Consider the following 47401-nt stretch of genomic DNA (forward strand, 5'->3'; position numbering starts at 1 on the left):
GGGAGGTGATTGAAGGAGTGAAATTCAAGGATGGGATCCGAGTAGACCCAAAAACCGACATCAGCAAGAACGCCGCTTAATCTTTCTTCGTACACCAGATTTGACGATAACTCCTGCGGTGAACCACGAGCACTTGACAAATTTAAAACCTCAAACCATCATTCTTTCAACACTTTGCGTGAGAGAAATGACAGCTTTGATCAGAGAATTGAGCGATCGCCTCATTCTGATCATCCACACAAGAATTCTTGCGTTTCTTTGAAGCCCACAAACTTATACCAAACCAATCTATAGCAATGTGCAAGTGCGTTAAGTACAGCAACGGTGGTGTGGGGCACGACGTGCCCCACACCACCGTACTTAATCAACGTGCACAGCGCTATAAAGCCGCACAGGATAAGACGTGTAACGCATGCGTGTCATACCTCTCATCCTGTACAGCTTTAGCTAAAAACGGTATTAGAACAGTGAGAAATTGGTTGAAAAAATCAGACCAAAAAGAGAACTATCAAAGTTAAGACTAGATTCTGTTGAGTCACCAAAGCTCAAACCTGCAAAGAGGCTAACACGACTGTTTTCTGTAAGAGCATAAGATAACTGAGCAGTCACTTCGTGATAACTATCGTGGCGCTCTTGTTGTGTAAAGTCTGACAGTACTAATTGATAGCCAAGGCTTGCCTCCAGTCCGGGTTGCAAGTCATACCCAAGACTAAGACCGAAGGTATTAAAGATGCGGTCGCGATCGCTTGGGTCAGTAAAGCTAAATCGCAATTGATAAAATCCATCTAAATACAACCGTGCAGCTAATTGCTCACGATGGGAAAGAGACAAGCGCAGAGAGTTGTCAGTGAGGAATCGGCCACCATTATCCAGGCCAAAAAACTGTTGATTTGACCAACTGGCATCAAGATAGGTATTGGAAAAAATAACCTGTCGGATACCAGCTTGCAATTCAAGGTCTGAATAGTTCAGACCAGATAGGTTGTTGTAAACCGATAGACTCCCTCCCACGGAGCCGAAAAAGTAGGTTCGGGGGCCAAGGCTTGGGGATGCAAACAGGGAAAGCCCCCCCTGAAACACCTGATCATCGATTGGATCAAAATCGTCCAGCAGAATATTGTTACTGCTAAAAAAGCTGAGCCGCCCCAGCAGGAAAACCGTGTCATTTTCCGTTTCGTCAACAGTTTCATCCAGTAGGGGTTGCTCTTGTAAGCGCAGACGCCCCAATTCTGGGTCTCCAGAGGGTTGCTCCCATAAGCGCAGACGCCCCAATTCCGGGTCATCTGAGGGCTGTTCCCATAAGCGAAGTTGGCCCAGTTCAGGATCGATCGTGGGGTCTGAAGGGGATAAAAATTGCTCGGATGATTCGGGAGGTAGGGTTTCGTCAGTTGCCTGCCCGACTACAGAATTATCGGTTGAGTTCTGGGAAGTAACCGCTGAGGATGGGCGCCGACCGTAGCGTGATCTGCTCCGCTCAACGATTGTTTCAGGGGAAGAGAGCCCGACCCAATCTGCTTTTGCTTGCGATCGAATAGCGGTTGACTCGGGTGTCCTCAGTGAGATTGCTCGTAGATCTTTTTCTGAAGGAGTGATTAAAGCATCAATATGAGGGAACAGATTGGCAACAGGTTGAGCCGTTGTAGACGTGGGTTCAACCGGAGCAAAATTCTCAATGAAACAGCATGTAGGACGGGTTAAAGATTCTGCTGTCGTTAAGGGCTCGTTAACCTCTGCATTGGCGGCTTCTGCATGGCTGGCGATCATCCCGAGACAAATCAGCGATTGACCTAAGAGACAGGTTTTAAGCTTCACGGAAGATCACCTCAGACAGCATTCATGACCAGCTAGACGAACAAATGGCATGCTTGACAAGCCGGATTCGCTATGAAATTGTTTCGCGCGCCATTATACGCCTAAAACATTCAGGGTCCGACTATTAATTATTATTTCTGGGTCTACCATTACCATTGCCGTTACCCTGACCTCCGTTGCCATTGCCATTACCGTTGCCAGGGCCCCCATTACCGTTACCCTGACCTCCGTTGCCATTACCGTTGCCAGGGCCCCCATTACCGTTACCCTGACCTCCGTTGCCATTACCGTTGCCAGGGCGTCCATTACCGTTGCCCTGACCTCCATTGCCATTACCGTTACCTGGTCTACCACCATCATTACCAGGTCTGCCATTGCCGTTACCATTGCCATTGCCGTTGCCATTGCCGTTGCCGTTACCAGGCCCGTCATTCCCATTGTCATCATCATTGCCACGACCGGGATTGTCATTACCATTGCCAGGCCTATCATCATCGTCTGAGTTGCCATTCCCACCATTCTCACCATTTCCGCCACGGCCAGGCTGATTACCGCCGCCACGACCATCATTACCCCGGTCAGGTTGATTGTTGTTATCGCGGCCTCGATTTACCCGCCCTGATCGCCCAGGGGAATCGTCTGTATCGCCACGTCGTGGATCACTCGTTGTGCGGTCAATACGGTTTTGCATCGGCTGTCTGCCAGGCCGATCTGCTGGGTGACCTTGGTTCCCTCTCCCTCGACCATTGGGTTGGCCCTGGTTCCCTCTCCCTTGACCATTGGGTTGGCCCTGGTTCCCTCTCCCTTGACCATTCAGCTGCGAAGGATTGTTGCTGAAGCGACCGTCGCCTCGGGAGGGATTATTGCCAGCTTGACCATTAGCACCCGAAGGATTACTACCCGGCACCGCCGGATTGGGGGAACCCGTAACATTGGGAGAACCCGTAGAATTTTCAGGTGGCACGTTCTGGGCAGAGGTTGAGGGGAGCCGAATGAAGTCGGGGGTTTCGATAGCTCCTTCAGTGGGGAGGGCAGGTTGTTGGGCGATCGCCGTATCCATTTCCTCCTGAACCTCGGCAATCCCCTCATCTACAACAGAGGATGCCGGTCCTCCTGCCGCCTCTGGAGCCAACCCTCTCACCAAATCACTGGTTTCATAGAAGGTGCGCAGGTCGAAGTCATAGATTTCGGTGATGCGATCGCCTACAGCCACCGCCATTTGCCCACCCCGCAACGGTTGCCGTTGGGTGCCATCTTCATTCAGTAGTTCAATACCGCTATCCGTGAGAGCACCCACCACAGTTGTATCGGTTTCAGCGATGTAACGAATGAATAAGGCCGACCCTTGGATACCCGCCGTTGCATTGGGAGTACGGACATTCGTACGCCCCTGCCCAGGAGGAATGAGCAGCAAAACCGTACCGTTGGAAAGGCGAAGATCTCGAGTTCCAGCATTGAACCAGAACACAACTCGTTCACCTAATCGCCCCAGAGACCCATCATTGAAGCGGAGTTCAGCAAAAGAACTTTGGGCCGTTGAGACGCCGTTACCTGGCACAATAATATCGGAAACCCGAGCTGAGCGAGGCGATTGATTTTGCTGTAGAACTTGAACCTGGTTTCGCAGGGATTCAACAACAGCGCGGTTGAGAGCCGTTTGGGCTCCGGCCTCCATGGCGAGTAAGAGGGTCGTTGTTAGTGCAGCAAGGGCGGCAGTGATGGTGCGAGAGCGGGAGATCATCTGTGATTTCTAACCTTGGGCAGTGACGATAGTTTGAGAAGTGGATTTCTGGAATCTAATGGCAGCACCCGCAGAACTCAACAGTAACCGATGAACATATTGTAAGAGCGTATAAAAATAGGCTTGTAAAACTTAAGACCTAAATTTCTCAAAAATCTGGCTGTATCCTCTCTTTGCAGAAACTTATTCTTTAACTTCAAATGCTTTCCCTCCTTTCCCTACAACACTTTAAGGGATTTTTCCACATCAGTTAATCTTATTCGGACGCCTTTCAGACACCATAAGTTCCTTACATCCATATCAGTGGATCCTCTGAAGCCAGGGAATATCTCAGGTTCTCATCATGTGCGTGTGTCGGCTTGCATCGGCACCAGACTTCAGACCTCGGATTTTGCCATCCCATTTTGAAAACCCAAAAGGCTCTATCGCCTTACGCAATAAGGTTAGAACAGGTTATTTCTAGAAAGCCCTACGGTGTGGGATTTTCCAAAAATAACCTTCCTGGCTCTGAGCGCATAGCGCTATAAGTACTCAACGGCTTAAGTTCGCCCCTGTTGAAGATAGGTTAATTTCCGCATATGTTTTTAACAAACCGCTAGAGGCTGTTTTCAAGGTCATTTTTTCGGGTGCGTCACGCATAAAAAAATGACCTTTATAGCAATGTGCAAGTGCGTTAAGTACAGCAACGGTGATGTGGGGCACGAAGTGCCCCACATCACCGTACTTAACCAACGTGCACAGCGCTATAAAGCACGTCGAGTAGTGAGCGGCAAGAATCAACCCATATTTGAATATAGGCAAACTTAAGCCGACGTGTAATGAGGTCTGCTTTAAGGTTCTTCTTTGTCTGCGTTGCAGACAAAGAAGAACCTTAAAGCAGACCTCGGATTAGTTAAAGGAACTAACGGTGAGCCCAGTCATCAGGCGAGATGACAGTGGTATCCTCAAACCCCTCCTCTGATTCGTCTGGAATAAGGGTATCGCTGGAGATGAAAAACAGGTTGTCGTCCTCCTCCTCCGATGGAGGAAGGTCAAGAACGTCAGGCTGATAAAAGGGTAGCAAGGCCGCTTGCACAATTTGGGTTGACTGGTAGCGCACAGCAGCATCCGGATGAACCATCAGGTCAACAATGACGGCAAGCTCAGGCGACATATTGGAGACGTGATGCTGCCAGCTCACCGTTCCCGATTTGAGACTGTGATTCAGGGTATGGGGAGCCTGCCCCGTCAGCGCTTCAATGCCAATCATGCCCAGAGCATAAATATCACTGTTAAAGTGAGGCCGTCCTGCTGACTGCTCGGCGGGCATGTATCCCGGCGTACCAACCGAAACTGTAAACCGCGATGCTTCATCGCTCTCGGCTAGTTGGGTCGTAATTTTCTTAGCAACCCCAAAGTCAATCAGAACCAATTTTCCATCCTTATGCCGCCGCATAATATTAGACGGTTTCAAATCTCGATGGATAACTCCCTGGCTATGAACAAATGATAATATCTCCAGCAACTCCATCATGAGCCTGACCACTTGAGGCTGGGACAGTTGGCGCCGGGGTAACAACTCTTGGGATAGGGGGTGGCCCTGAATAAACTCCTGTACCAGATAAAACTCCTCATTCTCCTCAAAGGAAGCCAGGAGTTGTGGAATCTGGTCATGGAGCCCCAGCCGCTCCAGGGTTTCGGCTTCTGTGGCAAAAAGCCGTCGCGCCAACCGTAGAGTGTTTTCATGGGCTCCCAGCATCCGCAATTGCTTCACCACACAGAGTGGGTTACCCGGTCGCTGACGATCTTCAGCGACGTAGGTCTCGCTGAAGCCGCCCGACCCCAGCACCCGCACAATGCGGTAACGCCCCGCCAGAACAGTACCGGATAGAGCTAATTCCCGCTCGCGCAGCAGATCTTGCAAATCGTCCTGTTGGCTAATGATCTCTTGCACGATGGGGGAGGTAACGTACTGTCGCAGGGTATCCCGCAGTTGCCGTTTACGTTTTTGTTCTTTAACAGAACCGACGATTAACTGCGACAGGCCACCCAGGACGATCGCTCCCGCAGGCATTGCCGTCGGCACAATCAAGCGTCCTCCCAGAAACAGGCTGTAGCTGATCCCCGTCCAGGCAACCGCCAGAGCAGCAGCCCAGGCTAACCGCCGTAGGGGTTGAGGATGCCGGCTCAACCACCAAGCGGCTCCGCCCGCCCCGACCAGTACAAACAGCCCGCGCCAACCTGACTCTCCAAACAGGTCTGTGAGAGCTTTGCCCTCCATCAGGGTGGCGATCGCATTGGCATGGATCTCGACCCCTGGCATGGCCTGGGGATAGAGCCAGCTTTTGGCAAAGGGAACAGGATGAAAATCCTGATGCACTGCCGCCGTGGAGCCAATTAGCACGATCTTGTCTTTGAAATACGCGCCAGATTGTAAATAGCCATTCCAGGTAGCCGGATCGAGGACATACCAGAAGGGGATGTGCTCAAAGGTCTGGCTTGGCCCATGGAAAAAAATGAAGTTGCCCGATTGCGGTAGAGTGCGGCGGTGGGCGGCCTGAAGCACAGAAGTGGCGAGCGTCGGTAGCTGTGGCAAAACCCCGGTTTGGAGTTCGGGAGAATCAATGTTGAGTTGCTGCCAATAGCGTTCTCCCAGTTGATGAATACGCCCGTCAGCATCCAGCAGAAAGTTAATGGATCCGATGCAGTTGGGCCGATCACAAAACCGGGGCAGCGGGGTTGTCAGCTCTGTCGTGTATCCCTGGAGCACGTCCGCCTGGGAATATTGGGCAGCTAATATAATTTGCCCCTGGTGGCGCTTAAGGGCATTCTCAAATGTCTGGTCGTCGATCTCACCGTAGCTGCTGGGAGTCGAAAAGATAATATCCAGGGCAATCGCATCGGCTCCTGCGGCCATGAGCTTGTCGATGACAGTAGCATAGGCGGCTCGTTGCCAGGGCCAGGCTTCAATCGGGGCAAGGCTACTATAACGCTGCGGGTCAGCCCGAAAAAATTCTCCCTGACCCAGAGATTCCTCATCAATGGCCAGGATCACCACATCTTTAGAAGGGGCTACTGGCCCCCGCACTTCAAAGAATAACGTTTGTACTTGCCGTTCCACAGATCGAGCAAGGCCCAGATCCAACCCCGTCAGAGCAGCGGCAGTAATGGCCCAAAACGCAGCCAAGGTTCGACCCGAATCACGAAACGGCCGCAACCAACGGGGCCCTAGAGCTGTATCGTTAGGTTGACGGCTATTCGGCCTGGAATTGGAGGAGGGAACAGGGCTGGACAAGGGGCCTCGGTTCATAAGCTTTATCCGTGACCAACGGCGTGGGCAATTTATGTATGCGAGTCAACGGATCACCCATCGGGATTGTAAAAATAGCCATTTACAATCCACTTGGCTCACGTCATCCGTCTGGTTTCTGCGCCCCGTTTTTCGCACCCTATTTAGCAACCAACCATCATAGCGCTTATTTCTCGGTTCATGCGTTTTCTTCTTAAAGAAGATATTTTGCATGGTTTTATCCCGATAGAGCAATGTGCAGTTCGTTGATTAGGTACGGTGGTGTGGGACCCACACCACCGTACCTAATCAACGAACTCAGCGCCATAAAAGGGGAAATCAGGTTGCGGACAATAACCGTGCTGGGGCATGTTTCAAACCTGGGCTGAACCGGGCTTGTGTCTCATTTCAAGGAAATGTCTTCGGTTCGATTCAAGAGTTGGGCGATCGCCGGAATTGCCCTCCAGATACTCAGTTCTCAAGCCAACACCGAAAGCCCTCATTTTTTCACCATAAGATGGTGAAAAAATGAGGGCTTTCGGTGTTGGCGTAACAACATACAGATGTGAGCGTATCTATATTCACACAGCAATTCTCATTTTGGAATCCAACCCGAAAATAGCCCGCCTTCGGCGGGCTATTTTCGGGCTTCAAAGCTGGGAGTTCCTGCCCTTCGGGCAGGAACTCCCAGCTTTGAAGCTCATACTGAGAATTGCTGACATTCACACCTTCCAATTAAAAGCTTTTGAAAAGTGTGATATTTCGTATACCTTAATAGGGCTGCCCACACCGAGCTTGGAGGTCTGCTTCACGTAGGCCGAAGTTTTGTTGGCGACACAGTAATACCTGAGCCGTGCGTTGTTGGGCATAAATACGATGAGCAAACCACCCCAGGGGTGCCCCCAACAGTATGGTGCCCAATCCAACTCCGATTAAGAGACTATTAAACAAATCTCGTCGATGAATTCGATCTCGCTCAGCATGCCGCTCAGCTGAGGCTGTTCGTGTGTCGTGCATTGTGACCATCCGGAAAGACTACTCTTAGCTAACAATGCTGGAAAAAAAATTACATCCTTCCTCGTACCGATGCTGCCTTCTCGCGTAGGGTGGAGATTGAGCTGTACCAAGTATTAGAGATAGAAAGTTAGTCCTTTGTGCAGCTTCATATTGATTAAGGAAGTAAGCGGGCATCATTCAACAGAAAACCCCAAATACTGTGCTACCTGCTTCATAGGCAACACAGTATTTTGGGCTTTCTGTTGAATGGAGTGGAGCTAATCTTGGGCTCTATAAATCCTTCCAGTCGGAATAGGTGGCAAGGCTATTAGACTGTAGACTTTGCAAATCTAATAAGAACAGAATAGATGTATCCGTGTCTGTCTCAGACTCCTGCACGACTGCATGGCTGGCCAGATTTGCAATTTTATGGCGATAAAACTCTGGTAGACGACGGCATTGGGTGAGGGATAAGGGCTGAATTTTGGGTAACCGATCAACCGCTAAACCGCAGCATTGATAAGACGGCAATCGGACAATAAGCAAAAATAAAGCATCCATAGTTTGAGCCATCGTATCCGCTGTGCTGGAGAGCGGAAGAGTACTAGAAGCCTCAACCAGAGCCATGCGTAAATCAAGAATGGGTAATGGCTCCCCTTCAAATAACTGCATGGGTGAACCAGCATGAAACTGGATCAAGTCCCGTTGAGACGACTGAGCCGAACGCCCTTGAACAATGCGAACAATCGCGCCCAATGGCAAAGCAAACCGATAATTCTGTACCTGAAAGGTTAAAGCCTGACAGATTACAGACGGGGAGGAAGCGATCGCAGGCTCCCTGGATAAGGGCGAGGAGGATTTCATCATGCTGGGTAAAAGCTGAATAACGAAGAGAAACGAGCATGAACTGCGGGGCAGAGGGTAATCAATACACCATGGATGGCTCCAGGGTCTGCTCCAGCACCTTCTCCAGGGTGGATAGCAGGCGATCGTCTGTGTAGGGCTTGGTGACATAGCCATTGGCTCCCAACCCAAGGGCCAATTGGCGGTGTTTCTCTGTGGTACGAGAGGTGAGCATGACCACTGGGATCTTAGACAGATCTGGGTGTTGGCGGGAGTAGGCCAAAAACTCAAAGCCATTTAACCGAGGCATTTCAATATCGCACAGCACCAGATCGACGGGATAATGGGTATTCAATTTCTCAATGGCATCCTGACCATCCTGAGCCTGAACAACCCGATACCCTCGCTGTTCCAGGGTCGCTGTTAGCATCTTACGCAGGGTGATAGAGTCATCCACGACCAGCAGGATATAGCGTTTGGGGGATTGGCCTGAGGGTTGTGGCTCGATATGGGTCGGGGCAGCCGTAAGAAGCTTATGGTTAACCTGTGCTGGCAATGGAGTGACAGGGATGAAACGTTGGGAGCCGTTTCTGGGTACTGGACTGACGGTTATGGGTTGGGCTGTTGTGTCTTCGGACTGCAAGAGCACATCTGGGTCAATCGCCAGGGCCATATCGTTATCCCCGAAAATCGTCCCACCGTAAATGTAGTCTGGCGGGTTCATACCCTTGAGGGGCCGGACTACGAGTTCCTGTTCCCCTAAGATACGTTCGACTTGTAGCGCCCATTTTTTTTCTTTACTGTGAAGCAGCAGAATGTAAGGATACTCGGAGTGACCTTGCGGTTTTGAGAAAGCACTCTGCTGATAACGGCGGGAACGGACAACGCGCTCACCCCCCGCCGCGTAAGTTAGCAACTCATCTAGCGATCGCAGGGGAATGAGCGGCTCATAACCGGGTTCAAACACTTGCAGGGCACGACGTTGAGCATGAATTTTATAGGCGTGGGGTTTGGGCAACAAAATACGCTCAATCTGTTGCACAGGCAACGCATACGCGACACTTCCAACCTGACAGACCAACATTTTGGTAATTGAGAATGAAAGCGGAAGCTGAAGGATGAAGGTTGTGCCCTGCTGGGGTCGGGAATAAAGCTGTACTGAGCCACCCATAGCGGTCAGTTGCGATCGCACAATATCCAGCCCCATACCCCGCCCGGATAAGTCGCTGACCTGTTCCCGTGTTGAAAAACCGGGTTTAAACAGGAAGTCAAGGAGCTGGTCATCAGAATAGCGAGCCGCGTTCTCAGAGTTAGCTAAGCCTAGCTTTACAACTCGTTGACGAATGCGATCAATATCAATCCCAACTCCATCATCAGACACTTCGATAATGGTATGACGGCCTTGATTGTACGCTTCAATACGAATCTGTCCTGATTGTTTTTTACCACTCATCTGGCGAGTTTCAGGGGACTCTATTCCATGGTCAAAAGCATTACGGATTAGGTGCAATAGAGGATCATAAAGTTTGTCGGCGATCGCTTTATCAACCTGAACATTACCACCGACCCAGTGAATCTCCGTGGGTTTCTGATGGGTTTTAGTCAACCGTTCTAACATCGATGGAAAACGGTTGAAAATAGTCTCCAGAGGAGCCATCCGCATATTCGTTAAATCATCGCGAATATGGGTTAGAAAGCGCTGCTGTCCCTGAATAGTTCGTTGATTTTGTTTGACTAACTGGCGTACAGTTTCTGCGGTACTTTCCAGAGTTGAGAAGTCAGTTAATGCACCTTGCACCAGGCTATGTAAGCCCGTGTAGTGATCGATTTCCAGGGCATCAAAGGCCGACATTGAAGAGGAGAGGCCCTGAGAGGTTAGGGAGACGGTAGACGATAGCTCTCCCTGCCAGGAGGCAAATCCTGGCGTGGCTTGTGCCGATGCCCGGATAAGCCACTGGTCAGCCCAGGCTTGAATGTTATAAAGCAGCTGTTGATGCCGTTGTAACCCCTGCACCAAACTTTGCACCTGACCACGCAAGCTTTCATTCTGCGTCGTCTGCCGATTCTGGTTGATCAGAAGCTCGCCGGTGAAGTGATTTAAGTTTTCCAGGTGCTTCAGATCGACCCGAATAGGGGTGCTAGTTTTAGGCGTGGTTTCCGTTAGGGCAGCCGAGCCAGACACTTCTATCCCCGGTAATTCGGAGGGATCAGTCGAAGCGCCTGAATAGTTAACAGATTGCTCTGTTATGGAAGACGGAAACGTACCACCTCTTGACGTACCATTAGAAGCAGCTTGTGCATAAGAACCATTCTGTAATACTTTTTCCTGAACAGCGGAGACTAGGTCGGCTAGATCGGATGCCTCGTCGAGTACTTCAACAGCTTGAGAGGACACAGGAGTAACCTCTATCGGCGTGCTCATAGGAGGTGCTGGAATAGAGGTATTCCCCTGAAAAATCTCGTCTTCCAGAGCCGCAATCAAGTCACTCAAATCTGAGTCCGTATCGTCTTCTACCTTAGAGGCGTTCAGATTGGTGGCTAAGGGTGCGGAACAGGCTTCATCCATAATGAGTTCCCCCTCTGTGATACTCAAATAAGTAGGGTCTGTGTCCTCCCAGTCAAAGAGGTCATCAGATTGGGTTTCCATTAATGGTTCTTCCGGTAATGGTTCTTCCAGTAATGGTTCTCCCGATAAGAGTTCTTCCGATAAGAGTTCTTCCAGCAGCTGCCCAGTAGCCCACTGTTGCAGGGCAGCGGATGGGGTACCGCCTTCTGTACGATCGCCCCCCAAAACCAGCTCCCGTCCCCGCGAAAAGTCCTCCAGAGCAATTTGGGCGATCGCCACCGCCTGATCCGGATGAGCGTTGAGGGCCTGTAAGGTAGTCTGGGCGATCGCCCCAAAACCTGGCAGGTTCAAAGATTCGGCAAAACCGAGGAACATTTCTGCCTGACTTTGAAGGGTTTTAGCCAGGGCGATCGCATCCTGGTGATGAATCGCCTGCTTCAGTTTTTCGAGATACTGGGTGACGCCCACTTCAAACATGGATTGCACCATGTCGAACCCTAGTTCCGCGGAGGTCGGGATAGCGGCATTGGGGTCGAAGGCATCACCAAACTTTTCCTGCAATCGGGCGATAATTCCGGCGGCCCGGTTCATAACCTCTGACTCGTCCTCAGTTTCCCCGTGAAGGGCCGCGGCGATGGGGCGGCGCAGACACTCGTAGCCTTCAAACAGAAGGGATTCAACCTCAGCGTCAATTTCCAGGTCAGGGTTGTAGAGCGCCTTAAAGATATCTTCCAGGACATGGGACACCTCCTGGATGGCCCGTTGTCCCACACTGGCGGATGCGCCTTTCAAGGTGTGGGCCACACGCATCAGGTCGTGGATGCAGGCAGTTGTCCGTTCCTGGTGCAAGCTGACTAACTTTTGCTCCAGAGTTTGTAGCAGATCCTGAGCTTCGGTTAGGAAGTAAGCCAGGTTTTCTGCCTGGTACGGATCGGGAGATGACATGGTGAGTGGTGAGTGAGTGGGTAGGGGGGCAGGGAAGTCGGTAGGGGGATGGGGGCAGCGCGCACAGCTTTTGGAAAAACCGGTTTGGTTTCCGCCGTTTAACGACGAAAACCAAACCGTCTAAGCCGCTACTAATTCACCTTGAACTGGTCGACGCTCTTTTGCAGAAGTTCGGCTGTTTGGACGAGGTTCTGGAAGGAGGTGGCGATTTCGGTGGAATCTGTACAGGTTTTGCGGGCGATCGCCGCCACTTCTTCCATCGTCTGTGTGACAGCGTTAGACTGTTGCCCCTGAGCTTGAGCTGAGGCAGTAATGCCCTGGATCAGGTCACGAATTTGGGCGGTAGCGGTGACAATTTCGTTCAGGCTTTGTCGGGTTTGGTTCACCAGATTGGTGCCTTCGACAACCTGTTGAATGCCCAAATCCATCGCCGCTGATACCCCGTTGGTTTCAGCCTGAATTTCCTGCACCAGAGCTTCGATTTCACCCGTTGCTTCGGAGGATTGTTGCGCCAGAGAGCGCACCTCGTCGGCCACCACAGCAAAGCCTCGGCCATACTCTCCAGCGCGGGTAGCCTCGATGGCGGCGTTCAGTGCGAGGAGTTGCGTCTGGGTCGTAAAGTTGCTGATCAGATTCACGACTTTGGAAATCTTTTGAGAAGACTCGCTCAGTCGTTTAATCTTTTTGGTGGTCTCTGAAACTGTTTCCCGAATTGCCAGAATACCGCCCACCGTTAGGTTCATGGCGTTATCTCCGGTCTGCACCGTTTCGTTGGCCCGTTGTACAGCCGCTTCCATACGTTGAGCATTTTGCGTAACGGATTCGGTGGCCTGAGCCATTTCCTCCAGTTTTTGCAGGGCGCGGGTGACCTGGGACAGTTCTTGCTGGGTTTGCTGGCTGAGGTGGGCGATCGCCGTTCCGTTCAATTCTGAGGTTTCCCGCACTCGATCCGTCGCGCCTTTCACCTGGGTTACCAGTTTACGCAGAGCCTGGATCGTGTTGTTGTAGGCATCGGCCACGGTGCCTACGGCATCCTCCGTAACCGGGGCACGTACTGTCAAATCACCCTGTAGAGCAGGACGTACTGCCGTAAGCATTTGCACAATCTGCAGTTGCAGTTGGGTTTTGTCCGCCTTCTCGCGCTCCGCCGCCTCTTGCAATTGCTTGGCTTGCTCTTCTACCTGACGGATGTACTCCGTCTGCTCAAGAGCCACCCCAAGCTGGGGAGCGATTTTTAACATGGCATTGACTTCCGTTTCTGTCCAGGTGCGGGGGCGATCGCACTGGTACACAAATAACAACCCCCAAAGCTCACCCCGCAGGAAAATCGGCACACCAATATACGCCTTTGCCTGAAACTTCTCCAGGCTTTCGAGATAGCAGGACTCAAAGCCCGCTTTATACACATCATCAACCTTACGATACAGCTCACCCCGGCCATAGGCACCGCCCTGAGTTTCCTTAAGATAGGTATCCGTGTCGGGGCGGGCAGGAGAACCATAGGCTTTGACAATGCATCGCTCAGAGCTCATCAGTGAAGTTTTCAGTGTTGGATCTACCGCTTGCTCCTGCATTAGAGCAACCCAGCCAGAACCGACAGATTCGGCAACCACCTCGCCGCTCCAATCCGGGTAGAAGCGGTAGACTAGGACGCGGTTCACCTTCAGCAAACGTCGCACTTCCGTCACCGTCGTCTGGAACGATTGCTGCATGTCAAGAGATTGCCGCAGCTTATAAATAATGCGGCTAATTTCTCGTTCTTGCTCTGTTGCTTCGGCAATCTGGCGATTGCGTTCTTGCAACTCCTTCACCACATCGGCTTGCAGGAGAACGTTGCCAAGCTGCACACCCACCTGGCTCAGAAGATTGATGTCGGCGTCCTCCCAGTGTCGGAAGCCACTGTTCTGATAGGCACCTAACAGCCCCCAGAGAGTATCGCCGTTGAAGATAGGCGCAATCATGTAAGCCTTGGCTTCCCATGTACTCAATAGCTCAACGTGGCAAGGTGCATGCCCCACCGTGTAGATGTTATCGACTCGCAGAGATTGGTTTTGGCGATAGCGTCCGCCCTGGTTTTCTTGAAGGAAAGTATCTTGTACTCGGGCTAAGTCAGTCCCCACCAGCTTCACCCAACCCGGTGCCCGATCTTCTGCAATAAACTCTCCGCTCCAGTCGGGACTGAACTGGTAGACGGCCACACGATCGGCCTTCAGAGCATGGCGTAGATCCTGAGTTGTGGATGCGAGTAAGAGGTTGAGATCAAGATCCTGCCGTTTGAGTCGCTCCACCAGGCGTTGCCCAATCTGCCCGATCACCTGGGTATAGCGAATCGCTTTATCGGCCTGATCTGTCAGCATTTGTTGGAGCAGGGTTTGCTGAAGGGCCAAACTCACAAGCTGACCCAGTTGCACCATGAAATTAATGTCGGTCGCTTCACGCCAGGTCCGGGGTTGCTGGCATTGCTGCGCCACCAGTAAGCCCCAAATTTTGTCTTTGACAAACAGCGGTACTGCCAGGCTTGATTGCAGTTGAAATCGTTCCATTAACTGCTTCTGATAGGGAGACACATCGGTGTGAGTGCCCTGCAAGGTAACCACCTGTTGCCGTTGATAATCCCGTGCTTGTTTCGCCCCAAAATAGAAGACAGGAAGGGACTCCGATTGCATGGGGGTCCAGCCCACCTCCAGGGATTCCATCGCAACGACCCCCTGATCGCCTTCAAAGCGATAAATCAGCGATCGCTCCACATCCAAAAACTGCCGTACGGCTCGTACAGCAATGCTCATGAGCGTATCCATATCGTCCGTCTGGCGAATCTGGTCAGCGATGCGCTGCACATACTGACGGATTTCTTCAAAATGCTCCTGCAAGGAGTCTGATAGATATCCTCCCAAACCCTGATGAATCCCTTGCATCAGATTGGATAAACAATCAACCTCTTGCTTCACATCCGGACGTTGCAGTAATCCTACTTTTTCTAACTCTGTTTTCACCTGAGCCAGGGCTGTTGTCGCGGCTTCAGTATCGTGTTGAAGCTCCATTTCAACGGCATTAAGTGCGGCCCGTAGCCGTCTACGCTCTTGCACCCAGGCCATGTCTTCATCAGGTTCGTTATTCCCCTGGATCAGCGACACCAGGTCACGTTGGGGTAAGCCCAACAGGGCATCATAGGAATTTTCGGAAGCGGTGTTTGTGGAGGAGTGCGAATTATTTTTGGTGTACATACGGATTACGGTGATGGGACTTCAGCAGAAAACGGGAACTGCATATCGCAGAACCACAAAGTAAATGAGAAACAGAACGAAATTGAGTAGGAGATCCTCAACCGTCAGCGCTGGTTCAGCAAGGCGGAGACATTCAGAACAGGCGTGCCGGATTCTTGTAAATAGCCGGATAAATAAGGGGTCAGACGGCTAGGAAACAGGGCTCCATCGAGGCCATGAATTTGGTCGGAGGACTGGGTTTCAATCTCAACCTGGGCATGGGTTACAAATCCAATTGCAGATGCCTGATGCTGAATCACAATGGCTGTTAGTTCCTGTTCTTGGCCCTCAGAGGCACCCAACCCCAACTGGGCATCCAGATCAACCATCCAAAGCATCTCGCCCCGATAATGGTGTACTCCTAACACCGTATCTGGCATATGGGGAACAGGCACAATATTGGCCAGGCGCGTTGTAAAAATAGACTGGATCTCCACAAGGGGAATGAGGACGCTTTCCTCTGTGCTCAAACAACAACGCAGAAAACGCCGTTCCTCAGCAGCTTGATGAATAACAGGAGCCAGAATTTGGGATGATACCCCTGCCCCCTGGGCCAGCCAGTCTGCTACAGAACGGGTTGTCGGGGCGACAGATTGTGTGGGTACCTGCAGTTCTCCTAAAGGATTCAGGGTAATTCTTCGCCCCCATAACGGGTTCGCCTCACCCGTAATCCGCGCATATACATGAACAATTTCAACAGCCTTCAGCTTGAGCACTTCAAGGGCCTGTTGAACCTGAGGCAACAGGATGTCAACCTCGGGCAATGCCAGAGATTCGATCAGCAGCACCAGATAGTTTTCCTTCCAGCGGGCTTGCACTGTGATTCCCTGAGAGCCAAAGTGTTGGTTGAGATGCTGGGCGATGGTTTCCAGATCGACCCATTGTGCTCTCGCCAGGGAGGTTGCGGATGATTCGGGGGCACCCGCAGCGGGTTCGTGCGAGAGAGGGTGATTGGGTAGGGCGATCGCAGAATCCACCATCTCTACCTCCCAATCAATTGCTGAACAGTATTCACAAACTCCTGCTGATTCACTGGCTTGGGTAAATAGGCATCAGCCCCCAACATATTGCCCCACAGCTTGTCTGCATCTGTATCCTTCGTGGAACACATGATGACCGGGATCCCATCCGTCTCTGTGCTAGCTTTTAATTCACGGCAGAGTTCAAAGCCACTTTGTCCTGGCAGAATCACGTCTAACACAATCAGATCTGGCCGTTGCTGATTCAGGTGGTATTGGGCTTCCATACCGTCCCGCGCTAAAACAACATTTAGCCCCACCTGCTGGAGATAGCGGGTAAGAATTTCCGATTCAGTCAGGCTATCTTCTACCAATAAAACGGTCGTCATACAATTCCTCAATTTCTTTGCTCAATGCCGGAATAGTGAAAAGCCCCGCATCGGGTTGTTTTCAAACTGTCTTTAGAGGCTGTTTGAAAAGGTCCGCCAAGGATTAACATTTCAAACAGCTTCTTAAGAAAGATTTGAACAGAGCTTTCAGAGGTTACTCTTCACAGAATTAACCGAAAAAGCACTATTAAAATCTTTTCTGGAGTTGGTAGATGACTTCTATTAGAGACGTTAATCTTTGTCCGCTAAGCCGACAAAAATTAACTTCTCAAACATTCGGTCAGGGAGGGCATTTCATCCGTAGAAATGGGGCAATATCGACGCACCACTTCCATCAACCGTTGGGGGTTAACCGGCTTTGACATAAAATCTGAAGCCCCAACAACCTTAGCCCGCACCCGATCCACAATCCCGTCATTTCCTGTCAAGATAATCACGGGAATATCTTTGAACGCGGAGATTCGCCGAATTTGAGAGCAAATCTCATACCCACTCGCGATTGGCATCACCAGATCAAGAAATACCAAGCTAGGTTTTTCTTCTAGCAACGTGGGAATAGCCTGGAGTGAATCCTGAATACTAATGCAGGGATAGCCCAGTTTAGTTAATACCTGTTCCAATTGCCAGCAAATAACAGGGCTATCATCAATACAAAGAATTTTGGGAAGATTTTGCTCTTTTGATGATAGGGAAGTAGAGTTAATTGGAGAACTGGGCAGTAAATCAGGAACTTGCCGTAGGGTCATTAACCCCTTACGCACCAAAGGATTAAGAAGCTTAGTAAAGCGTAGAACATCTTGCTTTGTCTCGACAGCAATATCTGCCAGAGGCGATTCCCCATCAATGAGATGACTTAAGGTATCGTAAGCTTTTGCTGGAATACAATTTTGTAGCTCCTGAACATTGTCAATGTAAGGAGCCAGGTGAGGGGAATAGTCAGCCAGCTCAGCCTTGCACCAGGACTGCCAGCGTTTGTAAGAGTTGCTAAAAAGTTGCTTCGGGCTGAAGACAGCAATCGGTTCCCCAATCCGTTTAATATCGGCAGAATTGCCTTCCTGGTGATAAGAAGCTCCTGACTGTAAAACATCAAAGAGAACTTCGCCCAGTAGATATTCAAGGAGGGCGATCGCCTGTTCCCGTTGAAGTTTTTCACTTCTCACCAAAGATGTAATAACCCGGTACTCCCAGAAGGGATCGGCATCCGGTTCATCTGGCAGCAATGCATCTGAATAAAGATTGGGGTTATGGTACAAAAAAGCACGCCGCCAACGACGAAATCGATGCCCATTGCTATTAGCCCAAAGCAGGCGGCCAAAGAGAAAGTAGAGGCTCCAGGTATTGTGACCCGTCAGGGAGCTGGTCAGAGAAGCATTGGATTGAACCTGAAGTTCTCCTGTGAAATGCTCATGAATATTGAGCTGAAATTGCCGGACTAATTCCTCAACATTCAAGCGTGTAGTATTTATCATTGCGCCATCTGAGGTTAAAAGAAACTCCAAGCCACATCTTTGTGGACATTATGGTAAACACCCAGATCCCTGATAAAGCCTTTTGCTGAGAATAAACTCAGCGAGATTTGATAAGTATAGAAATACTAAAAGTTAGTATTTAGCGAATCAAGTAAATGGCTGATAGGTACAACTCACGAGTAACAAGAATCGAAGCAACATAACAACCTTTCACTCTCAAAGCGCCACAGACTTAGCTCAATACCTGAGGGTAGATTCCTGAGAAACCTTAGCAGGAAAACTTAATATTACATGTATTATGCGTAAATCTTCCAGGATTTAACTTCGTAAAAACACGGAATCCAGCTTAATATATAAGAAAAATTATTGGCAGCTAAAGTACACGTTTCTACCACGCTTTAACAAAATAGAGAACATAATTGGCGAGTTAAAACGAAATCTTATAAAATAAACGTTCTATGCGATTCTTCTGCAAATTCTTGATCTAGCTGTCTAAGTCTCATTCCTTAGACAGATACAAATACTTTACTTAATGGATAAATAAGGTACGGATCCGATTGGGTGAAGTACGAGCAGCGCACAATGCTCAACTGCTGCGTCTCGCCCATCCGGATGAGAGAACTCGTTCAAATAAATGGGTTTTGTTGCAGAGGAATCGAGTACGCTTACTCCCGCTGGCGAACAGCTCGCAAAATTGCGTTGATCAACTCCTCTGGCTCTACAGGTTTCGTTAGATGCTGTTGGAAACCCGCTCGTAGGGATTGTTCTCGACGGGTTTGACAGGCGTAGGCCGTAAGAGCGATCGCCGGGATCCCTCCTCCAGGGCGTGCCCGCATGTGCTGCAGCAGTTCATATCCATCCTGCTCTGGCATGGCAATATCGCTGAGAAGAATATGGGGTTGAAACTTGGGCAACCGTTCTAGCGCCGACGGAACATTGGTAGCCGTTTGGGCCACAGCACCATGCTCCTCCAGGATGAAGGCTGTCAGGCTCAACATATCGGGTTCATCATCGACCAGCAAAACTCGAATATCGTTGAGAGGATGATGGGGTGGTGGAGCGATGGAGTAAGAGGGCGAGGACGGAACAGGGGAATGATTCATCTTTAACGATTCTGTCCCTTTGCTTCCCAGCAATGGTAATGTCACGGTAAACGTTGTGCCATAGTTTTCACCCTGGCTTTCTGCTGTCACACTCCCTCCGTGCATCTCGACGAGATGTTGAACGATCGCCAACCCTAATCCCAAGTCTTGTTTTGTGGTTGTGTTTTGTTGATCTTGCCGAAATCTCTCAAAAATGTGGGGCAGAAAATCAGCGCTGATGCCTTTGCCAGTGTCGATAACCTGGATTCGGGCATGAGTACCTTGCTGATCCAGCAAAACCTGAATGAACCCGCCCTCTGGGGTAAACTTGATAGCATTTGTGAGGAGATTCAGAACAATCTGTTGCAGCCGGTGAACGTCACCCGAAATCTGTGCACCATTATGTATCTGAGCTTCCAGGTGAAGCTGTTTGGCTTCTGCTGTCGGGCGCACCGTTTCTAGTGCAGTTTCAATGACGTTAACTAAGTTGACTGATGTTGTTGTCAACTGCAATGTACCGCGTACCATACGCGAAATATCCAACAAATCTTCCACCAATTGCACCTGGGCCTGGGTATTGCGAACAATCGTTTCCAGGGCTTTGTGGGTCGTAGCCGGATCAAACTGGCGGGTTTGTAATAGCTTTGCCCATCCCATAATGGCGTTGAGGGGCGATCGCAACTCATGGGCGACCATAGCCACAAAATCATCTTTACTACGACTGGCCGCTTCTGCCTCAGCACGGGCCGATTGCGCCTGGGCAAAAAGCTGTTCTCGTTCCTGTTCCAGTCGTTTTTGCCTGGTAATATCTCGCACCGTTCCGGAGAAGCCAATCACTTCATCTCTGGCATTTTTGATAGGCGAAATCGTGATGGATACATTTACGAGGCCGCCATCTTTGCGTTGCCGTACGGTTTCGAATTGATTAACGTACTTACCCTGCCGAATCGCATCAAGAACCGTGGCTGGCTCATGCGCCCGATTAGCAGGAACGAGAATTGATAAATCTTGTCCTAAAATTTCCGCCCGGGTGTAACCAAAAATGCGTTCGGCGGCTGGATTCCAGCTAATAATCTGGCGATCCAGGGTTAGCCCCATGATGGCGTCTCTGGAGGACTCTACAATTTGAGCCAGGAGGAGGCGATCGCACTCGGCCTGTTTACGCTCAGACACATCTTCAAAAGTGCTCACGGCAGCGACTTGTTGCCCTTGCTGGTCAATGATAGGAGCTGCATTGACTGATAGGGTCGTTATCGTACCGTCTCCCCGACGATAGGACATCTCTTCCGCCTTGACCACCTCTCCTGCCAAGACAGCTCGTGCAATCGGATACTCTTCGGGTTGGTAAGCCTGCCCATCGGCATGAAAGGCACCGTACTGGGTATACCCACTGTAGTCTTCCAATACGTACATCGAGTGACATAACAGGCGAATGGCTTCGTCGTTGTGAAATAGCAGCTTACCGGAAGGTGCTTCGGCGATCGCCACCCCCGAAGGCATCTGTTGCAGAGTCTGCTCTAAGAAGCTGTGTTCCAGTTCCAACTGATGCATCAGTTGTTCGCGTTCGGCTTGCGCTTGCTTTGCTTCAGAAATATCCTGTACGACAACATTGACACCCAGGACATGACCCCTTACATCCTTGAGTGGGTAATAGCTGGCTACCCAGTGTCGCTCAGTCTGAGGCTGTGCTTTGGTTCTACCCTGAATCTCAACATCCAGAACCGGTTCTCCAGACTCAATCACACGCCGATGCAAGGGTTCGAGCGCATCTGCCAGTTCAGGGAGCACTTCCCGGACCGTACGCCCGAGATGCTCGGCAGATGGAACACCGTTAATTTCGGCTAAACGGTCATTGATTCGGACAAACCGCAGATCCGTATCATGAAAACACAATCCGACAGGAGCTGTAGCATAAATGCCTTCTAGCTCGGCAAACTGTCGGCGAATGGTAGCTTCGCGCTCTTGCAACCGCGCTTCGGCTTGCTTCCGCTCCGTGATAACTTCCGAAAATATAATAATGCCACCAATCTCATGGGCATCTGTGCGCCACGGATGAACCTCCCAACGTATCCACATCAAAGAACCATCTGCACGGGAAAAGCAATCCTCCTCGCAGGACTCAATCGCTCCTGCTAGACAACGCTGATGGATGGCCTTCCACTGATCAGGAATATCGGGGAAAATTTCATAGTGAGAGCGACCAACAATGTTTTGATGTTCTACTCCATAACTGGTTAACCAGCGATCGCTCGCCACAATATATTGCATTTCCCGATCAAACATTGCCACCCCGGCTGGCACGTGTTTGATAAATAGCCGCAATTGTTCTTCACGGGTACGCAATTCTGCTTCAATACGGTTGCGTTCGGTAATGTCTAAAAAAGCCCCAACTGTTCCTCGAATTTCATCCTGGGCATTTCGTAGGGGAGTAGCATAGGACAAGAGCTGACGAGCCGTACCATCCGATCGTCGAATCTCAATTTCTGTATCCAGTACATCAACTCCCAATCGAACGGCCACCTGCATGGGCAAATTTTCAGATGGCACTTCCTGTCCATTCTGAAAAACTTGAAACGAAGGTTGTTCCTCTACAGGCGCACTTTTTGAAATATTGTTGCCCACGCTAACCCCCAGCATTTGCCGCATGTAAGCATTGCACTGCATCTCAGCACAGCTGGGATCCAGGGCGATCGCAATGCCAACGGGGGCAATGTCAATGAGGGTTTGCAACTCAGCTACACGATTCGCTAAATCACGATTGAGTTGCTGATACAACTGCAGTTGCGATCGCCCCGTTTCGATAGCCCCTCGTACCGCCTGTTGAAGCTGCTCTGGGGTCAAGGTTTGTTTAACCAAATAGTTGTCGGCTCCAAGCTTAATGGAACGAACAGCGATCGCTGGATCGGCTTCATGGCTGACAATGACGACAGGAGGATGATCCCCCTTCAATTGTTCCTGCAATGCCTGTATAAACTTCAGCCCAGTGCTATCAGATAATGCATTGCTAGTGAGTATTCCATCTACCTGTTGACTCTGGCACAGAGCCAGGGCCGCAGCGGCAGAATCGGATTCTAATACGGTGTAGCAGCAACCAGTATCGGCTAATAAATAGCGACGCAACACATCCCGTTCCGATGCAACGGTCTCAACAAGCAGTACGGTATAGGCCGGGGAATGGGCCGGGGTACTTTGGCGAATAGGTTGCGTTACCATCACAATCCTTGGGTCGTCATAGCAGGCTCAGAAGTATCTTCCTGAGCGGTTAACTGAACCTGAAACGATGCCAAAGCGGTTAAATCTGCATCGGTTTCTAAACGGGCTTGCCATCCATAAGTCGGACTCGCGGCAAAGGTCATACCGCCCTCCTTAAGGGTTTGCAAAACCTGCCGGGCAGTTTCTTGAGCCACTCCCGATAATTGAGCAATTTCTCGAACTGTACGAGGCTGTGACGAATCACAACAGTCAAGAATATTAAGCGCTAATTGATAAGGACGGTCGAGATAGGGCCGAATTTGGGTTTGCAACGTCTGAGGCAGACACCGACGAAACCAAATGAGAAATGGCGTTGCTAATTTGATCTTATCGGTACTGGTTTTATTCACCTAACAAAGCTCCAGGCAGGAGTAACGTATCTAAGTGCTCTATTTAGAAGCACACCAGAAGCATCCCCCGTAGGAGGGAAGTGCCCCCTTCTAGGATGAGAATACCCCTTAGGAGCGAAATCTTTGTATTCTTACGGACGCAGAATTTGAAATTACAAGTTTGTTCACATAAGAGTCACAAGCTCTAGCAAACTCAGCAATTACAATCACTGATCCTAAGGAGGTTATTTTTTCTGCTCTGTAAGCACAAAAAATTAGCCTCCTTAAAAAAACTCAAAACTTACGCATCAATATCAAAGGTACTAGAGAGACTCGCTATCTCTTACATTAATACGCCCTAGTTAGCAGACTTATAAAAGTTCTAAAACTCCCAGGATCATATATTTAATAACCTGTAATTATTTTGACCAGAATAATGGCGAAGTCACCACTCGACCTAAATAATTATAGGTTGATTCATTGGGATCCCTAACATTTAGACTTTTTATGATTCTGTGAAACTGTAATAAAGGCTTGTACTTTTTCCAGCAGTTCTTCAAACACAATAGGCTTACGAATACAATCAGCAATTAATCCAGTTTTATTTCCGAAATTTGGAAATTCTGAGGCACCCGTCACAATCAAGAGGGGCACAAAAGGTTGATTTTGAGATACCCATTGAGCAACTCCATAACCATCCAGGTCCGGCATCATGAGATCAAGGATGACTAAGTCAGGGAGCTGTTGTTCAATTTTTGCGATCGCAGTATATCCCTCAGCTGCTGTTTCGACGAGATAACCTTCACTCTCCAGAAGTAATTTCAGCAAATCTCGATTATCGGCAATATCATCAACAACCAAAACTTTGGGTGTAGGTGTATAAGATCGTGGAGAAGCAGACGTCATCATACTCCCAACCTAGCTCCCTATAAAAATTCTAGATGGTCATATTATGATGTTTGTTTAAACAATAGTTTTCGTTCAAAGGTAAGGTGTGAACTGTTGCTTAAGAAATAAATAATATAATGCTTATCCAAATAAATAGGATGTTCTATACCATCGATTCAATAACATTGTGTGAGTCAATGATCATGACTCAACATCAGATCCAAAAGGCTGTTCCGCCTGCTTTGTAGGTGGAACAGCCTTTTGGATCTGATGGGCTTAAAACATACTTCATCCCCAAAACATGCTGAGATTAGAAGGAACGCTGAAAGCTCACTATAAATCTTGTCCAGCCGTCGTGACTCTCAACAGCGATCGCACCGCTCATGTGCTCCACAAGCTTTTTAACCAGGGCCAAGCCTAAGCCCGTCCCGCCTCGCTTCCAGGGATCTGCATTGGGAATTCGATAAAACTTTTCAAAGATACGGGGTAATTCTTCTGCTGAAATTTCTGCCTGATTGCCAACCGCGATTTGAATAGATGATGAATCTTCGCTATAGTCTGCACTAAAAGCAATCCTACCCTGCGCCGGCGTGTACTTACAAGCATTGTTGAGCAACTCTGTTAAAACCCGCTCTAATCCTTTCAAATCAACCAGGAGTGAAGGGAGATCTGAAGCGATGGACACCTCAAAGGTCTGTTGATGTTCTTGAGCTCGGGCTTTAAAGGGGGTGAGAATAGGTGGTAGCCAATCGTGCAAATCCACAGAGCCAGTCAATTCGTTGACAGGGGAGGTCGTTTCTAGCTGTTGCAAGTCCAGCAGATCGTTCACTAGCATGGCTTCACGATCGCACTCTGCTTCCAAAATTTCCCAATAGCGTTGGGCTCGATCTCCAGATGGCTTGAGTTTCAGCATTCGAATCGCCATTTTCATGTTTGAAACGGGCGTTCGCAGCTCATGGGAGACAGTGCTCAGAAAGTCATCCTTCAGTTGATTGAGCTTTTCTAGTTCTTGAACCTGCGTTTGAGCCGCTTGATAAAGGCGAGCCTGACGGAGGGCGATCGCACAATGATTCGCAACTTGTTGAACCAGGCGTAATTCCTGTTCTTTGAAGCCATACTCCTTATCAATAATCAGCCAAATATCTCCCAGCACCTCATGTTCAACAAACATAGGACAGGCTAACATCGCAACCCACCCACGGATAGGATTTCGGCCGAGATTACAAAATTGAATTGACTGCCCATGCAACAGCGGTTGGTAAATTTCGGGATACTTAGCCAAATGGCAAACATGGCCTTTCATCGGAAAAAGTGGTGGGTTGTATTCATAGCGGATGTGAGAAACCCCCTCTTTCAGGTCGTACAACGCAGCATTACAGGAATTGACCCCCAACCCCATGCCCAATTCCTGTACGGCCGTTTGCAAAATTTGGCTTTCATCCAGGCTATCTCGCACCTTATCTGTGATTCGGCGCAGGGTTGCTTCAAATTCTAAAGCTTGCTCCAGCTGGGCAGTTCGCTCCCGCACTTGCTGTTCCAGGGTGGCCGTAAGCTGTTGGAGTTTGATTTCGGATTCCTTCTGTTGTGTAATATCCATCGTTGTTCCTAGAAAGCGAATAGGCTGCCCCGTTTCACTAAGAACAATTTCACCATTACCCACAACCCATCGAACATTACCGTCCGGACGAACAATGCGATTTTCTAAGGAATAGCTTGTTTTTTGTTCCAGCGATCGCTCTACAGTCTGGTGAACCAGATTCCGATCTTCAGGGTGAACCAGCTCTAAAAACGCTTCGTAAGTTCCGTCAAAAGTACCAGGTACCAGTCCAAACAGCTTCTCATTACTCTCTGTCCAGGTAATGCGATTGGTTTGAAAATCCCAGTCCCAAATACCCATCTGAGCTGCATGAAGAGCTAATCTTAAGCGTTCCTCACTTTGCTGTAAAGCGTGCTCCATCTGTTGCTGCTCGGCAGTTTGCTGACCTTGATTTAGTGCTGAGCGAATAACCAGGGGTAGTTGAGCATAATGTTGGGGAGATTTCGTTAAATAATCATCTAATCCCGATTTCATTGCTTCAACGGCAACCTCCTGGTTACCACTATCGGTCAACATGATGACCGGACAGTTTGGGGTATGAGATTTAACCTCCCTAAGAATTGTCAGTCCATCACTCCAATGAAGATGATAATCCGTTATAACGAGATCAAAATTGCCTCGCTTCACCACCTGATTTAGATGAGCCGCCTCTGTTACCTCCACAATGTGTAGTTCCGAAAACCCGCGTTGCAGTTCACGGGTGATCAGAGAACGATCATCAGGGTTGTCATCAACGAGGAGCAGGCGCAACATTAAAGGCACTTCACAGAGATCACGATTAGGGGACATGGTATGGTTCCCTAATTAAACTCGAATTGGGTGAGTGTTTGGGCACTTCTAAAGGCAGAGCCTTGCCATAAAATCGCTTCACCCCTATCTATCCTCCTATATCCACTTCAATTTTTACAGAAGTGCTATTTCTTTGGTGGGATGCTTACTGCGGTTTTCTCGATCCGATATGCTATAAAAGGGGATATTAATCTTCCTGCATCTCTCACTTCACTAGAGCGGAGGCTGGTTTTAACGATATGTTGAAACAGCACCAAATTGAATGCTGCACAGAGGAATTTCAGCAGACAATATTGCCACTTTGCACTCAGCTTCCATATCAAAATTCGCTTGAAAAGGTTACCTCTTCATATTGAAAGGCATGAAAAGCAACCTTTCACTAGCACTGACGGCTTAAGTTCGCTCATGGTTAAAGGGGTAGGGGGCCTTACAACCCTCCGTCTTCAACCATGGGTTGATTTTCACCCGCTAGTGCTAAACCTCGAAGCAGATTCTTAATGAGCTTAATAGTTTGAGGCTTGAGAACACTTTGGACTAATAATATTGCTCACCCAGGATTCAAACGCTATATCTAGTGTTTTTCGACACCAATACCTTTATACTGTGTCATAGGTAGGTTTCTATGAAAAGCTGCATCCTTCTTCAGTAGCAATACTAGAATAAAGATCATCTGTACTTATCTAGTCGACTTTACCCGTTTGCAACGAGGCCAGACCGTATGATCCAAGAAGTTTTTATAGAAAGTCCCTGGGAAGATGAAAGCATAGCTCGTCAAAGACGAGATGAGCGATACGGAGAGCTGGCTGCCGCTGGGTTAGATTGCCGTCGTGAAAATCTCTATACCGTAGATGGAAGGCGAGTTTTCCTGGTAATCGCTACCCCTGCCGAGGAAGAAGTGCAAATTTCTCCAAGTGCCCGTGATAAGCCCACTGCTCCCCGCCTACGAGCGGGACGTCCTGTCCGTCGTATCCAAGGGTACGAGACACGGTAAGACAGCCATCCCTTGTTCTAAAAAATGAGAGCCTTAATTCTTACCGACGCAAAGCGGCAGTAAAATTAGGGCTCTCATTTTTTAGGATGCATCACTATACTCCTAACGAAAATGACTACAGCTATAACCAAACTTGGAGTTGTTATGAGAGAGGCGCTAAGCGCCCCTCTCATAACAACCAACCACACGTTTAGAACAGCACCTACTCAACAGATTGGATCATGAGACTGATCAATCGGTTGAGATCTAACAAAAATGCCGTTTGGGTGCCCTCCTCGGTCTCAGCGATCGCAACCTGATTTGCAACACCCAGGTAATCCAAATGGCGATAGGAGGTCGGAAGCTCTCGTATGTTTTTGGGAGGCACCTCAACCAGAACTGGAGATTCGTAGAGGGGAATACCCAGGAGGTCAACGTCGGGCGATCGCAACGCGATTAAATAGTTGACCTCTGCCACCGACTGGTTGGAGAGGTAACGGCAGAGATCCAATATGGTAATCTCGTGGTCGTCAATATGAGCAATCCCTGCTAACGTCTTACCGCTACTGTAGATGGTCGTTTTTCCATAAATGTGTTGAATGGAATGGATATGGACTCCAAAGTAAATAGGTAAGTTGCCACTTAACACCTGTTGCCCAAAGTTGAAGAGAATGAGCTTCCGGTTGGGTTGCTGCCGTTCTGAGGAAGGCGTAACTGCACTGGATGGCGAGACAAGGGTTGATGTGGATTGAGGGGGGATCATGGGTGGAGTGATGAATTAGCTGCTGGAGTTAGCTTGAAGAAGTGTGCTGATTTGTGAGAGAAACTGCTGTTCGATATAAGGCTTTGTGAAGTAGTTTGTAGCGCCAAGATGCAGCGCAAGTTTACGGTGTTTTTCACCGGAACGTGACGTCAGCATGATCACTGGAATATTCAGCAGGTCAGGAGCTTGACGGCGATGAGTCAGAAATTCAAAGCCATTCATGGTTGGCATTTCAATATCACAAATAACCAGCCGAATTTGAGGATGTTGATGGAGCTGCTCTAACGCTTCCCGGCCGTCTCGGGCTTGCATGACTTGATAACCAGCTTTCTTTAAGGTAAGCGTGAGCATTTGCCGCATAGTGGCGGCGTCATCCACAATCAGGATAGTGGACGTTGTTTGAACGGGTTGAGCCGAGACTTTGGTAGGGGGGGCGATCGCCGTCAACCGATTACTCTGACGGTGGAGCAGTAGGGTCACCGCATCAACCACAGGAACCACAGAACCATCTCCCAGAATCGTACAACCATACAGATAGGTAGGGGCGGCGAGAGTATCGCTAAAGGGTTTGATAATCAGTTCTTGTTCTGTAATCAGGCGCTCCACCTGTAGGGCAAAGGGTTGATTACCTTGGCGAAGAATGAGCAAGGGGGCTGCCCATTCTTCGGGAGTCGGGACGGAGTTAAAGGACAGATTGGCTTCAACGGTTGGGAGAACGCAGTTAAACGGGAGCAAATCTTGCAAGGAATGGATAGGAATCACTTGGCGTCGCCAATAGAGGAAAGGTTGTGCGCCGGAGGTTTTAATATCACTAGGGTTAGGGTTGACGATTTCCTCAATACTGTCCGAAGGAATGGCAGCCAGGCTCGCCCCCGACCAGGTTAAGAGCAATTTGGAAATACTCAGGGTAAGAGGGATACGGAGGGTAAAAAGGGTTCCCTTTCCCGGTTTGCTGTTGACAGAAATGCTGCCCTTGAGCGATTGAATTTGCGCCCGCACAATATCCAACCCCACACCCCGCCCGGATAGCTCACTGACCTGCGATGCGGTGGAGAAACCGGGTTCAAAAATTAAATTCAATAGACGTTCATTGGAAACCGTTTTGGCTACTTCTGTCGTGAGCAAGCCATTGTCTATCGCTTTTGCCCGAATACGTTCAAAATTAATACCCCGTCCATCATCTTCTATTTCAATAACGGTACGGCTACCTCGATGATAAACCCGAATGTGAATACTTCCCTGCTCAGGTTTACCCTGCTGTTTTCGATCATCACTGGGTTCTATTCCATGGTCAAAGGCATTACGTAACAAATGCAACAGAGGATCGTAGAGCTTTTCCAAAACAACTTTATCAACCAATACTTCAGTTCCTGTCAGTTTAAGGGCAACAGGCTTTTTGTATTGGTAAGATAGCTCTTTAATTTGACGTGGAAAGCGGTTGAGAATGTTACCCAGAGGCAACATTCTGGCCCACATCAGTTCATCCCGCAACACGGTCAAAATTTGCCGCTGTTGCTCTAAACCGCGATCGCTCTGCTCAGCAAACAGGGTCACATCCTCGACAGCTTCATCCAATTGCTGGATAGATTCTGTTGCCTCCTGTAGCAAGTTGTAGACTTCGTTATAGCGATCGAGTTCCAGGGTATCAAACGCAGCCCGGTAGGATAGGTCGGTGCCTTTTTCCAGAATGATCGTGGGTACCGGCGATCGCTCCTGGGTTGCTGCCGAATAATTTTTCTGATAGCGTTCTGGGCTAACAAGCAACTTATTTAGATGTACCTGTAATTGGGTACCAATCGTTAAAAACTTGCCAAAGCGTCGCCGCAGTTCCTGCAAGGTTTCCTGAAGTTGTTCATTCTGCAACGATAAGCTGTTGCGGTTAATGGATAACTCCCCAAGCTGGTTGCTGATCCGTTCCAATTGATCCAGGTTTAGTCGTACAGAAATTTGGTTATTATTCGCCGTGTTTTGTGAGGGTTGGGCGCTATTCGTTTTGGCCGTCGTATTTGTAGCTTTAGTGGGATGAAGTTCAACCGGTGCTGGCTCTGACACAATGGGTAATTGGTCAAAGCTTTGCTGAATAGCAGCGATAGCCGACCCAACTAAATTTGTATGGCCTGTACCTGTTGATCCAACATTGCCCTGTTCATTGCTGGGCTGCTCTTCTGCACGAAGTGACTCTGTAGGAGGTGCCTCTACAAACAGAGCTTCTGGAGAGGATTCGGCTGCCGAGGTAAGTCCTTCCTCTAAAAAAGGCGGAGTGTTGTCAGGAATGAAGCCGCTCTCCAAATCCGTTACAGAGGTGGATAGAACATCGCTCTCGACAGCCTGGAGATCTTCCGCTGCAAAAACACTCTCCAATTCCGTCAACAAATCAGGCTCATCCGAACCAAAGGATGAGGTGTCCTGTAGACTGAAAACGCTTTCTAGATCCACCTCGCTCGCATCAAAGACTGAGGTATCTTGCAAATTGAAAACACTCTCCAAACCCGCATCATTTGGATTAGTAGTTGGAAGACCCTGGATGCTGAAAACGCTTTCCAGATCGACATCACCTGAATTCAAAACTGAGGTTTCCTGAGGGCTGAAAGCGCTATCCACATCCGCATCATCTGCAAAAGTTGGGGCATCTTCTACACCAAAAACACTCTCTAAATCTGTATCATCCGCAAAAGTTGAGGCATCTTCTACACCAAAAACGCTTTCCAGATTTGCATCACCCGAATCAAAGATTGAGGTATCCTCTATACTGAAAACGCTTTCCAGATTTGCATTACCTGAATCAAAAACTGAGGTGTCTTCTATACTAAAAACGCTCTCCAGATTTGCATCATCTGAATCAAAGACTGAGACATCCTGAGTGCTAAAAATGCTCTCCAAACCCGTATCATTTGGATCAAAGGTTGGCATATCCTCCGGATCGAAAACGCTCTCTAGATCCGTATAGGAGCGATCGCCACCTTCATTGGATAGAAAGCTTTCCGTACTGCTGAAGCAAGAATCATCGGGCACCGCATCCCTCAGAGCAGGCATTTCAAACCAGGATGGACCTTCATTAAAAAAGCCCGATGAGCCGAGCCACAGCTCATCGGACGGGATATCGTCAGGCGAGATGGGGTCTTCCTCCCCCTTGCTCTGAACAAAGCTTTGTAGAGCAGGGGAGGGGGTACCTCCTTGGGAGCGATCGCCCCCCAGAACCGCATGGTGTGCCGCCTTAAAGTTTTCCATTGCAATGGGAAACAACTCACTGGCACGATTGGGCTCCGCTTCCAGGGCAGCCAAAATGAGATGGGCAATCTGAGTCAGTCCGGGTAAATTAAAGAGTTCCGCAATTCCCTCAAACACCTCCGCCTGGGCACGCAGTTCACCTCCAATGAGTTGCTCATCCCCTTCGATTGATTCCAACCGCTCCAAAGCCTGGGCAACATCCGTTTCAAAGATGTTTTTGACGATATCAATTCCCATTTCAGCCACACTGGGCAGATGGTCTTCGCCAGTAATAAAGTCGGCCAGTCGCTCCTGGAGTTCGGCAAAAATGGGCTCAGCAGCCGTGAGGGCTGACTCCCCCTCCTCCCAGCGATCGCCTAACTGAATAGCTTCTAGCAGGGGATTACGAAGGCAATCATACGCTTGTAGGAAGAGCCGTTCTAAAGCTTCATCGACTTGCAAATCAGAGTTATAGAGACAACGAAAGTAATCTTCTAGCCGATGAGCGATGGTCTTAATCGCCTCTAAACCGACGTTGGCCGAACCCCCTTTAATGGTGTGGGCAGCTCGCATCAAGGCATGAACCCGTTCAACTGTACACTCCTGACGAATCTCCAGCAGTTCGGCTTCAATAATTTGCAACAGCTCAGGCGCTTCCTGCACAAAGAAAAGAAATGCTTCATCGCGGATGTCGGGATGGATTGCCATAGAGTCGCTCTGGTTCAGCTTTACTTGAAGCGGCCTTTCAAAAGTTTTGTGTCAGGTCTTCAATTTCACAAAAACTCTTAAATTTAGTTTTTGTGACCTTTTCAGAGTTTTTGTGGAAGCGAAAATCCCACAAAAACCCTGAAATTTAATTTTTAGTGTCCGATAGTCAACCCCTAAAAATTGACGTGGCACTAAGACGTGTTTGAGAACTGGCTGAAAAGCTCATTTTTGTGACACAAAGTGCACAAAAAAGTGACCTTTCAAGCAGATCCTAGTTCAACTTAAATTGTGAAACCGTAGTCTGGAGGTCTTGAGCCACACTTAACAAATCCTGGAAGGTTTCCAGTAGTGTGCTAGCCCGAACCGATGTATTGTTTGCTAGCCCTGCCACACTTGTAATGGTTTCAGATACCAGCGCTGAGTTTTCAGACTGGGCGATCGCCGCTTCTGTAATCGTCTGTACCAGCTGGCTAATCTGTTCACTCGCTTTCGCAATCTGATTCAAGCTCTGGCGAGTTTCTTCAACGAGTTGCGTCCCCGTAACAACCTGCTGTGTCCCTTCTTCCATTGCGGAGACCACTTCGTTGGTTTCCGTCTGAATGCTAGCCACCAACTGTTCAATTTCTGCGGTTGCTTTCGCGGATTGACGAGCCAGAGAGCGCACTTCGTCAGCAACCACTGCAAAGCCTCGGCCTTCTTCCCCAGCACGGGCGGCCTCAATGGATGCGTTCAACGCCAGCAAGTTGGTTTGTGCAGCAAAGGTGCCAATCAGGTTCACCACCTTGGAAATCTTTTGAGACGATTCCCCTAACTGTTTCACCTTCTTCGCCGTTTCTGCCACCGTCTCTCGAATTGCCATAATTCCTTCAACAGTACGGTTCATAGCAGCATCGCCCTGGATTACTGTTTCATTAGCAATACGTACCGCCTGTTGTGCTTCTTGAGCTCCCTGGGCCACCATCTGAATGGAACGGCTCATTTCTTCAATTCGATTGAGAGCTTGTTGTACTGAGTTTGCTTGTTGTTGTGCATCCCCTGTTAATTCGGTTAGGGAATCCTGGTTCTCCTCAGCAGCATGGGCTACCCGTACAGCTACCGATTGCACTTGAGCCACAATCCGTTTCAAACTGCTGATCGTTGCGTTGTAGGAGTCAGCGATCGTACCAATTTCATCTTCAGTCACGTTTGCTCGAATGGTCAGATCCCCTTCTCGAAGAGGGCTTACTTCCATCAGCAATTCCAAAGCTCGGTTTTGTAGAAATTCTTTAGCCTCCTGCTGTTGTCTTGCATATTCCGTTTGTTGTCGAGCCGCTTCCATTTGAGCGTTTAATTGTTCTCTAGCGGCTTCTTCCTGGCTCCTGAGCAGCTCTTTAACCCGTACGACCAGATTGTTGAAGGTTTGTGCCAGGGTTTGGCTTTCAATCGTTCCTTGTACCTGAGCTTGAATGTCAAGATCGCCCTCTGCTACCTGGCTTGCAGTATACGCCAGCTCACCCAGCGGTTGTGACAAACGACGTGCTAACACAATCACAGCGGCAACTGCAATGGCCGCCAAAATAGGAACCAAACTAATAAAAATCAGAGACAGTTGCCGCGCAGCGGTGGATAGCGCCTCTTCATCTACCGAGAGAACCATAATCCAATCGGTGCCAGGAATACTGGATAACTGCACCTCTCGTCCATCCGTTACAAAGGGTTCAGATAGAATAATTTCGGAGGACTTGGCTGAATTGGCTAAGGTTTGGCGGAAAGCATTGACCTTGCCCAAAACAGTATTGCCACCAATAATGCCTGTCTGTGTAATCACCCCAGTTTTGTCAATGGTTCTAAAAACTTCGTTTTTATCACTGAGAAACTGCAAGATGGGATCGCCCTTCTGACCCAGCGTTTCATGGAGCTGTTGGTTTCGAGCGGTCAAACTCTGATCAAAAACATCCGCTTCAACAATTCCACTTAAAACACCGACAAATCCATTTGTGCTGGGATCTGTCAGTATCATGCTGATCTCCATCCCTTCGGTTACCAGAGCCGTTCCATCTGTGACTGGACTGGTAATGTAAACACCTTTTTGTTTAGTTTGTTGCCACCACCCCTGGTCTGCATTGTAGAAGGCTTTAGGTAGACGGCTGGCTGCAACACTCATACCTTGACGGTTGGTAAAGAAGACTTTAGACAAACTGTCTTGTCTTTCCAAAACTTGTAAATACTGACTTAGAGCTGTACCTGATTGTAGGGTTCTCGTAGCTCTAAAACGGTATTCAAGCTGTGAAGCAGGAACTCGTGTGAGTCTTTGCGCGTCAACCTGTGTAGACGCTACACGTGCTGTTCCGTATATGAGCGGATTAACCGCGATGGATGACATCAATTCCAATTTGCGATTAATCTCTTTTGCAACAAGATCGGAGTTGTTGCTTGCCCTTGCTCTTAGTTCCTGGAGACTTCGATTAAAGGTATTTTGATAGGCAAAAACACTAGCAGCAATACCGCTAATAGCCAGGGGAATCAACGCCACTGGCAATACCGTGAGGAGCAACTGCCGCCGGAGGGTTAATCCCTTGAGTTGGGAAGCCTCCTCAATCGGGCCATCTGGTGGATCGTTCAAATTGTGATCCAAGAGATCATCCTCTGGCTCTTGCAGATGCTTAGAACGAGGGGGGGGAGGGGGGGGGACAGGCCGTAGTGGTGCGGGGGATGATTTTCCGTTGGGAGCCTTTGCAACGGATGCATTAATATTTTGAGTCATAGGTAAATCGGGGAGATGAGGAACAGTACCGGCACGGGCGCTGACTTTTGATGCGCTATGTGCATGGAAGACAAACTATAGGGAGGCAAGCCCCGATGAAACAGCAGAACCGAACGGCTGCCCCTCAAACAGGGGAGTTATGTCCAGGGCTAAAAGCATTTCACCATCGGTGCCGAGGGTGTAGCCTCTTAGAAAGGGAACCAGATGAGGTGTAATAACCGCAGGTGGAGGTGAGGCAATATCGGATGGATCACACCAGTGCAAATCATCCACCGTGCGCACAGCCAACCCCAAGCGTGCTGATGAACCCGATCGTTGAGGTTGTGCCACCAGAACCATGTAGGATGACAGCACCGTTGAGTGTTGATGGAGCGATCGCACCCCCAATAATTGCCCCATGTCGACAATCCAGAGAATCTCACCACGCCAGTTGTAAACCCCCAACACCCAGGCAGGCATATCGGGAATCGGGACAACTTGAGCAGACGCCAGGGTTAACACCTCCGTCAGTTGTTCGACGGGTAGCATGGCGTGGGTGCGATCGTCGACGGGGAAGCGAAGAAACTGTAAGGTTCCCCGCTGTGATTGATCAACCTGCGTTAAATATTCCAGCTGATTAAGCATCAACGGAATAACAAACTGTTCTGACATCTGGCCCCCAGGTGGGAATAGATAAGCCCATATGGTAGAAAAGCACCCTGGGGAAAGGATTTGAAAAGTTGATTGACTACATACCTTGTGCAGGAGCAATCATTCTGGCACTTTTCAAACATCTCCAATAAGTGGCCATTGCTAGAGGTTGGGTTAAGAGACAGCGAAACCCAACTAGAACGCACTACTGTCGGGTTTCACGGTCTCTTAACCCAACCTACCCAGATAGCCAAAATGTACAAGCAGGATAGGCATTGCCCAGCATCTACTACACGATCTACTAATATTTCAACCTACAGAAGTTAGGTGGGCAATGCCCACCTAACTCAAAATTCGACTAAATTAGTTTTTGAACGCTTCTGATCAGTTCATCAGTGTCAATGGGTTTGGCAAGATAAACATCGGCTCCCTGCTGCATACCCCAATATTTATCCATCTTGCCCCCTTTTGTGGAGCACATAATGATAGGAATTTTCTGAGTGGCATCTTCCTCTTTCAAATCACGGCAAAGTTCAAAACCACTGCGATCGGGCAACACCACATCTAATACAATGAGATCTGGTTTTTGCGCGGCAATACGCGCCTTTGCCTCTTCTTCACTACCAGCTGTAACCACTGAAAATCCAGCCTGCTGAAGTGAACTCTTAGCTACTTGTAGATCAGTCATAGAATCATCAATGACAAGAATCGTACCCATATTATCCCTCCCAAGATAGACGATTAGGTGATTTCCAGTAATTACAAAAACTCGATAATAGAATACCCAAAGAAGCGGCAAAAACTACAATAGCTTTTGCACAGTTTTGAGTAATTCTTCTGTTTGAATTGGCTTTGCAATATATGCATCAGCACCCTGCTGCAAGCCCCAATACCTATCCATCTTAGTACTTTTGCTTGAACACATTACAACAGGAATTTTCTTGGTTTTTTCTTCACCTTTTAGGGCACGGCATAGCTCGAAACCACTACGATCAGGTAATACAACATCAAGGACAATCAAATCGGGTTTTTGATTAGCAATTTGTGCTTTTGCCTCCTGTTCACTACGAGCTGTCACGACTAAAAAACCTGCCTGCTGCAAAGAAATTTGAGTGATATGAAGGTCAGTCATAGAATCATCAACAATTAGAATTGTGTTCATCATAGGTCTCTGTTCACAGCTGACTTCTTTAATAACAAGGGTTGTGCATCTTCCTCAAGAAGGTATTTATTAAGAGCTGCCATTAACTGGGTATAGTTAACACTTTTACTTAAAAAGTCAGTTGCTCCCACTAACTTCGCACGCACACGATCGACGATGCCATCATTACCTGTGAGGATAACAATCGGCGTTTCACGAAAAGCAGATATACGACGAAGCTGACTGCAAATCTCATAGCCATTTGTGTTGGGCATCAGGAGATCGAGCAAAATCAGTTGTGGTTTCTGAGTTAATAGGGTTGGAATAGCCCGTAGTGGATCTTGAATGGCAAGAAACCGATAACCTGCTCGTGTCACTACTTTTTCAAGGGTATTGCAAACCCAGGCACTGTCATCAACACAGACAACTAGCGCTTGCTTTGGCTTCGGAACCTGAGCAGGTTCGGGTTGGCTAGCTCGTGGGGGGATGACAGGAGGCAAGGATTTTGGAATAGTAGGAGGCAGGAAGTCAGGCAGATCCACTAGCTCAATGATGCCTGTTTGTATGTAAGGAAGGAGCGATCGCATTACATCAATGGGCGATCGGTTTGTCATCGTAACGGCATCCCAGAGGGTACGTTGCCCATTAAAGAGCTCAATCAACGTTTTATAAACTTTGGACGAGGTATCCTGCTTCAATCTTTCGCTATCCCGAATCACGGGTGCAAGATTCATTGAGTAGATCTCAAGATGGGCCTCCTGCCATCGCTTCCAGAGAGGACGTTGGTGTTCTAATAATTGGGCTGGATCGATGAGCCCTAATTGCTTCTGAATGAGCAGATCTGTTTGCATCCTATGTTTGATCGGTTCATGATGAGCAACATCAAAGAAGATTTCACTCAAGATCCCATGAATAACTTTGGAGACCTGGGCCGGAGTCAAATAGGACCTTCTGACTAGATACAGAAGAAACTCATACTCCCAGCAAGATACAGAATCATGGTCAATTTCTCCCTGCAACTTCCTTACAGCATCCGAAGTCAGTTCATCTGATGCTTTGAAGAGGTGGCGGTAAAGCCTCCTGACGGAATGCTGCCCCCCGGTACCGTAGAGCAAACGCCCTAAAAATATGTAGAACGTCCACTGCTCATCGCCGTCACTAGAAAGCAACAGCTGACCTGTGAATTGCTTCTTTTTTAGCGTAACGAGCGACTCAAAAGTGTAAGACATTACCGCCAACTGCTTGCTAAGGGATACACAACGTTTCACGAAGATGCAGGAATCACTGACGTCACTTTGCCATGGAAACAGAAAGAAACAGAGGTTGTGAAAAATTCCCAAACGGAAGAAATATGTTGAGAAAACATTGGCAAAGTACTTAGTGTTATAAGGGGGTGATGTTTACAGATAGGCTAATTACCTGGGGATACGGGATACAGGTCTAAGTTCGGTGTTATGGAAAACCAATTTGTACGAACAAGCGAAAGCGCAGGGTTAAGCCAATTCACTGAGATGCTTTTAGCCTGCTTTCTCATAGCTTTTATAAACTTTTGGAACGCATGTAGAAGTAAGCCACTACTTGAGTGCAAGCTCACGTCTCTTTAACGTAAACGTTGATATAACATCAAAAAAGAGGGTTTAGTACTGCCGTGCAGGCCGTGGCATGATGCAAAAGGGCATAGCCCTTGACCCTTAACTGAGAAGTAGGAAGGGGAATTTTTACTGGAACTTTAGATGGAATAGGTTGAACACCTCTTCCGTAGAAGAATGAGTTCAATCTGGTTGCCAAACTAACAGTTGCTTAACTCTTAGGAACCTCCCACAATAGCTAGAGATTTCTAAGGTTTTCAACTCCAGGTCACAAAAGCCTGTCGATCGATTATTCCAGGCTCTATAAACAGCATATTACCGCTATCCGGTGAGTGAATACCCATTCGAATAAATAATGGGTTTACGCGCAATTCCCCAGATTCCTTAAAAGCTTCAGGTAGATTCCCTACAGATGATAGGTCAAGTAGAAACACAAAGGTAGATAGACCGATTCAGCATTCCTGCAGGAACTAATAGATATGATAGAACATTCTCCGGAAGGAGCATCTCCGTGGAATTCCTTAATCAACAATAGAATTACCTAGAATAAGCATAGAGTATTCCACGTATTACAACATCCAAGCATTGAAAAATGCCCAGATAATCTTGAAAAAACTGTTTTCCGCCAAAAAATATGCACAAAAATTAATAATTCAATTATTTACCGGCGAACAATCCGGCTGTTCCGATGGTATGTGGGTCAGAGTAGAGTAGTGAGCGTTAGAGCATTAGAAAAACACAGATTAACCACGAAAAATAAGCTTCTCAAATACCTCCGACTCGAATTAGTTATAGCTTTGTTCATGTGTGTCATTAGCTCGGACAGTTTTTCTGAAACTCCTGATTTTGCCTATGTTTCGCGTACGCAAAATCAGGAGTTTCAGAAAAACTGTCTAGAGTATGGGTTAATTTTCTGTACTTTGAGAACAAAAAGCACTCTTCTGGATTATGTTCTTCTCTCATATCTCACCGGCTTGGAAAATGCTGTGAATCGTGTCTGAGAAATATTAGCCGTTCTGCCCAAGCACGGATTTGAGTCGACCTGTGCTCAAACATAAGCTCAGATACGCTTCATACCAGTGTTCAAGATCTCGGTTCTTGGGACAACCATTCCGTAGCCAAATATAATAGGCGGCTTCACGAACCAGGGCTTCGTCTGGTGCGTTTGAGTAAAACCATTCACACATACCTGTTCTCGCATCATAGGGCAAGGCTGCAAATGCATCTCGTCCTGGTGAAGGTTGTGTGTGACGGTAGCATTCGGTACACAATGGGCACCCATGTCCAGGGCAGTACAACAGCATCGTGAGATCTCTAGTTAAAATTTTGGGTCTACTCTCATCTTGCCCCTTTCAGGACACGCATCCTGCTCGTCACCTTACACCATGTTAGGCAGTGCCGAACGTTGTATCTATGGGTTGAGCAGATGCACAAAAGATATATTTCCTTACGGATATAGAAGCAGCAGAAGGAGGGAGCGATATAGGTGTAACTTTTGCATTCACGTGCTTCTGAAAGAGAACTGTCCTCTTCTTTCTCGGAAAAATTGTAGTACGTTCTTGACTTTTGTAGTATACTTGTAGCATGACATGAGATACAAAGGACTTAATCCATGAATCTCACCCAATTCACAGAAAAGGTTAAGCCTCGAAGTTTTCAGAGGCCTATGGCGTTGCTGCTTCTAATATCTGCCGGCAATAGCAACCTGAATCCTAAAAACTGAACCACTATCTTGGAGTAATTTTTACCCTAGGGCTTAGTTATTGCAGCGTAACCCAATGGCTAAGGCACTCGGCTCATAACCGAAGATATGTGGGTTCAAATCCCACCGCTGCGACCTATGCACAGATGGTGTAACGGTAGCACCAGGGTCTTCAAAACCTTTTGTCCGGGTTCAAATCCTGGTCTGTGTGTTGTCGTGCCCTGACCGAAGAAGCTTACATACCTGCCCAATGGACAAGGCAACTGTTTCCCAAACAGTTCATTGCAGGTTCGAATCCTGCGTATGAAACAACAGCTTCTTCAACTTGCACGGCATTTCTCATGAACTGGAGAACTGTGATTAATTACATTTCTTCAGTGATATCTAATATTCGCAGGAAAAGAGCGATCGCTACACGGGCGACTCTTTCTTCCATTGTTTTGCTAATGAGAGGTGATAGAAATGGTTCACATTCGATTTGAGGGGCGATCGCTCGATCTATCGGAAACCCAACTGGGGATCACGACAGGCATGCATGATACAGCTGTGAAAGAGCGTATCTCGAGACATCTGGATGTTAATGTTAATCGGCTTTCTATCTATGTGATCGATCGCCGCCCCAGTGGTGATCTGATCGTCCGGCCTGAGGCTGTATACGGCTGATCAATCTTTTGTAAGTTGATTCATTCTCATTAGTTCGGACAGTTTTTCTGAAACCCTTGATTTTGCGTGCGCTTCGCGCACGCAAAATCAAGGGTTTCAGAAAAACTGTCCAGAGTATTGATTGATTCTGAATCAACTTACAAAAGAGAAGGTTTAATGTCTCACGGTGTTTCCGATATGGAAAACTATCACTTAGGTGTAAACCTTCTATGGGCAGGAATATGGTTAAAGTCGCAACAATCAACATTCTATTCGACTTGACAGAATGGATACAACGACGGGAAGCATTGGCCGACGGGCTTGCAGCGGAAAAGGCTGATGTGATTGCTTTGCAGGAAGTCAAATTACCAGAAAACACAGGAGCCTGGCTGGCAGAAAAACTAGATATGCCCTACATGTACCTCACTCCTAAAAGCAGCCCTGAAGGACATCCTGTTAAGGAGGGAATTGCAATCCTTAGTCGCTATCCGTTTGTACAGCAGGACATGATCGCTTTGCAGAGCCAGAACCGAGTCTCTCAATATGTTCAGATTACTGTGAATGAGCAACCGTTGGTCTTCTGCAATGGCCATTATTACTGGTACCCTGGCCCTCATCCAGACCGTGACTTGCAAGTGCAGCAGGTTTTGGATTGGCTAGGACAACTTCCCTCAGAACTTCCTGTTATTGCCGTGGGAGACTTTAACGGAACACCTGATACGTCAGCGATCGCCCTCATGCGGCAGCATTTTACCTCTGCCTATGCTGCATATCACGGCCAGGAACCAGAATATACCTGCCCAACGCCTTTAGTGCGCCGGAACTGGGAAAAAGTACTCTGGCACGCCTGGCGCAATTTGCGGTTCAATCACACCCTCCGTCCCTGGCGAGGCACATTAGACTACATCTTCATTAATCAACACTTGCGGGTCAAGGATTGCCAATTGATTCTGAATCAACCCGCCCCAAACAGCCGTACTCTTTATCCTTCTGACCATTTCGGCATCGTGGCTGACTTAGAAATTTTACGTTAGAGCACAAAAGCGGATGGTGAGTGGGTTAAACGTACCAAAACTCTTTACTCATTCACCCATCCAATGATCAAGATCCACACCTTTTGCTAATTCTGAAGTACAGTTGCGATCGCTCCAATCTCTAGCCACATTGATTGGGCCATGGCTGATGGCTCTCATTACACCAGTGCGATCGCCAGAGATAACCGTACCGTAGTTAACCTCAGTTTGGGTTAAGGACTTTTTCGAGGGGCGCGCAAGGCGCGCCCCTCAAAAAAGCCCATTTAGTCGTGCGCATAGCACACGACTAAATGGGCTCTTGGGCTTATCCCAAATTGAGGTTAGTTAGTTCTGATATCTGCTTACAACGCTTTTCAAGCGCTAAAGTCTGGTTGTTTTTGTGAGAACCGCGCTCCGCCTGACTCTCACAAAAACAACCGTGGCCATTCAAGCGCAAAACGCTGTAAGTGGGCACGATCGCGACTTCAAGCTGCAATCGTTAATCGGTATGGTACCCAAATTTTAGGCCAGAAGAATTGGGCCCGTTGGCTGGATACCAGCGGCTTTGATCGCGGTTAGAGCGGCCTCCGCGAGATGGCGATGGGCAGCAGTCGTAGGATGAATACTATCCCAAAATAGAAATTGCTCGGGGTTTCCAGCAGGGCGAGTACCCGCTAAGCAAGCTTGAGTGACCTGAGCAAAACCAAACGCTGCGGGTTGGGCGATCGCCTCCTCATACAGCTTATAAGCATCCATGGCTGCAATTTGCAGATGGGAGTGTTGTTGTTGCAACTGTTTGAGTGCACGTCGCAACGCCACATTATGGGCCTCAGACAAGCGGCTCAGTAAGCTAGAGTTACCGCTGAATCGGGTAGCCGGTAAATGACCTAAATCGGGTAGGTTTGCTACTAAAATCCTTTGGGCACCCAGGCTAGACAGGGTAGCGATCGCCTCTACGATATTCGCAACCGGACGCGTTGTATCGTTGACACCCTGGAGATAGTCATTTGCTCCAGCCCATAAGATGTAAAGAGCCTCGTTATCAGCCTGACGCTGCTTTTGCTTAAAGGCTTGCACCTGAGCCAGAAGGCCAGGCACCATGCTGCCATCATTAGCTGTTGTCGCCCCGCCACAGGCTGCATTATTGACGTGCTCAATGGAAAGGCGATTGGCCAGGTATTCAACCCAGACCAGACCATTAGAATAACGCCCTTGAAAATAGGGTGGATCAGACGGATACATCCCTCCTGTCGCTCGGAACACAGTTCCGGTATCAGAAAGACTGTCTCCAAAAACGTAGAGTTGCTTCATGACTTTGGGGAGGCTAATGATAAACGGGCTCTGATAAACAATAGCGGCTGACATTTACAGTATTTTAGGAATGTAGCGGCTATTTTATTTCTACAAAGTGACGGATCAAATTATTTTTGCTACTAAACGCGATCGCTCTGCACTGCTCTAGTAAATGATTTCAGTACAATCTAAGGCCATCTCATCTAAGGTAGCAAACCTATCGATGCAACTAGTTTCGGTTCCCTATGATGTTGGAGTGTGGATTGCCCTACGTTGAATGGGACTAAAACTGTGGACAAGAATACTCACACACCATCATGTTGTAAAAGTGAATATGAGCCCTTAGCTGGGACAAAACCTCTATTCTGTTGCGATGGCTAAGCCACCGCAACAGAATAGAGGTTTTAGAGGTAGTTTATTTTTCATCCTGTCTTGAGATATGAGCCATGCTTTAAGTGCGTAATTTTTGGTGATGGAAAGGGCTTTTGTATTCCTTTCAGAAGCACAAACCGCATGTCTAGGGAATGCTTTAAAGCTTGTCAGAAAAACTATTTTTTGTACGCTTTGTACACGGAAAAATAATTCTTACAACAGTTCCCAAGGAATTGGATGTGTCTGGTATTTATCGGCTTCTTATCCTTCAAAAGAACAATGCCAACAGTCTTTGAATGCTCTAACGTGTGCATAGGTTTGACGGCTAAAATGCATCCTTTGTTAAAGCGATTTCATCACTGATATAAGTGCTCAAGTCGCTTAATTTACAGTTTGAGGTACTTTTATGGCACTCGAAGAACAAATGGACCATGAAGCGGCACAACAGAGCGAACAGTGATTCAAGCTCTGGGCAACTTAACCACGGCTTCTTTTCAAACTGGACACGCCGAGGTTTTCTGCGCTTTGGAGTGTACTTTGCCCTACCGATCGCTATCTCTACCCCTATCCATTGTGTAGAACAAACTCAATCTGTTATGAAAACATTAAAGCGAGCAAGTTCAGGGGCAGTAGGGCGGTTGCAGACACGCCCTGCACAGCCTACCGAAGCCGGAGCAACAGGGCTTCATCCCCTCCAACTAGATGGCCAGCGGGATGGTTGGATTTATGTACCTCCTACCTATCAAAACAATCAACCGGCCCCTCTAGTGCTCATGCTGCATGGTGCTGGTGGTGATGCCGAGGGTGGACTCAGGATTATTCGGCCCCTTGCAGATAACTTAACGGCGATTGTGTTGGCTGTAGATTCACGGCGACAAACCTGGGATGTAATTATCAACCAATATGGGCCAGACATCGCATTTATTGACCAGGCTTTAGCGCAAACATTTAGCCGTTACGCTATCGACCCGAGCCGGATAGCGATCGCTGGCTTCTCGGATGGGGCGTCCTATGCCCTTTCTGTGGGCATCACCAATGGTGATCTCTTCACACACATTCTCGCCTTTTCACCGGGTTTCATGGCTCCTGCGGCCCAGGTAGGGGAACCTCGTGTGTTTATTTCCCACGGCCAACATGATACGGTGCTGCCCATTGATCGATGCAGCCGCCGCATTGTTCCACAGTTACAACAGAGTGGCTACGACGTGCGGTACCAGGAATTCGATGGGCCTCATACGGTTCCGACAGCCATTGCCCAGGAAAGTATGACATGGTTTATGGCTTAGAAATGCTATTGCATAAACCCCAGAATTTTATGTAGGACGTGCAGTAAATCGCATCTTTTACACAAGACTCTGGGATTTATGGTGTGCGAAATTGGTTCGAGGAGTCACAATTCGATGATGGGCGATCGCTTAACGAAGAAGCAACTAGATTTACCAAGCTATCGAACACTTTATTTAGAAGGGGGCGATGCATCTGGCTCAGCTCCTATTTTGTTTTTACACGGTTGGGGCATGACCACAGCCCCCTACCGTAGAAGCCTAAATTTACTATGCCAGCACTACCGAGTCATTGCACCTGATCTGCCGGGCTTTGGAAAAGCTAAGTATCCTCAATATCTGACCCATCATCTTAGTTATGTTGAACCGCTTATTTCCCTTCTAGATGCCCTGAGTCTTTCCAAAGTCCACCTGGTGGGGCACTCTGGAGGGGGGGCTGTGGCGATCGCTCTGGCAGCTACTCATCCGTCACGGGTAAGCAGTCTCGTCCTGACTGACAGCACAGGTATTCCGCTAGGTTCTTTCCCTAAAGTTCTTTTGCTACGAGTTCGCGAACTCCTCCTAGAAATTCCTAAAATCAAACCCATCCCATTGCTGAAATTTGTATATGCTTTGCTTTACAACGGCGTCTTTAACACCGGCAATGTTTTGAAAGCAGCGCAATTAGCCCTACAGCGAGATCTACGACCACTTTTACCCCAAGTTCAAGCACCAACTTTAGTGTTATGGGGAGGGGGCGATCGCTTTATCCCATTGCAAATGGCCTACGAGTTTGCAGAACACATTCCCCATGCTAAATCAATCATCGTTGAGGGCGAGTATCATGAATGGGCTATGCTTCGCCCTGAAAAGTTTGTGCCGTTGGTTCTTAGCTTTTTAGATGAGGTAGAAGGAATTAAGGACAGCTCAAGCGATCGCGGTGCTTCATTAATCTAGCTTCACGCCATAAGAGACTTGATGCATCCACCAAACCGATTGGGTATGAACATGGGCGAATCCAGAAGACTGTAACCAGGCCGTCATGTCTCCATCCGCATACTCAGCAGCGTAGGGCTCCTCAAAAATTGGGTTCACCCAGTTCACTCGACGTAGAAAAAGTTGGTTGCCATCCATGATGGCAATCTTGCCACCTGGCTTTAATAGACGGTAGCTCTCTTGCAAAATAGTTCTTGCAGTCGTGCTGGGTGTTTCATGAAAAAGCAAAGAAGCAGTAATTAGATCAAAGGAACAATCGGGGAATTGGGTCTTTTCCGCATTGCCTTGTAGAAATTGAATGTCGGCTCCTTCCTGTTGGGCTTTAGTGGCTGCCATAACTAGCATATAAGGTGACAAATCTAAGCCAATCACTTTAGCAGACGGAAACGCTTGTTTAAGCAACAATGTCATGGAGCCTGTGCCACAGCCCAAATCTAAAATATGCTGAGGTTTTTCACGAATTTTATTGATTAAGGTACGACGAACCAACTGTTCGTTAGGAAGCAATAAACAAGGGCTAACTAGATCATAAGAAACAGCGGCTTCAACACTTAGATAACCGTTTTTAATACTATGGAAATTTTGATCCTTGTAGTAGGTCGGATAACTTATACCTGGGTGACGGAAGCGATCGCTCTCCTTTTGCCAATCACGGCTTTTATACCATTGAAGCGGATCCTGTTCAATCAACGATTGCAGCAGATTAGAGGAGAAGAGACCTTGCAGCATAATGCAGTCTTAAGAGAACTTAATAATAGCGTTCAATATTAATGCTGACGGTTCTCATTGCCTGTTTTATCTCTCGAAAGTAAAGGCTGTTTATATTCCTATCTAATGAAAGAGAAAGAGTGTTGTCATTTTTTTATTGCTGGTTAAAAGTTAATTTTTTCGTACGTTTTGCACAGGAAAATAATCTTTGAAGTAGGCTCTAGCATAAGCCTCGTAACGTACACCACCCGAAGAATCAAATCGCTCATTAGATAGAGAAAAATTTAGCGATCGCTAGCTTTGCGCCAGAGGACAAATAGGGCTGAACTACTTAAACTGGCCACAGAACCACTATGAGGAAATAATTATGCCCACTGAAAAAGATGATGAATCCCTTGGTCTAGAGCAGCTTCCTCAGACCGAATTGGACTCTGTACCCGGTGCGGGTGAACAGCCAGATCCTGATACGGATAAGATGTTTCGGAACAATTCCGCTAATGCAGAGGCCGAGAAGCCGGGCAGTGTAAAACCTTCAACAGATGATGCTCAAGCGGAATGAGTGTTGTCCCGGCCTTATACGTTTTACGCTACTAAGGAGATTTCGAGAAACAATATCCCCATTATTTGGAAAAAAGGCGCGGCTAAGCCGCGCCTTTTTTCCAAATAATGGGGAAGTTCTTACCTGGAAATCTCCTAAGGGCCTATTAAACATAAAGCTGTGCCACCCACTGAGTGGGCGGCACAGCTTTATGTTTAATACGGAAGCACCCATCTTTATATATGCTCGGCAGACAAAAATAGGCATCCAGCTTATCTTGAACGGCTTGATTCAACGCCTACTCAGCAGATCCTTAGAATCGATTGCGAGCGCGACCACCGACCAGTTCTCGCTCATGTTCACGAAGTTCTCGGTTCGTAGGTGTTTTGAATCCGAAATAGGCTGCAATTAACGCAGTTAACGCATGGAGCCAAACATCATTACCAAAGATGGGAATCAGGCCAAACGTTGTATTAAGGACAGGTAGCAATCCCATGATGGCAAGCACACCATAAAAGATAGCTAAACCCCGACTGTAATTTCGGGATTGAACATAGCTACGAAATACAGAAACTCCCCAAATTCCTACAGCTAAATGCACCAAGTTGTGCAGAATATTGACAGGGAACGTTGACAGTAGGTAACCATAACCAGCACCAACAGCAACATCAGGCCCCCCTGGCCCAGGAGTTGCAACCATACCCGGAATAAATCCGGAAAGGCCAACGATGATATAGAGAATACCGCTGATTAGGGCAAAATTGCGCGCGCCCATAATACTGAATGCTCCTTATGAAAAGGGATTAGAAATGAAAAGACAGTTTATAGAACCCATTTGACATCTTTACAATCTCAAATTAAGGTACTGAAATCCCTTGAACCAAGGTACCATGCCATATTCCAGCAGCCTCACTGATGAAGAATGGAACATCCTCG

Annotated in this window: 30 protein-coding genes and 2 tRNA genes; 8 read left to right on the forward strand and 24 right to left on the reverse strand. The window is 48.2% G+C overall.

The window, feature by feature from the left end; translation table 11 throughout:
* Positions 1-459: 459 nt before the first annotated feature.
* From NDI52_RS26750 to NDI52_RS26815, 14 genes are all read right to left on the reverse strand, one after another.
* Positions 460-1812, reverse strand: a complete 1353-nt coding sequence (locus NDI52_RS26750) for a hypothetical protein (RefSeq protein WP_190772533.1) — start codon at positions 1810-1812, stop codon at positions 460-462.
* Between the two features lie 124 nt (positions 1813-1936).
* Positions 1937-3553, reverse strand: coding sequence for a FecR domain-containing protein (locus NDI52_RS26755; RefSeq protein WP_190772534.1), 1617 nt, complete (start codon positions 3551-3553; stop codon positions 1937-1939).
* A gap of 901 nt (positions 3554-4454) precedes the next feature.
* A complete protein-coding gene (locus tag NDI52_RS26760; RefSeq protein ID WP_190772535.1) occupies positions 4455-6842 on the reverse strand; it encodes a serine/threonine-protein kinase in 2388 nt (795 codons plus the stop codon).
* 750 nt (positions 6843-7592) lie between these two features.
* Positions 7593-7838: a hypothetical protein gene (locus tag NDI52_RS26765; protein WP_190775437.1), complete on the reverse strand. Its 246-nt coding sequence runs from the start codon at positions 7836-7838 to the stop codon at positions 7593-7595.
* A gap of 270 nt (positions 7839-8108) precedes the next feature.
* Positions 8109-8684, reverse strand: a complete 576-nt coding sequence (locus NDI52_RS26770; protein WP_190775436.1) for a chemotaxis protein CheW — start codon at positions 8682-8684, stop codon at positions 8109-8111.
* Between the two features lie 58 nt (positions 8685-8742).
* Positions 8743-12171, reverse strand: a complete 3429-nt coding sequence (locus NDI52_RS26775) for a hybrid sensor histidine kinase/response regulator (protein WP_190775435.1) — start codon at positions 12169-12171, stop codon at positions 8743-8745.
* A gap of 131 nt (positions 12172-12302) precedes the next feature.
* Positions 12303-15395 (reverse strand): GAF domain-containing protein, encoded by a 3093-nt coding sequence (locus NDI52_RS26780; RefSeq protein WP_190775434.1) that lies wholly within the window; start codon positions 15393-15395, stop codon positions 12303-12305.
* A 104-nt stretch (positions 15396-15499) separates the two neighbouring features.
* Positions 15500-16414 carry a chemotaxis protein CheW gene (locus tag NDI52_RS26785; RefSeq protein ID WP_190775433.1) on the reverse strand — a complete coding sequence of 305 codons (915 nt, stop codon included), beginning with the start codon at positions 16412-16414 and terminating at the stop codon, positions 15500-15502.
* A gap of 2 nt (positions 16415-16416) precedes the next feature.
* Entirely contained in the window at positions 16417-16782 is a 366-nt protein-coding gene (locus NDI52_RS26790; RefSeq protein ID WP_190775432.1) for a response regulator, read from the reverse strand.
* A gap of 260 nt (positions 16783-17042) precedes the next feature.
* A complete protein-coding gene (locus tag NDI52_RS26795) occupies positions 17043-18251 on the reverse strand; it encodes a response regulator (protein ID WP_190775431.1) in 1209 nt (402 codons plus the stop codon).
* 665 nt (positions 18252-18916) lie between these two features.
* Positions 18917-22546 carry a PAS domain S-box protein gene (locus NDI52_RS26800; protein WP_348256586.1) on the reverse strand — a complete coding sequence of 1210 codons (3630 nt, stop codon included), beginning with the start codon at positions 22544-22546 and terminating at the stop codon, positions 18917-18919.
* Complete coding sequence (locus NDI52_RS26805) at positions 22546-22935, reverse strand: helix-turn-helix domain-containing protein (protein ID WP_190774447.1); 390 nt, start codon at positions 22933-22935, stop codon at positions 22546-22548. Before NDI52_RS26805 ends, NDI52_RS26800 begins: the two co-directional genes overlap by 1 nt.
* Before the next feature lie 468 nt (positions 22936-23403).
* Complete coding sequence (locus NDI52_RS26810; RefSeq protein WP_242035598.1) at positions 23404-23823, reverse strand: response regulator; 420 nt, start codon at positions 23821-23823, stop codon at positions 23404-23406.
* Positions 23824-24112: 289 nt separating this feature from the next.
* Positions 24113-26188, reverse strand: coding sequence for a PAS domain-containing protein (locus tag NDI52_RS26815; protein ID WP_190774448.1), 2076 nt, complete (start codon positions 26186-26188; stop codon positions 24113-24115).
* Between the two features lie 718 nt (positions 26189-26906).
* On the opposite strand from NDI52_RS26815, the gene NDI52_RS26820 reads away from it, so the two are divergent.
* Positions 26907-27179, forward strand: coding sequence for a hypothetical protein (locus tag NDI52_RS26820; protein WP_190774449.1), 273 nt, complete (start codon positions 26907-26909; stop codon positions 27177-27179).
* Positions 27180-27381: 202 nt separating this feature from the next.
* Here the strand turns inward: NDI52_RS26820 and NDI52_RS26825 are convergent, their stop codons facing one another.
* The 7 genes from NDI52_RS26825 to NDI52_RS26855 form a co-directional block, all read right to left on the reverse strand.
* Positions 27382-27921 (reverse strand): hypothetical protein, encoded by a 540-nt coding sequence (locus NDI52_RS26825; RefSeq protein WP_190774450.1) that lies wholly within the window; start codon positions 27919-27921, stop codon positions 27382-27384.
* A gap of 15 nt (positions 27922-27936) precedes the next feature.
* Positions 27937-31836, reverse strand: a complete 3900-nt coding sequence (locus NDI52_RS26830) for a hybrid sensor histidine kinase/response regulator (RefSeq protein WP_190774451.1) — start codon at positions 31834-31836, stop codon at positions 27937-27939.
* 271 nt (positions 31837-32107) lie between these two features.
* On the reverse strand, positions 32108-34579 hold the full coding sequence (locus NDI52_RS26835; RefSeq protein WP_199307596.1) for a HAMP domain-containing methyl-accepting chemotaxis protein: 2472 nt from the start codon (positions 34577-34579) through the stop codon (positions 32108-32110).
* 75 nt (positions 34580-34654) lie between these two features.
* Positions 34655-35230, reverse strand: coding sequence for a chemotaxis protein CheW (locus NDI52_RS26840; RefSeq protein ID WP_199307595.1), 576 nt, complete (start codon positions 35228-35230; stop codon positions 34655-34657).
* Between the two features lie 337 nt (positions 35231-35567).
* Entirely contained in the window at positions 35568-35927 is a 360-nt protein-coding gene (locus NDI52_RS26845) for a response regulator (protein WP_190774452.1), read from the reverse strand.
* Between the two features lie 84 nt (positions 35928-36011).
* Positions 36012-36374, reverse strand: a complete 363-nt coding sequence (locus tag NDI52_RS26850) for a response regulator (RefSeq protein ID WP_347280002.1) — start codon at positions 36372-36374, stop codon at positions 36012-36014.
* Positions 36371-37579: a response regulator gene (locus NDI52_RS26855; protein WP_190774453.1), complete on the reverse strand. Its 1209-nt coding sequence runs from the start codon at positions 37577-37579 to the stop codon at positions 36371-36373. The genes NDI52_RS26850 and NDI52_RS26855 overlap by 4 nt, the downstream gene beginning before the upstream one ends.
* A gap of 2124 nt (positions 37580-39703) precedes the next feature.
* Between NDI52_RS26855 and NDI52_RS26860 the strand changes: the two genes are divergently transcribed.
* The 4 genes from NDI52_RS26860 (at position 39704) to NDI52_RS26875 (ending at position 41317) form a co-directional block, all read left to right on the forward strand.
* Positions 39704-39776, forward strand: a tRNA-Ile gene (locus NDI52_RS26860).
* A 102-nt stretch (positions 39777-39878) separates the two neighbouring features.
* Positions 39879-39949: transfer RNA gene (locus tag NDI52_RS26865), tRNA-Gly, on the forward strand.
* A gap of 154 nt (positions 39950-40103) precedes the next feature.
* Positions 40104-40304, forward strand: coding sequence for a hypothetical protein (locus NDI52_RS26870; protein WP_190774455.1), 201 nt, complete (start codon positions 40104-40106; stop codon positions 40302-40304).
* A gap of 221 nt (positions 40305-40525) precedes the next feature.
* Complete coding sequence (locus NDI52_RS26875) at positions 40526-41317, forward strand: endonuclease/exonuclease/phosphatase family protein (RefSeq protein WP_190773976.1); 792 nt, start codon at positions 40526-40528, stop codon at positions 41315-41317.
* Between the two features lie 501 nt (positions 41318-41818).
* Here NDI52_RS26875 and NDI52_RS26880 read toward each other — a convergent pair.
* Complete coding sequence (locus tag NDI52_RS26880) at positions 41819-42607, reverse strand: SGNH/GDSL hydrolase family protein (protein ID WP_199307594.1); 789 nt, start codon at positions 42605-42607, stop codon at positions 41819-41821.
* 785 nt (positions 42608-43392) lie between these two features.
* Between NDI52_RS26880 and NDI52_RS26885 the strand changes: the two genes are divergently transcribed.
* Positions 43393-44247, forward strand: coding sequence for an alpha/beta hydrolase-fold protein (locus NDI52_RS26885; protein ID WP_199307593.1), 855 nt, complete (start codon positions 43393-43395; stop codon positions 44245-44247).
* 114 nt (positions 44248-44361) lie between these two features.
* A complete protein-coding gene (locus NDI52_RS26890) occupies positions 44362-45180 on the forward strand; it encodes an alpha/beta hydrolase (protein ID WP_190773974.1) in 819 nt (272 codons plus the stop codon).
* Here the strand turns inward: NDI52_RS26890 and NDI52_RS26895 are convergent.
* Positions 45172-45948, reverse strand: coding sequence for a class I SAM-dependent methyltransferase (locus NDI52_RS26895; RefSeq protein WP_190773973.1), 777 nt, complete (start codon positions 45946-45948; stop codon positions 45172-45174). The genes NDI52_RS26890 and NDI52_RS26895 overlap by 9 nt on opposite strands.
* 346 nt (positions 45949-46294) lie before the next feature.
* On the opposite strand from NDI52_RS26895, the gene NDI52_RS26900 reads away from it, so the two are divergent.
* Positions 46295-46486, forward strand: coding sequence for a hypothetical protein (locus tag NDI52_RS26900; RefSeq protein WP_190773972.1), 192 nt, complete (start codon positions 46295-46297; stop codon positions 46484-46486).
* Positions 46487-46778: 292 nt separating this feature from the next.
* On the opposite strand, the gene NDI52_RS26905 is transcribed toward NDI52_RS26900, so the two are convergent.
* On the reverse strand, positions 46779-47240 hold the full coding sequence (locus NDI52_RS26905) for a DUF4383 domain-containing protein (protein ID WP_190773971.1): 462 nt from the start codon (positions 47238-47240) through the stop codon (positions 46779-46781).
* Positions 47241-47401: the final 161 nt, after the last annotated feature.

Origin of the sequence: Leptolyngbya sp. PL-A3, assembly GCF_039962325.1 — a bacterium.
Classification (GTDB): Bacteria; Cyanobacteriota; Cyanobacteriia; order Elainellales; family Elainellaceae; genus Vacuolonema.

Excerpts from the sequence above, each read along its gene's own strand:
- NDI52_RS26885 (WP_199307593.1), top strand. The coding sequence starts at position 43,393 with ATGAAGCGGCACAACAGAGCGAACAGTGATTCAAGCTCTGGGCAACTT.
- NDI52_RS26785 (WP_190775433.1), bottom strand. The coding sequence starts at position 16,414 with ATGGTGGATTCTGCGATCGCCCTACCCAATCACCCTCTCTCGCACGAA.
- NDI52_RS26755 (WP_190772534.1), bottom strand. The coding sequence starts at position 3,553 with ATGATCTCCCGCTCTCGCACCATCACTGCCGCCCTTGCTGCACTAACA.
- NDI52_RS26825 (WP_190774450.1), bottom strand. The coding sequence starts at position 27,921 with ATGATCCCCCCTCAATCCACATCAACCCTTGTCTCGCCATCCAGTGCA.
- NDI52_RS26780 (WP_190775434.1), bottom strand. The coding sequence starts at position 15,395 with ATGTACACCAAAAATAATTCGCACTCCTCCACAAACACCGCTTCCGAA.
- NDI52_RS26875 (WP_190773976.1), top strand. The coding sequence starts at position 40,526 with ATGGTTAAAGTCGCAACAATCAACATTCTATTCGACTTGACAGAATGG.
- NDI52_RS26880 (WP_199307594.1), bottom strand. The coding sequence starts at position 42,607 with ATGAAGCAACTCTACGTTTTTGGAGACAGTCTTTCTGATACCGGAACT.
- NDI52_RS26770 (WP_190775436.1), bottom strand. The coding sequence starts at position 8,684 with ATGATGAAATCCTCCTCGCCCTTATCCAGGGAGCCTGCGATCGCTTCC.
- NDI52_RS26870 (WP_190774455.1), top strand. The coding sequence starts at position 40,104 with ATGGTTCACATTCGATTTGAGGGGCGATCGCTCGATCTATCGGAAACC.
- NDI52_RS26900 (WP_190773972.1), top strand. The coding sequence starts at position 46,295 with ATGCCCACTGAAAAAGATGATGAATCCCTTGGTCTAGAGCAGCTTCCT.
- NDI52_RS26895 (WP_190773973.1), bottom strand. The coding sequence starts at position 45,948 with ATGCTGCAAGGTCTCTTCTCCTCTAATCTGCTGCAATCGTTGATTGAA.
- NDI52_RS26795 (WP_190775431.1), bottom strand. The coding sequence starts at position 18,251 with ATGATAAATACTACACGCTTGAATGTTGAGGAATTAGTCCGGCAATTT.
- NDI52_RS26830 (WP_190774451.1), bottom strand. The coding sequence starts at position 31,836 with ATGGCAATCCATCCCGACATCCGCGATGAAGCATTTCTTTTCTTTGTG.
- NDI52_RS26905 (WP_190773971.1), bottom strand. The coding sequence starts at position 47,240 with ATGGGCGCGCGCAATTTTGCCCTAATCAGCGGTATTCTCTATATCATC.
- NDI52_RS26810 (WP_242035598.1), bottom strand. The coding sequence starts at position 23,823 with ATGATGACGTCTGCTTCTCCACGATCTTATACACCTACACCCAAAGTT.
- NDI52_RS26850 (WP_347280002.1), bottom strand. The coding sequence starts at position 36,374 with ATGATGAACACAATTCTAATTGTTGATGATTCTATGACTGACCTTCAT.
- NDI52_RS26820 (WP_190774449.1), top strand. The coding sequence starts at position 26,907 with ATGATCCAAGAAGTTTTTATAGAAAGTCCCTGGGAAGATGAAAGCATA.
- NDI52_RS26855 (WP_190774453.1), bottom strand. The coding sequence starts at position 37,579 with ATGTCTTACACTTTTGAGTCGCTCGTTACGCTAAAAAAGAAGCAATTC.
- NDI52_RS26800 (WP_348256586.1), bottom strand. The coding sequence starts at position 22,546 with ATGGTAACGCAACCTATTCGCCAAAGTACCCCGGCCCATTCCCCGGCC.
- NDI52_RS26765 (WP_190775437.1), bottom strand. The coding sequence starts at position 7,838 with ATGCACGACACACGAACAGCCTCAGCTGAGCGGCATGCTGAGCGAGAT.
- NDI52_RS26790 (WP_190775432.1), bottom strand. The coding sequence starts at position 16,782 with ATGACGACCGTTTTATTGGTAGAAGATAGCCTGACTGAATCGGAAATT.
- NDI52_RS26835 (WP_199307596.1), bottom strand. The coding sequence starts at position 34,579 with ATGACTCAAAATATTAATGCATCCGTTGCAAAGGCTCCCAACGGAAAA.
- NDI52_RS26760 (WP_190772535.1), bottom strand. The coding sequence starts at position 6,842 with ATGAACCGAGGCCCCTTGTCCAGCCCTGTTCCCTCCTCCAATTCCAGG.
- NDI52_RS26845 (WP_190774452.1), bottom strand. The coding sequence starts at position 35,927 with ATGGGTACGATTCTTGTCATTGATGATTCTATGACTGATCTACAAGTA.
- NDI52_RS26815 (WP_190774448.1), bottom strand. The coding sequence starts at position 26,188 with ATGTCCCCTAATCGTGATCTCTGTGAAGTGCCTTTAATGTTGCGCCTG.
- NDI52_RS26890 (WP_190773974.1), top strand. The coding sequence starts at position 44,362 with ATGATGGGCGATCGCTTAACGAAGAAGCAACTAGATTTACCAAGCTAT.
- NDI52_RS26775 (WP_190775435.1), bottom strand. The coding sequence starts at position 12,171 with ATGTCATCTCCCGATCCGTACCAGGCAGAAAACCTGGCTTACTTCCTA.
- NDI52_RS26840 (WP_199307595.1), bottom strand. The coding sequence starts at position 35,230 with ATGTCAGAACAGTTTGTTATTCCGTTGATGCTTAATCAGCTGGAATAT.